Raw genomic sequence first — 56,806 nt, forward strand, 5'->3', positions numbered from 1 at the left:
TCAGATTTTGATGCGTTTGGCAAGTCCTGTTGAGAATGGTGCAAGATCTGAGTTAACGCTAACTGAAGGCATTTACTATTTTCGCGAGCAGGTGTTTGGGTAGTTCAACGAATTCTGCACTGATGAGTTAGAGGTGTTGGCAACTAAGATGATTTTTCCAGCAGGCGTTCTCTGCCAGCTAGTTGCTTCAACAACTGGCGTGTAGGGTGTAGAGTGATCTTGAGGTTTGTAACTTGCTTCTCCAGTTGAATTAGGAATGTCTCCGCGTCTCCGGATCTCCGTGTCCTTAGCTTCTGGCGGCTGAGTCACGGTTAGCCTGCGTCGGTCTTGCCACTCCGCATCATCGTCTAATTGTTGCTCTGGTGTGGGCGGTAAGCCACCGCGACCAGTAATGACGAAGGAGTTGCCTTGATTGGCGGGACACCCTTGAGCAATCAGACGGGAAGAATCAACGACGGTGGTGGGCAATGCGACTAAGCCAGCGGTAGGGGCAAGCCGATCGATGTTAAGTTGCACCGTGCCCTGTTGAGCAGACGTGGATCCAGTTGCGGTGATGTCACTCAAGGGCGTGTCTTGCGATCGAGTCTCGATGCCAAAGATACCATAGGTATTCACTGTGATGTTGCCACCACGAGCGTTCACAGAGTTAGCACTGATGTCGCTGTTTTCGGTAGGAACGGCAACGATCGATCCTGCATTAATCCGAATGTTGCCGCCATTGCCACTGCCCCTCGCCGAGGTTGTGATTTGACTATTGTTTCGCAGCAGTAGAAAATCCCGCACATTCAGGTCAAGGTTGCCTCCTTCCCCAGATGCAGTAGCCGCAGTAATTGAACTGCCACGATCGAGAGAAATCGAGTTGGCATTCACCTGCAATGTGCCAGCATTCCCAGTCCCCTCATTGTTGACACCAATGTTTGACCCATTACTGATGTTCAAACGAGGCGTATTAATAGTCACGCTACCTGAATTCCCACTTGGTCTGTCAGGCAGTCTATAAACTTGTCGTAAGGATTCAACCACAATAGAGGCAGACGAACCCACACGACTGGGAAAAGGATTGCCAAACATTGTACTACTAACCTCGACAAATTCGCTGGCATTGATGGTGACACTGCCGCCGTTACCAGTTGCTAAAGTGGAAGTATTGACAGTGCCTCCGTTTTGAAGCACCAACCTTGCCGTGTTAATCGTTACTACTCCAGCATTGCCAGCATTGAGGGCGTTAGAGGCCACACTGCTCCGAGTGAAAAGAGGTGTCACTCCTACTATTTCTACTGCTTCAGCTGCATTCACCGTCAAAGCACCACCCTTGCCAGATCCAAAAGTGGCAGTTGATACAGTTGCTCCGTCTAGAACACTCAACCGCTCTGTTGATACCGTTATCGTTCCTCCATCTCCAGAGCTGTAAGAACCACTACCGATAACACTGGCAAAAGTAGGATTTGTGGACGAAAATCCAATCAGTTGGATAGAGCCAAAAGCATTTACAATGACGTTGCCAGCATCACCAGAACTGTAGGAGCGAGTAACAGTTCCCGCCCCACTCTGTGCAATTAACTGCTGAGTTGAAACTGTAATATCTGCGCCACGTCCAGTTCCCGCAGTTTCACTATACAATCCACCAAGCAATCGACCATCTGGGCTACTTCCGCTTAATTCCAGCGATTGGGCAGCATTCACTCTAATGGTTCCTCCTGATTGAGTCCCCCCATTTTGAACCAAAATCAGTGAGCCATCTGCCAGCGAGACTTGATTCCCCTGCGCTTGAATTGAACCGCCCCCGCTTGCATCGGCTAATGCCTGTCGCGATAGACGAATATCCCCAAAGGTTTGTACTCCTGGATAGCTGAAGGTAAAACCATCACCAAGACTAACTTGTCCATTGCGAACGCTCCCCAACTTAATGTGTCCTTGCTCTGCTGTCAGCGTACCGCCTGCAATATCTATATCTCCTCCAATTAAAGCAAGAGACTGACCGACTGGCACCCGCAACCCTGATGCACTATTATTTCTGGTAATAGGAGAAAACCGAAGGACTAGAACAGATAAATTGTAGCCATTCCCCTGCACTTCAATGCGCCCTGGATTCGCTCCCATCTGCAAGCCAACCGGAACACTCACCGTCAATAGCGGTGCGGTTTGAGGATTGGTGGCGCTATACTGAAAATTATCAGCAAAGTTAATGCTGTTAGCAGTCGTCGCCACAAACGAACCCCCAATATTCAGTCGGGCATTGGGACGAAACAAAATGCCATTCGGATTGAGCAAAAACAAATTTGCCGTGCCATTTGCCCGAATCACCCCATCAATATTTGAGATTGATCCACCTGTGACGCGGCTGAAAATGTTCTGCACATCAGCCGCATTGTTAAAGTAGGCAGAACCTCCAGTCGGTATGGAAAATTGGCTGAAGCTGTGGAAAAGGTTGCCCCCTCGCCTGGCTCCCCCATCAATTTGCACACTGGGATCGCCTGAAACTTGCGATCGCTCCTCCGTAGGCAATGTAGTATCTGGCACGATTTGCGCGGCGATCGGTTGAATAAACCCTGCACTCACGAGGCTGACTGTCAAAACGCTGATTTGAAAATGCGATCGATTCATCTTGCTATCCTCTCTCGCAGTAATAGGGACAGGATAAGCTACCCTGCATCATGACTCAAGCTAAGGGAAGAGGTTGATTTTATGTTCTGATTTACTGCCTACCGTTGCAAGCAGCTAGTTGATGCATTGAGTTCTGCACGGTTGGATGAGATGAGTTGGCAACCAGAAGAATCTCTCCCGTCGGAGTTCTCTGCCAGCCAGTCGCTTCAACAATTGGGATGGAGGACGCGGAGGGGTTTGCGATCGCTTCTCTGTGCCTCTGTGTCCTCTTGTCTCCTTGTCTTTCTCTCCCAATCACGGTTAGCCTGCGTCGGTCTTGCCACTCCGCATCATCGTCTAACTGTTGTTCTGGTGTGGGCGGCAAACCACCGCGACCTGTAATAACAAATGAGTTGCCCTGGTTAGCAGGACAGCCCTGAGCAATCAATCCAGGAGCAACTGGGTCAGTGGGTAATTGCACTAAACCAGAAGTCGGGTTAATGCCTGCGGTGGTAACGTCGAGCGTCCCCGGTAAGGCAAAAGTCACACCTGTCGCCGTGATATCGCTCAAGGAAGTCGGATTGAGGCGGGATTGGATACCGAAGATAGAGAAGGAATTGATGCTGACGTTGCCACCCCGAAAATCTTTAGAATTGGCGCTAATATTACTATCTTCGTTGGGTACTGCAATCAGAAAGCGAGTATCAATGCCAATGTTGCCGCCAGGAATGCCAGTTCCAGTCGCATCCGTCGAGATGTTGCTGCCGTTGCGGAGGAGAACCAGGGGCGATCGCACATTGATATCACCCCCACCGCCTGTGGTGTCTGCCCGAATGCCGCCCTGATTGTTGAGAAAGAGGCGATCGGCATCCAGAAGCAACGAACCTGCCTGACCCGTATTCAAACTGCTCACTGTCACGTTGGCACGGTCTTGAATGCCAAGGGTATCAGCCTTGATTGTGATATTGCCAGCATTTCCTTGTCCAGCCGTGCTGGCAGACAATTGAGCACCATTCGTTGCTAAGAACGATCGTGCCGTGATGTCGATATTGCCTCCGTTGCCCACCGCCCCTGATTCAAGTGTGCTGATGGCATTTCCCCCATCAAATGAGACAGCATCACTCGCTTGAATTTGAATATTTCCTGCCCTGCCTTGTCCCTGTGCATTTGTGTTGATTCTCCCTCGATCGGCAACAGAGAGTGTCCCGGTGTTGATGCTGACATCCCCTGCACTTCCCGCCGATCCGGGTTCTGCCAAGGTATACACCCCACTGCGGTAGTAGATACGCGCTCCAGGTATTACCGAGGTAAGCACTTCACTGCTGTAATCGGCAAAAGTAGGGGCTGTGCCACGAATCTGTACATCACGCGCATTAATGACGACGCGACCGGCATTTCCCCGCCCTTGAGTAGAGGCATTCACAACACCCCCATTGGTTAAAAACAGTGAGCCAGTTGAGATTGTCACATCTCCTCCTTGACCAGTCGAAACCGTCTGTGTAGAGATTCTGCTGGTTCTATACTCTGTAAATCTACCACTGGTGTCTTTCCTAAAGAAATCACCATCTAGGGAGACGCGATCACGAGCATTGATATTTACGCTGCCTGCATTGCCCTGCCCACCGGTGAAGGTAAGCAACTGGCCGGCATTGGTAAGAGAAAGTGCTCCGGTCGTGATGTTGATACCGCCAACTTTACCCGTGCCAAAAGTGTAATTGCTGATGTAACCAGTATCTAAAGAAACCGTATTGTAGGCATTCACATTGATACTGCCTGCGTTGCCCGCCCCAATCGTGACGGAGCCTATTCCAGATCCCTGTGTGAAAGAAACGGTATCACGAGCATTGATATTGATACTGCCTGCATTGCTCTGTCCACTCTGGAAGGAAGTCAGTCCAGCGCCATTCGTGAGAGAAAGCGATCCGGTCGCGATGTTGATATCGCCAGCGTTACCGGCACCAGGTCTGCTGATATTGTACACAGGGCTGTCATCGAAAGAGATGGTATTGCGGGCATTAATATTGATACTGCCTGCATTGCCCTGTCCCTCCGTGTAAGACTGCACGTTAGTATGATTGGTGAAAAAAAGCGATCCGGTTGCAATGTTGATATTGCCAGCGTTACCAACACCCGTTGGTTTCATACCACTAGACATAGCAGTGCGATCTAAAAAGACTCGATCGCCCGCAGTGAGATTGACGCTACCGAGCGTTCCCTGTCCGGCTAAATAGTTGTTCAAGTCGCTCATGCTGAGCGTAATCGAGCCAGTTGCATTCAAATCTAGATCTCCGGTTTGGGCATTGGTTAGTCCTGAATCCCTAGGAATCCCAATCACAAGTCTACTTTTGGAGATGTCAATCGTTTGGGCAAGCATTCTAATACTGCCACTGGCTCCTGTAACATAAATGCCACTACCATTGCTCAAGGAGATATCGGCTCTTGGCACTGCATTCGGGATCGCGAGTTGCCAGTCGGAGTTAACCGTCGATAAACCAATAGTTCCTGTCCCACCTACAGCCCCTAACTCGACATAGCTTCCCGGACTAATTAACCATCCACCATCTGGTTGCGCGTCTTGTATGCCATTGGCGAGAAACCTCAACAAAGGTTGTCCAGGAAGACTGGCGGGAGTAAAAGGTTCTCCACTCTCTAGCTGAATCGGTCCGCCGACGAGCAATAGGTTTTTCCCAGGGGGAACCTGTAAACCCGTGGCGTTAAAACCAGAGTTAGTGAAAACCCTCTCGTCAAACCGAGATTGAACGATGATTGGCTGGGGTATTAACTGATTAAAGAAAAAGGCATTGGGATTCACCGTGAGTAATTGACTCGGTAACGGTTGGGTCGCGTCGCTGCTGAACTTCTCGCCATTCGGAAAGCCGATCGCATTGGCAGTCGTCGCCACAAACGAACCGCCGATATTAAGTGATGCATTCGGACCAAACAGAATGCCGTTGGGATTGAGCAAGAGCAAATTTGCTGTCCCGTTTGCCCGAATCAAGCCATCAATATTCGAGACTGATCCACCTGTGACGCGACCGAAAATGTTCTGCACATCAGCCGCATTGTTGAAATAGGCAGAACCGCCCGTTGGCACTGAGAACTGGCTGAAGCTGTGAAACAGATTGTCCCCTCGTCTTGCTCCACCATCAATTTGAACGTTTGGATTGCCTGAAACTTGCGATCGCTCCCCCGCAGGCAATGTGGTATCAGGAATCACTTGCGCGGCGATCGGTTGAACCCAAAGCAAGGCACTCACGATACTGCCTGTCAGAACCCATGTTTTGAGATGCGATCGTTTCATCTGGCTGTCCTCACTCTGCTGGTACAACTTCTGAGCAATCACTGGAGCTAAAAATAAACTAATCCACAGAATGAGTCTAGATTAAGATAGATAAGTTAACTGATTTTCAGCAATTCCAGAACACCATCAGCTATTAACTGCACCGCGATCGCCAGAATAAAAAATCCTAGAATGCGATTCAACGCCCCCATTCCTGTGACACTAACCTTTTCAATCAGCGGCTCTCCTAATACCAGAAACAAATAAAGGATTAGTCCCAACAGGACAATTCCTACAACACACCCTAGTTGCTCAATCCACCCATGCGCTTGCGTTGCGAGTCCAATTACAACTCCAATAGAACCTGGACCGCTAATCATTGGAATTGCCATCGGTGTGAAGGAAATATCCTCCTTGTCGATCGCTTCGTGATGCTCTTGAGCGGTCAATCGTGGGTGAGCTGTCACCATTTCCCAGGCGGTGTGAGCAACAATCAGACCCCCTGAAATTCGCAAAACTCCCAATGAAATACCTAGGAAATTGAGAATGAGCTTACCCACCATGAACGATACAATTAGAACCCCGATGACATTCAAAGCTGTTTTACGAGTTTGGTTGAGTCGGAACCGGGAAGAATCGTTCGCTGTTAAGCTATAGAAAAAAGGTACAGCCCCAATAGGATTTGCAACTGGAAACAATGCTCCTAGAGTTGCTACGGTAAAAGCTAAAAGTGGGTGACCCATAACCAGATTGATCAAAAGTTAGCATCTTCTCACCATTTCTTTTCTCAAATTCTCTTTTTTTCTCATTTGTTCTCTTAACTTAATGAACAAGACCAGCGCGGAGTGCCCGAATTGCTGCCTGGGTACGATCTTCAACGCAAAGCTTTCTAAAAACGCTGCGAACATGGGTCTTCACCGTTCCTTCAGTCATATAGAGTTTTGCAGCAATAACGGAGTTTCTATATCCCTCGACAATCAATTGCAGCACTTCCAACTCACGAACAGTCAACGGTTCAGCAGTGATAACTTGAATCCATTCTGGTTCGATCGCTCGAATGGCGATCGTCTCGACAGCGTTGATGCCAACTGTTTGAACCGAAACCTTGAGTTGAAGGATTTCAGCAACTTCTTTTGCAACAATAGTAAGTGCCTGATTAATTGAAGAATCAATTTGAGAGGAAAACCTTTGGTACTCAAGATTATCTTCGGTTAGCAATGTGGTAAGTGACATAGAACTCTCTCCAGTGAGACATCAAGTGGGTTTGAAGTTCTGACAAATTAATGGGTTACTAGAAGACCGTGAACAAGAATGGCTCATACAATTAACGTGTTTACAAATTGTGGCAAACCATTCTGCAAGAGCATTGTTATATCTAACCTACCTATGCAGTGCTACAGCGATGCTTGTATGAGATTTAATATATGTGATTGTCTTCGACTTGTCGTCCAACGAGAGTTGCTATTTTTTACAGCAGAGAGTGTGATTCATCTATCCAACTAGAAGATGAGATTAACTCAAACTTAAGTTGGTACCTCAACTTAAATCTAATAATTTTCCTGTAGCAACAGTTGTGGTCGGGATTGACAGATTTTACTTATTAACGCTCTTCCATCACATTAGGCAGAGGAAAGTAAGGTTGGAGCATCCCTTGACGAAGGTAGAATAGCACCTGGTAAAGCATTTGGATTTGGGGAACTCGACGGTGATTCAGTCGTTGCATTACTGGAAGAGCCTTTCTTGTCCAGCACAGGCGCACCTTCAAGTTTCATGTTTTTACGGTTTACGTCATTGCTGCTCATCTTGCTCTCTCGTGATTAGGGTTTTAAGCCGATCGAGTTGCTCTTGCTGAATCGCTTTGATAGTATCGAATTCTTGTGTATAAATCTGTTCTAGGCGATCGAACTTATCATGCAACAGTTCAATCTCCAACTCTGCTTTCATATTAACTTCGTAGTCATGTTTAGCATTCTGGCGATCGACCTCTGCCTGCCGATTCTGGCTCATCATAATGATGGGTGCAGTATAAGCCGCTTGAAACGATAGCACTAGATTCAGCAGAATAAAAGGATAAGGGTCCCAGTGTTGAACAAACGCTATGACATTCAGCATGATCCAGATTGCCAATATCCCACTTTGAATGGCAATAAACCGCCAAGAACCTACGATCGCCGCCACTACGTCTGAAAGGCGCTGACCCAAAGTTAAACGGGGTGGTGGTAATTGGGCAGGCTCTCGCTCTCGCAGTTGTCGTAAGAGATGGTAATCGTCTTGATCAATTAGAGGAAGTTGATTAGGAGCAAGAGCCATATTATTTTATCCTTGATTATTTTCTACTCTGTTATTCAATCTGCTCAGGCTGAGAGCTACTATGCTGCTCTGCACACTGCTGGATTAGTTTTGCCACTAGCCCTGTCCAGCCAGTTTGATGGCTTGCACCAAGACCTGCACCATTATCGCCATGAAAATATTCATGAAATAAAATCAGGTCTTTCCAATAGGGATCGGTTTGAAAAGTTTCTATACTGCCATATACAGGTCGTCGGTTAGCATCATCCTTTAAGAATGTCCGAACTAATCGCCGAGATAATTCATTCGCCACCTCCAACAGCGACATCATCTGTCCAGAACCAGTAGGGCACTCCACTTTGAAGTCATCACCCAAGTAGTGATGATAGGTTTGTAGAGATTCAATAATCAGGTAATTAATTGGAAACCAGACAGGACCCCGCCAGTTAGAATTGCCGCCAAACAAGCTTGTTGTCGATTCGGCAGGTTCGTAATCAATTTGGTATTCGTTTCCGTCAACTTCCAACATGTAGGGATGCTCAGCATGGAATTTAGATAAGGCACGAATTCCAAACGGTCCTAAAAATTTACTTTCATCCAGCATCTTTTCAAGGATTTGCCGTAGTTGGTTGGGTCCGGCGATCGCCAGTAATCTTCTGCTTGCAGCACCTGTCATCTCCAAACAAGCAAGATTTTGGACTAAGTCAGGGCGATTTTGCATAAACCATTCCGTTCGTTTTCTAAAACCAGGAAATTGCTCAAAGATTTCTGACTCTAAAGCAGTAACGGCAAATAATGGAGCCAATCCCACAATGGAGCGAACTTTCATCAGAAAGTGGTGACCACCGGGCAAATGTAAAGCATCGTAGTAAAACCCATCGGTTTCATCCCACAGCGACAGATCCGCTTCACCAACTCCCTCGATCGCGTCAGCAATGTAGAGAAAGTGCTCAAAAAACTTGCTGGCGATGTCTTCATAAACGACATCTTCTTTTGCCAGCTCCAGCGCAATCATCAACATATTCAAGCAGTACATTGCCATCCAACTGGTGCCATCTGCTTGATTGAGGTATCCTCCGTTGGGCAGTGTAGCACTGCGATCGAACACCCCAATGTTATCTAATCCTAAAAATCCACCCTGAAATACGTTTTTGCCCTCAATATCCTTGCGATTCACCCACCAGGTGAAATTGAGCAGCAGTTTCTGAAACACTCGTTCTAAAAATGGTCGGTCGCCTCCGGTGCGTCCATCAGGACGTTCAGTTCGACCATACATTTTTTGTTCGATTTGATAGATGTGCAGGGCTGCCCATGCATGAACGGGGGGATTGACATCACCAAATGCCCACTCATAGGCAGGAAGTTGCCCGTTGGGATGCATGTACCACTCTCGCATTAAGACACTCAACTGACGTTTGGCAAACTCTGGGTCTAGCATGGTGAGCGGAATGCAGTGAAAGGCTAAATCCCATGCGGCAAACCAGGGGTATTCCCATTTGTCGGGCATTGAGAGCACATCATCGTTATAGAGGTGCATCCATTCATGATTTCTGCCCTGTTGCCGTTCTGGTGGCGGAGGTGGACCCGCCGGATCACCATTCAACCAATCATGAACTACGTAGTGATAGGATTGTTTGCTCCAGAGCATGCCAGCAAATGCTTGTCGTTGCACAGTTCGCATCTCCTCAGACCGTGAAACAGGACAGATGCGCTGGTAAAATTCATCCGCCTCTTGCTGACGATCGCGAAAGATTGCCTCAAAGTCTTGCCCAAACAAGTCTGTCTGACTCTCGTTAAGACAAGTGGGGGAGTCTTTCAAGCGTAGCCGCACCGTTTGCGTTGCACCGGGAGCAACGACAAGCTGATAATGAGCCGAGAATTTTGTTCCAGTTTGATTGGGATTAATTGCATCCTTATGGTTGTGAATGACGTAATCATGAATGCCATCTTTAACGTAGGGTGAAGCATTGCTAACATTGAACAACCGTTGAAAATTTGTTTCATTATTGGTGAACAACAAGTTAGGGATGCCATCGCAGGCAAGCCATCGCATACCCAGATCTGGATGAAACGCTTCGATGATGCTGAAATCAGCCGTTGTTTTGCTCACATTTAGCCAAGGTTTTTCTTTCTTTTGTCCAACATTCCAAGACCAAGTGTTGCGAAACCACAGCGTGGGTAACAAGTGTAATGTTCTCGTTTCAGATCCCCGATTGACGACATTGATCTGAATCAGAATGTCTTCAGGTGATGCTTTGGCATACTCAATGAATACATCAAAATAACTATCGTCATTGAATATCCCTGTATCCAGTAGTTCAAATTCAAATTCTTGTCGGCTTCTGCGGCGATTTTCTTCTACCAACTGAGTGTAAGGAAATGCATGATGTGGGTATTTATAGAGATATTTCATGTAGGAATGAGTAGGAGTATTGTCTAGATAAAAGTAATACTCTTTGACATCCTCCCCGTGGTTGCCCTCATTGCCCGTTAACCCAAACATCCGCTCTTTAAGGATGGGATCTTCGCCGTTCCACAATGCGATCGCAAAGCACAGCCGCTGATGCGTATCCGAGATCCCGGCGATTCCGTCTTCTCCCCAGCGATAGGCCCGCGATCGAGCATGATCATGGGGAAAGTATTCCCAGGCAGTCCCATTGGCGCTGTAGTCTTCGCGCACGGTGCCCCACTGTCGTTCACTCAAGTAGGGTCCCCAGCGTTTCCAGTAGGCAGTGCGATCGCGATCACTTGCTAACCTTGCTTCTTCTTGCGTCATGGTAATTTCTACTGCTCGTGATAATTCCGAATCAATCCACCATCCACATAGAACGTAGCTCCAGTCACGTAGTCAGCCGCCGAGGATGCAAGAAACGCGACCATTGGAGCAATATCTTCCGGTGTTCCTAACCGTCCGAGAGGAATATTTTGTTTGAGCGAGTTGAGTTTCACTGGATCATGCAACAGCTTAGTATTGATGGGAGTTTCGATCGCACCAGGGGCAATATTGTTAACGGTGATTCCTAAAGGTCCCAGTTCTACAGCTAAATTTCGCATCATCATCTTCACCCCACCCTTGCTAGCACAATAGGACGTGAAGTGAGGGAATGCCATTTCCTCATGAACTGAACTAATGTTGATAATCTTACCTGTTCGTTTTGTCTCAACTAGATGCTGTACAAAGGCTTGGGTGATGAAAAATGTTCCTTTAAGATTAATATTGAGTACCGCATCATAGTCTGCTTCAGTGATGTTCCAGAAGTCAGCGTTCTTGCCATCGACCCCAGCATTATTCACCAGAATATCCAACTTGCCAAAGTGCCCAATTCCCTCTGATATCAGCTTGCGAACATCAGTAACTAGGCTCAAATCTGCCTGAACAATATGCCCTTTACGTCCTGCTGCTTCCACTTTTGCCAACGTTTCTTTGGCACCGTCTGGGTGAGAACGGTAATCGATGACGATATCTGCACCAGCTTGCGCCAGGTAAACGGCGATCGCTTGCCCGATTCCCTGACTGCTGCCTGTGACTAGCGCAACTTTTCCTTCAAGTGTCATAGTGTCCTCCTACATTTCAATAGCTAAGGCTGGTGCGATCGCAGAAATCGATTCAGTCCGCTGACATTCTTAAAAATGCTGCGGTAGTGAGGAACATGAAATAGTTTGCCACTCAAAATATCACGTTTGCCCATACTCAATCGGCGAAATACAGCAACTGCCAGTAATGCACCCAAAGGTGGAGCAATACAGTAAAGCCACTGGTCTCTCCACAAGCCCGTTACTAGGGCAGGCCCAATACTGCGGGCAGAATTAAGGCTGGTGCCAGAAATCGGAGCGCCGAGCCAAACCATTGCTGCAACGAGTAGCCAAGTTATGAGCGGTGTCCAGCACATTAGACGACGGTTACTCACAAACAAGAAAATTGATATCACTAGGAGAAATGTCATCAACACTTCTGCGAGAAACACAAACCAGAGAGCATACCCTGCTCCAGGAAGAGTCATGCCGTTGTAGACGCTACCAGCATATTTTCCCCACACCAAAACCAATAGAGTTGCTCCAAAAGTCGAACCCAGAAACTGGGCAATGACATATCCTATTGCATCTTGCCGATGCATTTTTCCATGTACCCAAAATGCTAGAGTTACAGAGGGATTGATGTGCGCTCCACTCAGTTTTCCTAGAGGTGAGACGGCAAACAATGAACCACTTCCTGAGTATATTAACCCGGTTATCAGTAAGCGGATACTGTGGTTAGGAATAAGCTGCTCCATTGGGAGACCTTGGCCAAAATCAAAGACAACCGCACTCAGACCAACGAAGATGTTGACTGTTGTGCCTACTAGTTCCGCTGTATATTCTGCCCAATGCAAAGTTTGCCAACGGACAAAATAATGCGCGGTTTTCGTCCTGAGCAACAAAGTAAGGCGCTTCATAGAGAGACAACCATTTCCTGGGGCTTAAAGGTAACGATCATTTCAGGCGGCTTACTGTGACGAAGACCTGCGGTTCCTTCGGAGTTGCGCAAAGCGCTAATCGCAGTTGCATAATCTCTAACACCCAAAATTGCAGATCCGGCAACGATCGTATTCGCTTCTGCCTCTAGCACTTGCCACAATCAGCAGACAAGATAAACGCTGCAATCGCCGGATTGAATGGGCTTCATAATTTAGCCAGGAATTGAGGAGATATTAAAGAATTGACGAAACATTAGTGGATAGAGAACTTGCTGCTGCTTGATCGACCATCCACATCACTTTGCCCTGAGTCGGACGAATGATTTGTGCAGGCAAGCGATCGGGCTGATACTGTCCTTCCAACACAGCTTTCAGCGTTGCTGCTTTTTCAGACCCAGTAACAAAAAAGATGACTTTCCGTGCGTTGTTGATCACAGGTGGCGTTAGCGTGATGCGATGAGTGTCTAACTTTTCTACCCAAGATGCAACCACCGAACGAGACTGTTCATGAACCGCGTCGGTTCCGGGGAAGAGAGAAGCGGTATGTCCGTTAGACCCCATCCCCAACAGTACTAGGTCAAAGCGAGGAAACTGATGTTCACCAAGCTGAAAGAATTGTTTCAGGTCTTGCTCATATTCAGTTGCCACCTTTTGAGCATTCGGATTCTCGGCTTTGATGCGATGCACATTTTGGAATGGAATCGGCACTTGAAACAACAATCGTTCTTGTGTCATCCGAAAGTTGCTACTAGGGTCGCTCGGCAAAACGTGACGTTCATCTCCCCAAAATAGATGAACTTGATTCCAGGGAATTTGTTTGCGCCACGGTTGAGTTGCCAGCAGAGCGTAAAGACTTTTGGGAGTTGAACCGCCGGAGAGCGCGATCGTAAATTGTCCTCTGGCTTGAATCGCTTGGTTTGCCTGTTGCACAAACTCGGTAGCAGCAGCCCAAGTTAACGCTTCAGGATTGGGGAAGACTTGAATGTCAGGTTTTACCTGTGTTCGGATTAATTCTTGCATCATTACTTCCTTTAATTGAGAACCGGAACTTGAACGTGAGACGGCTTTGTGTTGTAAATGTCCATAATGGTGTTGAGTAGCTGCACCGCATCTGGTTTGGAACGCTCAAAGGAATTGCGTCCAATCACTGAGCCAAATCCATATCCATCACGGATAGCCCGAATTTCATTTAGCAAAGCATCGTCATTGTCGATCTCTCCACCCGAAAAGATAACAATTCGCCGTCCGTTAAAGGCACATTGCACCACATGATGCACTCGCTCAGCTAATGTCGCGATCTGGATCTGTTCTTTCTCGTACACCTTGCGGGCTGCCTCCTGTTCAATGTGTTCGTTTGGCAGTTTCACCTTGATGATGTGAGCACCTAATTGAGCAGCAATCTGAGCCGCATAGCCAATCACGTCGATCGCCCTCTCACCCATTTTGCTTAAACCCGATCCGCGGGCATAAGACCAAATCATCACCACTAATCCATGCCGCTTTGCTTCTTCGGCACAGGCTCGAATCTGTTGGTACATCTCAAACCGATGTTCTGAACCAGGATAGATAGTAAAGCCAATGCCTACACATCCTAGCCTCAGTGCATCCTCCACGCTGCCAGTCAGTGCTTGCGTTGGGTCTGGCTCAGCGAGCAACACATCGTGATTGTTGGCTTTAAGAATCAGGGGAATTTTACCTGCAAATTCTCGTGCTCCTGCTTCCAAAAATCCTAGCGGTGCGGCATAGGCATTGCATCCCGCGTCGATCGCTAACTCAAAATGATAACGTGGATCATAAGCAGGTGGATTGGGTGCAAAACTACGAGCCGGACCATGTTCAAAACCCTGATCCACAGGTAGAATGACGAGCTTTCCCGTTCCTCCTAATTTCCCGTGATTCAGCAATCTTGCCAGGTTTGTCAATGTACCTGGGTTGTCGCTACCATACCAACTGAGAATTTCTTGTACTCGATGAGACATTGTTGTTTCTCCTAAAAGTATTGTCTGGCTAAAACTATTCCCTTTTCCCCAAGGCACATCCTGCCAACAACCACGACAAAACCAGTACACTTGATGATGGCGAATGTGACGCAGGAGTGGACGAGAACAATAGGGACAAACGGCTTCACCTACTACAGGACTATACCGTCGATCGAAGACGGTGCTTGGGTCTGTCTACTGCATCATGATTACCTAAGATGAACGATTCAACCGCTTTGGCAAACCCCTCCTCCTCATAGGATGCCGTGATGTAGTCAGCCTGCTTCTGCACTTCTGCACTGGCATTACCCATTGCAATGCTCAAACCACTTCGTTCAAACATTGGCACATCATTGGGCATATCTCCAATTGTGGCAATCTCCTGGCTAGGAATTTCTAGTAGTTGCGAGAGACGATCGACCACCGCTCCTTTGTTGGCATGAGGATGTGTCACGTCCAAATAGTAAGACTGCGATCGAGCAGCAGAAACCTGCTCCCCTCCACCCGAACTAGCTCCTGCCTGGCAGTGGACATGCGAACCAAACACTTTTTGAACCTCTGTTTCACACTTGGCAACAGCATTGAGGTCATCGCTAACACCAACAATTTTGACCACATTATCGAGTAAGCCATCAAAGCTAGAAACTACTGTGGGTGGAAACTTGACTGTCCACTCTTCGCGATCGACATGAGGCCCATGCCGTTCATGCACAAACCAATCCTTGCCGCGGTAGATCCAAACATCTAGATGATGAGCAACAATCATTTGGATAACGTCTGGAACGATGGTTGTAGGTAAGACATTCTCCTCTAATGTGGAAAAGTCAGGATGCACAAACAGACCGCCATTAAATGCTGCGATCGGTTCTGTTAGTTTCAGAGCATCAGCAATCATTTTCATCCCTAATGGCGGACGACCACTGGTAATGGTGAAACGAATGCCTGCGTCCCATAGTTTATGAATGGCTGCACGAGCGCGATCGGTTAAAATCTTGTCTTTTGTCACAAGCGTACCATCGACATCTGCCAGCAGCAACGAGATTTTAGGTGGCTTGGGAGAATGGGGATTCATGATAAAAAAGTTTGCTTGTGAATTGTTAATGCCTAATTGATTGAAGACAACCTATACAATCGATCGCACGACACCGCCATCAACCCGTAGGGCTGCGCCATTAATGGCAGACGCTAAGGGGCTAGCAATAAATGCAACCAGTGCCGCTACTTCCTCGGTTGTCGCGAACCGTTTGATCAGCGAAGATGGACGAACTTTCTCAAAAAACTCTTTTTCTACCTGCTTGGGAGCAATGGCTTGGTCTTTTGCTAATCCTGCAATAAAACCTTCAACCCCTTCTGAACGAGTAGGACCGGGAAGCACTGAATTGACCGTGACATTAGTGCCAACCGTTGTCTCTGCTAAACCACGAGCAAGTCCCAGTTGTGCAGTCTTCGTCACGCCATAGTGAATCATTTCTGCTGGAATATTAATGGCAGACTCACTAGAGATGAAAATAATGCGTCCCAAGTTCTTCTTCAGCATCAGCGGTAAGTAATGTCGCGAGAGCCGCACTCCACTCATGACATTTACTTCCAGAAATTTCATCCACTCGTCGTCGGGAATTTCCTCAAAGGCTTTGGAAGCAAAAATCCCTAAGTTATTGATCAGAATATCCACTTCTGGGAATTGCGCGAATAATTCTGAAGCTCCTGCCTGCGTTCCGAGGTCTGCGACCACACCCTGAAGTTTGGCATCCGTTACGGTTTGTTTAATGTGAGCGATCGCGCCATTGACTCGCTCAGTCGTGCGTCCATTAATGACCACAGTTTCCCCTTCTTGGGTGAGGGTAGTTGCGATCGCTAACCCAATACCTGCCGTAGAACCGCTGACCAAAGCTATTTTGCCTGTTAGGTTAAGATCCATCTATCCTGCTCCTTTAGTTGGCATTAAATCAAACGATGTCCACCATCAACATGCAGCACTGTTCCTGTAGTGAAACGGTTTTGCATTAGAAATAGAACGGCATCTGCTAGATCGTTAGCTTGACCTATGCGCCGAGCTGGAAGTTGCTTGCCCAGGTTCTCAAAAAATGCATTGCGCTCCTCCTCTGGCATTTCATTCCAAGAGGGCATTTCCACCACTCCCGGTGAAACTGCATTGACGCGGATAGGAGCCAGTTCAACTGCTAGAGAGCGTGCAAAAGCTGCCAAGGCTGCGTTAGCCGCAGAAACTACTGATGCATTGGGGAAGAGCTTCCAAGCCGCAACTCCAGAGAAGAACGTAATGGAACCCTTCTGACTCAAACGAGGATCCGCGTGTTTGACAGCGTAAAATGGGCCGAGAATTTTGCTAGCAATGTTAGCTACTGCTTCTGCTGCGGCTAATGCAGTAGCTAACCCTATACCCGAACTCGCTCCGATAATGACAACCCTTTTGCCTGAGAGTGACATAACTGTGCTTTTCCTTTAAATTTCCGATGATTTCTGATTTTCTATCACTGTCTTCCGAACCCTAGTCTTTGGCAGCCCCAAAGATGACGACCTACAAAGTTCTGCTAAATGAACCGAGGCTTGGATTGGAGACGGTGGAGCGACTGCAATCGTCATGATGATATTTCCACATGTTCTTCAAGATGTCCGCCGAACTGATAGCGCATGGCAGAGAGGAGCTTACTAGCAAATTCGTCCTCACCTCGTGAGCTAAAACGCTGATAGAGAGCAGCACTCAACACTGGTGCAGGAGTCCCTTCATCGATCGCTGCCATAATTGTCCAGCGTCCTTCTCCAGAATCAGAAACCTGACCTGTAAAGGTCGAGAGATGAGGATCTTGGAGTAGTGCGATCGCGGTTAAATCCAGCAGCCAAGAGGCAATGACGCTACCGCGTCGCCAAACCTCAGCAATATCCGGTAAATTAAAGTCATATTGGTAGTTCTCTGAATTACGGAGCGGAGTCGATTCGGCGCTGGCAGCTCGCTGTTGTTTACCCACATTCGCGTGATGCAGAATGTTGAGTCCCTCGGCATAGGCTGCCATGATTCCGTATTCGATACCGTTATGCACCATTTTGACAAAGTGACCCGCACCGTTAGAACCACAGTGCAAATATCCTTGTTCTGCTGTACCACTCACCTGATCTCGACCCAGCGTACGAGAAATGTCACCCTGTCCGGGAGCCAATGTTTGCAGGATCGGATCGAGATAGCGCACAGCCGCTTCCGGTCCACCAATCATCATGCAATAGCCCCGCTCTAGCCCCCACACTCCGCCGCTGGTTCCGATGTCAACGTAACTAATTCCTTTTGATTTGAGCGATTCTGCCCGACGAATATCATCGATGTAATAGGAATTGCCACCATCAATCAGAATGTCTCCTGCTTCTAGCTTTTGAGCTAGTTCCATTACCATATCTTCGGTGGGATCCCCGGCAGGCACCATCAGCCAGATAGCACGAGGTTTATCAAGTTTTTGGACGAAATCATCCAAGGTATAAGCTGCGATTACCCTTCCGGGAAACTGCGAAGCATCCGCGCCTTCCGATGCAAGCTGTTTCGCTTTCTCTGGTGTGCGGTTGAACACGACACATTCATGATTACTTCGCAACAGTCGCCGCGCGATGTTCGCGCCCATACGTCCTAGACCAATGACACCAAGTTGCATTGTTGTTTCTCCTGATTCACTGTAATAGCTGTTGAATTATTGTTTGCAGTGTGACTAAACCCGCTTGAACATCTCTGCCTAGATGCACTCGTAATGCACGACGATCACGGTCTGCCAAAACCTGAAAGTCTCCTCGTGCTTGGGCAGCTTTCACAATGCCAAAGGTGTATTTCTGCTGAGGAACGGGAATATCTATTGCATCATCACAGGTGATTTGGAGAAACACACCGCTATTAGGACCGCCTTTGTATGCTTGTCCAGTCGAGTGTAAAAAGCGAGGACCGAAGCCTAAGCAGGTCGCAACTTTTTTGGCATCTCGAACCGTTTCTCGGATCGTTTGCAGTTGCGTTTGATAGGCATCATTGCGATCGAGGTACGCCAGTAGTGCAAAGTAATCTTTTGGCTGTAATCGATTTAAGTGGGCACGAAGGTAACCCCCCATCGATTGGTCACTTCCTGCCGCTTTGCGTAGCGCAACTGCATTTGTAGAATCTGTAAATAATTGAATTCCAGCTTCCACCGCGATCGGTGTTTCAGAGGGTAATGTACCGGATTTTTCGTACTCAATCGTTAACTGACGAGTCACAATTTTGCTAGCTTCCACATCCGGTTGATCAAAGGCATTGATACCAATAATCGAACTTGCTACTGCTGTGGCAATCTCCCACCGAAAAAACTCCTGACCGATTTGATAGCGATCGGCAACGGAAATACGAATTACAGGTTGTCCTGCTTCTTGTAAGGCTGTAACTGCCGCATCCTGAACAGCATCAGGGTTTAATTCCAAGCGAATGTAGGCAAAGATGCGATCGCTCCCATACTTATCTGGAGTTCCTAATGGTTCTCGATCCACTGGAATCAATCCCTTGCCATCTTTACCTGTAGACTCTGCTAGCAGTTGCTCTAGCCATGCGCCTAAATCTGCAATTCCTGGTGACACAATCAACGTTACTTTGTCTCGTCCCTGGTTTGCCAGCACACCCAAAATATTGCCTAATACAACACCTGGATTCTCTTTTGCCGGAACTGATGGCGCACAAGAATGCACCATAATCTCAGCCGTATCTAGGAACTTCACTACATCCACACCCATTGCCGCCGCAGTCACCATGCCAAAGTTCGATAGGGCAGAGTAACGACCGCCAATACTGGGTACACCGCAGAAGACACGATGGAAATCATCGCCTTCAGCAATGTGTTGCAGTTTAGAGCCAGGGTCAGTGATAGCGATAAAGCGGTTGCCAGCGGATTCTGCACCCAGAATTGCCTGCACACGATCGAAGAAGTATTGTTTGAAGATATTTGGCTCTAGCGTACTGCCAGATTTGCTCGACACAACGAACAAAGTCCGAGTGAGATCAAGCTGGTGTTCGATCGCTTTAATCTGAGCCGGATCAGTGGAATCGAGAACCAGCAGTTCGGGAAAGCCTTCTGTTTTACCAAAGGTTAACTTCATGACCTCTGGGCACAGTGACGAACCACCCATTCCCATCAGTAACACGTGAGTAAACTTCAGAGCTTGCACTTCTTGCGCCAGTTGCTTGAGAGGCTCAAGGTGTGCAAGTTGGTCTTCAGTAATACCAAGCCAACCTAGCCATTTATTTTCATCTGTGCCCGTCCAGAGCGTTGCATCGTGTGCCCAGAGACGACAGATCTTGCCGTTCTGCTGCCAATCATTCAGAGATACCTGAACAGCAGTATTGAGGGCATCCGGCAATTTATAGGTGAAGCGGTCGAGTTTTGTATTGAGAATACTTACTCGCTTGTTCTCGACTGCACTTAATAATTGATCAAAGGCATTGCTGAAGAGCTGCACACCTTCTGTTAGCAAGTTATCCGTAATCTGCTGCAAAGAGATTCCTGCTTGCTGTAATTTTGATAGGGTCGATCGCGCATCATTCAATTCTTCAGTTAGGCTAGCTCTTGGATGTCCATGATCGCGGAAAGCAGATAGCGTGGTTGGTGGAATTGTATTCACTGTGTCAGATCCAATCAATTCTTCGACATACCGCACATCACTATATTGTGGATTTTTTGTTCCTGTACTTGCCCACAGCAGTCGTTGAGTTTGTGCCCCTTGACTTGACAATTGCTGCCAACGACTTGATTGATAGATCTTTTGATAGTGCTGATAGGCGAGTTTAGCATTCGCGATCGCTACTTTGCCTAATATGCTTTTGAGCAAATCGCGTTGGTCTGCATCCGTAGTGGTTTTGAGTTGAGCCGTGATCAAGCTATCGACAGCGGTATCAATCCGGCTAACAAAGAAACTCGCAACACTAGCAATGCGGCTGATATCTCCCCCTTTTGCCGCAAGCATTTCTAGACCAGTGATGTAAGCATTAGCGACTTGTTCATAAGCATTTAGAGCAAATAGCAGCGTTGCATTGATATTGATGCCTTCGCTGATGAGTTGTTGAATCGCAGGGATTCCGGCAGGCGTTGCAGGCACTTTGATCATCAAGTTCGGGCGATCGACTTCCTGCCAGAGTCTACGGGCTTCAGAAATCGTTTGTTGAGTGTCGTTTGCTAAATAAGGAGAAACTTCCAAACTGACATAGCCATCGCGGCGATCCGTCTGTTCATAAATCGATTTCAAGATATCAGCCGTTGCTCGAATATCTGCGATCGCAAACGACTCATACAGCGACATCACATCGTGATCCCGGTTCTGCTCGATCGTGGTTAATGCCGAATCATAATCAGTGCTGCCTGCGTTTAGCGCAAAGCGCAACTGTGAAGCAACCGCTTTTTCAAAAATAGAAGGATTTGAAGTAACTCCCCGCAATCCATCTTCATCAATTAACCGTTGGAGTTCACCACTGCTCACCAAACTGCGCCGAATGTAGTCTAGCCAGACAGACTGCCCATGAGATTGTAGGGCTTGCAAAGAATTTTTTGTCTGAGATGCTTGTAAAGTAACCATCAGTTCATATCCTCTTGATACTAGCTCTCAACGCATCTAGAGTAAGAGCGAAGGTGAAAAAGAAAAGGAATGAAATCCAAACAATTTTCCCTTTGCCCTTTACTCGTCAAGTATTGCAGCCCGCTTTCTTTAGTCACTGATCGAAAGCTCAACTTCCAGAGTTACACTTTGATAGTGCATCCAGTTGTCTCGAAACGAGTGCTCCTGCTGTTTGAGGAATGAACTGACAATCTGTTAAGCGGAGTTCGCCAACATTAGAATTCTTAGTTCCTGATTCTGCACTGACATCTGGTTGCTTCAACACAGGTGGTGGCGGAGTTTCAGAGCTGTCTTTGGTTGCCGTATCGAGGTTTTGCTCGGCTGCTTCTCCTGAAGTCGCTGGCTGAACAGCCAAGTGATAGTCTCCAGTTGAGATTGCATGGTTTGAGGGAGTGAAAGACCATGCGGCAGATTGAATGCCAACAACAGCAATCGCTAACGCTGAACTCATGGTCAATTTAGATAATTGCATAGTAAAATCTCCTTCCTCGTAGAATTGTTGGTTTGTATTGCAGCTTAATCGTTGTCGTAGGTCTGAACTTGAGCAGTCCCAATGGGAATATCTTCCGTCTCCCCAACGTAGCGAACTGAAATTGGATAGAACCAGATATCATTGTTGTTAACCGAACCAGTGACTCCGCGGAGAGCAATTTTTAGGGTAGTACCAGGTTGCACGGGACGGGCAAAACTAACGGTGCTACTATTACCATTCACCGAGACAACGGCATTAACAGGTTGTTTTGAACGAGCTGCGACTTTAATTCCTTGTACCACTTTTAGTCCATCTGGAAACCCAATTCTCAGTTGAGAAATGGAATTACCTTCAACTTTGACATCAATAAAATGAGTTGCTGCACCTGATTCAGTTGATTGCGTATCCATCGGGTCGGCATCAGCCATGACAATCTGAGTCGTAGATGGACTAGAACTGGCTATTTGTGCCTGAGCCGCAGGGATTGTCGCAATCATAGTCATTGCTGCATAGAGCGTTCCGAACACAATTTTTTTCAAAGTGCCTCCTAAACAGAAAAGTAAGTGGTAGAAGACTCAAACTGAACTGAGAAATCTATGACGTTGCTTAAATGTAGTTTGCACTTTCAAAATTATCTTCTCCAGTGAAGATAGTTATCTTAAGGCCGAACTTACCAGACGTAGAGCAGTACAAACAAGACAATCCAGATTACATCAACGAAGTGCCAGAATAGAGAAACTGAACTAACACCCCGATGACCAAGGTTGTAATTACCGGGAGTCAAGGAGCGAAAATACATATAAAGCAGCAAAACTACACCCGTGAAAATGTGCAAACCATGAAAGCCAGTTAGCAGATAAAAGGTTGCTCCTGCTAATCCAGCATCCAGACCAAAAGGCATATTGTGCCATTCGATCGCTTGCCGAATTAAAAAAATCACGCCCAACGCAGCAGTCAGTAACCATAGCCGACGAAATCTAACTAGCTTATGGCGATCAAGGGAGCGTTCGGCAAAATAAATCACAATACTACTACAAACGAGAATTAACGTACTGATCGCTGCTCCGTGAATGTCCAATCCAGAAACACCCGCTGGAAACCAGTTTGAGTTCTTCCAGCGCAGCAGTGCATAAGTGGCAAAAAAGCTGACAAAGATGATGCTTTCCGATAGCAGAAACACAGGAAATCCGAAGGTCAGATTATCTCGCTTGAGCATTGATCCTGAACGAGTTGGACTTTCCATCACTGGCTCCTAAGATAAATGGCTCAATGGATCGACAGCTAAACGGTGAGATTCGCCGTATCCATAAGGTTCTGAGGTTACGGTGGGAATCTCTTCAAAGTTCTCGATCGCTGGCGGTGAGGTCGTTGTCCACTCTAAACCAGTCGCATTCCAGGGATTATTTGACGCTTTGCGTCCTCGTAACCAGGAACTAACTACATTGGCAATAAAGGGTAAGGTAGACATTCCTAATAGAAACGCTCCCAAGCTGGCAACGACATTCCACCCGGTATATTGTGGGTCGTAGGAAGAGATGCGACGTACCATTCCCTGCAAACCGATCGGATGCATGGGAAAGAAATTGAGGTTTGCACCAATAAAGGTCAACCAGAAGTGCAGCTTGCCCCAGCCCTCTGAATACATCCGTCCCGTAATTTTGGGAAACCAGTAATAGATTCCAGCATAGATCGCCATCGTGACGGTGTTGAAGACCACATAGTGGAAGTGCCCAACAACAAAATAAGTATTGTTGACATGAATATCAAAGGGGAGTGAAGCCAGCATTACTCCGGTAATGCCCGCAAACAAAAACATTGCCACACCCCCTAACGCAAATAGCATTGGAGTCTGAAAATGTAATTTGCCCCGCCAAACAGTTGCAGTCCAGGCAAACACTTTGATTCCAGTTGGCACTGACACCAACATCGATGTCACCATAAATAAAACTCGCATCCAGTTGGGAGTAGCACTAGCAAACATATGATGCACCCAGACAAGCATACTAATCCCAGCAATAAGTAGCGAGGAAACGGCAACCGTTTTATAGCCAAATAAAGGCTTTCGGGCAAAAGCAGGAATGACTTCTGAGAAGACTCCAAAAGCAGGCAGCGCCATAACATAGACAGCAGGATGAGAATAAAACCAGAACAAGTGCTGGTAGATGACCGGATCACCCTGCTTAAAGGGGCTGAAGAAGTCTGTGCCAAAGGTGAGATCAAACAGCAGCATAACGGCTGCACCCGTGAGGGCAGGTAAGCAAAATAGTTGCAGCAGTTGAGCACTAAGCGTCGTCCAAACGTAGACAGGCATCCGAAAGAAGGACATTCCCGGTGCCCGCATTTGAAAAATGGTTGTGACCAAGTTCACAGCACCCATGATGGATGATATTCCAGAGATTGTGATCGCTAGCAACCAGATGAATTCCCCATTAATCATGTGTCCCGAAGGATTTTGGATGCTGACGGGAGGATATGACCACCAGCCAGCCTGAGCCGTACCGCTAGGTAAGAAGAAGCTAAATAGCAGCAAAACTCCGATAACTGGAATGAGCCAAAACGCGATCGCATTCAACACCGGAAACGCCGTCTCTCTCGCTCCAATCATCAGCGGCACTAAATAATTTGCCAGTCCCACATTCGCTGGAAAGATCCACAGAAAGATCATGACGGTGCCGTGCATTGTGAACAGCCCATTGTAAAGGGAGCGATCGACGACATCCAACTGTGGTGTGAGCAATTCAGCACGTACAATCATGGCGAACAAGCCACCAATCAGGAAAAAGAGAAATGCAGTTACTAAATATTGAACGCCAATGACCTTATGGTCGGTGCTAAAGCTGAAATAGCGCTTCCAACTCATTGGGTTCAGTTTGGGCGGATCGTCAGTACTTTCAACGGAAATGTTCGTCATCACTTACCTTCCTGATGTTATTTGTTGATGAGGGGAGGCTGAGCAGGTGGGACCGTGTGCCAATTGCTTCGTAGTGGCATTGCAGGAGGTTGAATGTGTTCAGATTTTGCTGGATTCGCTGCTGGAACAGGTGGACGGGTAGCAGTTTCAGCTAGCCATTGGCTGTAACGTTCAGGAGCATCGACGTACACGCTTGCTTCCATGAGAGCAAAGTAAGTCCCGCTAAACTGAGAATCATGCAGTTGATATTGACCAATGCGACTGGGAGTAAATTTGAACTCGATCGTCTGGTTTGGGATAATGTCTTGCTTAATGCGGAAATTGGGCACGTAGAAGCCATGCACCACATCTTCGGACTGCAACATTAGACGAACTGGCTGATTGACAGGAAGGTGCAATTCTGTGCTGGTAATGTTTCGGCTAGGATAGTGAAACGACCAGGACCACTGTTTCGCGATCACCTCAATTTGTTCAGCACGCTGCATGTTGTTATTGCCCACCTCAGCATAGGCTGGCGCTTCTACAAAGTGTAGATGAGCTAGCGGTAGAGCACCGAGCGTGTTCATGCGTTGATAGATGTTGTAGCTGTAGATAGCAATCCAAGTTACTAACAGAATTGGAATCACCGTCCAGGTAATCTCCAGCTTCAAATTGCCCCGGATAGCAGGCGCATCGCTTGTGTCTCTGGCTCGGTAAAACAAAACTGAATATACCAACACTCCCATAACACCCAGGAAAACGATCGTTCCCAGCGTGACCAGGAAGCTAAACAAATGACCGACGGGTTCAGCTTCTGCTGCTGCCGCGATTGGTAGCCAATCATAGGCTTGCTGGCCTATTGTATGGCTGGCAAAGATAATCACGCCAACCCAAATCGATAACAGCACAATGTTAAAAGTTCGCATGATAATTCCGTTTACGGTTGAAGGACTTGATTGGGGTTCTCGCCTTGCTGAATCAATCCAGCAGCCGTACCATGTACACCAAACTCGGCTCCTAATTGCGCTCCTAATGTGCCGTGAACAAACATATACCCCAGAATAAACACTCCTGCCAGCAGATAGCTCCACTGCACTTGTTGAAGATTGTTCTTGCGCCAGCGAAATCGCTGGTATCCTCGCCAGATTGTCATTGCTACAATTAGGGTCAACAACAGTACTCCACCAACACCATGCAACAGCATCGTTGTACCTGCACCCAATCCCCAATCACTTTTCATATCTGTAGGAGGATTTGCCAGAAGTAGCTCGAAAAATCCTGCCGCGACCGTGAAAAACGAAATCACAGATGCCGCGACAGTGTTGTACCAGGCAACATCAAAAAAGTTAGACCGACTGACTGGCATTGCAAAAAACTTGAGAATTGATCGCTCTAACGGAAATAACGTACCTGCGAAATCGAAGGCGATCGCGATAATAAACAATCCCAAGGTCAAATGGACAAAGTTGGGATGCAATGGAAATCGGTAAGGTAATCCATTTGCCCCTACTTCAATTCCCAATTGCTTTAATTGCTCAATTAGTTGTAGGTTCATTTCACAAGTCCTTGTTTTATTGCTTTCACCACAGGCACCGTGTGCAGTCCATAGACCCAATCCACTAAGTCACCGAGGTAAATTTGCAAACAGACAAGACACATTAAAAACGTGGCTGCACCGAGATAAGCCACAGGCACCTTTAACGGATCACGAACCCGAATGATGCCACGCCACGCGGTAATCGCAACTAGAATCACCGCAATTGACCAGCCATTCACGGTGTGCCAATCTAAGGCAGGTTGGGCAGCCGCATAGGGTTGTGCTAATCCCGCTTCAAATTCACCAAAAATCACCGCAACAAAAACAGCAACGGACGCAACAACTAAATTCCACCAACTTACCTCAAACATCCGATGATTGCGGCTGAGATATCCAGCAACATCACAGAAGTAGGCGAAAAACACCATCGCAATCACAAAGTGGACAACGATCGGGTGAATCGTATCTGGATAGGGAAGATTCTGGTCATTCAACGGCGGCAGAGGCATCACGTTCTCCTGATCTATTAAGGCAGAGTATGAGGCTGTCCAGAATGTAGCGTTAGCATCCACATCCCATCGAAAAGCAGATTGATGCCTACCCAAGTCCCAATCAGCCAGACTGCACTAAACGGAAAGCTAGACCAGATGAAAATCCCGCAAATAATCCCTGCGATGCCGCTAACGAGCATCCACCCCCAGTTTGGTGAAGCTCGGCGCATTTGAAACGCAAGTGAGATTTGAATGATGCCTTGGACAAAAATTGTAACGCCTAAGACTAACGTGAAGGCAAGCGCCCCCTGAAGCGGATCTGTTAGGACAAAAATTCCCGCTAGAAGATACAAAAGTCCTAGAATGACCTTCCAGGCGACTCGACCTGCCCCTTTAGATTGAAAGGCATAAACGATTTGAGCAATTCCAGCGAAGATAAAGACCCAGTCAAACACTAAGGTCGAAGTAATCGTGGCAAAAAAGGGAAATGTGATCGCAATGATTCCCAAAACAATCATAAGGACTGCGATCGTCGTTAACCCTCTAGAGTTAATCGCTTGTTCTCTCGTTTCAGATTCAGTAACTCTCATGTTGCTCTCCCTGGTTGAATTAATGCGGCAGTAGTATCATGGTCTCTTGGCTGTAGAACTATGGAGTTGATTGGGTAGGTGGATTTGGTCGTGGTTGTTTGAACTGTTCGGAGGGTGGCGTTCGTAAGCCGAAATAGGCAGCAATCAGGAAAGCAATCGGGGCAAGAATCGCCAACGCTTTGACCAGCGATCGGTCTCGTTGCTCAGCCAGAGAAAGCGGTTGTTTCACAGCAGTTTCTGACTCTAACTTGGGTCGATGATAGTGATGAAAGGTTTCTTCCTTCAGCCATTCAGCGGTTGCTCTAAAGTCATGGAGTGGGGTGGGCAACATTTCTAAATACGTTGCACTACGAATGAGATCACCGGGTTTACCAGCCACCTGAACTTTGTCAAACAAGTTTGCCACCCCATTCCCCAACCCTAATTTCATCAGCGTACCTCGAAGACCCACATGAGCTGGGCGAGGAGATGCCCCTTTTGCAAGTGCAATCAAATTGTGGGCAATGCTTGCGCCTTCCTGATACGCCACCTGTGCTAGAGCGGGTAGTTGCTTTGACTGTACATCTGCGCAATCGCCCGCCGCAAACACTTCTGGAAAATCCAGCAATTGCAGCGTTGGGGTCACGATCGGTAACCCATGCTTATCTATATGATCTGCGGGAATTTGAAACTTCAGACTTTGAATGAGCGGATTCACAGCAGTACCCGCTGTCCAAATGGTAGTTTGGGTCAACAGTGTCTTTATCTCAGTGCTATTAGCAGGTTGATACTCTAAGTGGTTTGCATCAACAGACTTCACACCTACACCTAATATCAATTCAACGGGTACTGTTCGCGTTCTAAAAGCGTGGAGAGCTTCCTCCTGCAAACCTGCGTTAACATCTCCCGCTAGAATCGTCTTGCCGTGATTGATTAAGACAATGCGAATCTCACGCATATCGCCGCCGAGTCGGGCATACCAGTAAGGCAACAAATCCGCCAGTGTTGCCGCCATTTCTACCCCCGTTGGACCTGCTCCTACGATCGCAAAGGTCAGCAGCGATCGCCGTTGCTGCTGATCCTTAATTTGGCTGGCACGTTGTAAACAATCGCGTAGCTGACGCTCCAGCGCGATCGCATTCTCTCGTGTCCGAAATGCAAAGGCGTTTTTCTGTGCGCCCTCTGTTCCTAAATAGCCTTGAACACTGCCAACGGTTAAAACAAGATGAGCATAGGCACAGTCTGAGCCAGAGGCTAACGTGAGTTGTTTTTGGCGCAGGTCGATCGCCGTTACCTTGTCCTGCACAAAGTGAATATCACTACCTTGCAGCAACTCTTTATAAGTGGGACAAACGGTATCTTCTGATAACTCGCCTGTCAATAGTTCATACAGCATCGGCTTGAAAACAAACCGTTCTTGCGGATCAATCAAGGTAATCGAGCGAGGATCATGCCGATGACGCAAATGCAACGCTGTAAAAAGACCTGTGAAGCCCGCTCCGACGATAAATGTTGGGCGAGAAGAGTTCATTTTAGTAAAGGATAGATAAACAGCAGCAAGTAACTAACAAATGATTCAATTAAAAATGGGCAAGCAGCCAACAACGATCGCAACCGATAGCAACATCATGTAGACAATTGAGTACTTAAATAACGACCGTGCCATTTCTAAATCTGAAGGTGACTGCATCAACAACCAGGCTTTATGAACAAAAATGCTACCCAAAGCGATTGCAGCAATGACGTACAACCAACTCATACCCTGGAGCGAATAGGCGAGAAGTAAGGTAACTGGAACCAAGATTAAGGTGTAGGCAAAAATTTGCCGAGTCGTGGTTTCATTTCCGGCTACCACGGGCAACATTGGAACATCCACCCTGGCATAGTCATCTTGAATGATCATTGCCAATGCCCAGAAATGAGGTGGTGTCCAAAGAAACACGATCGTAAACAAGCACCACGCTGTCCAACTCAAATCACCTGTCACTGCTGCCCAGCCGACTAAAGGTGGGATCGCACCTGCCGCTCCTCCTAAAACAATGTTCTGGGTGTGATGCCGTTTCAACCAATGGGTGTAGACCAGCACATAAAGGAGAATCCCGACCATTGCTAAGTTGGCACTCAACAGATTCGCGCAAATCACTAAAAGGGTAAATGAAATTAGCGTGAGCGCGATCGCAAACAGTAAAGCATGATGAGGCTGTATCTGACCTGATGGCAGCGGACGATGACGAGTTCGTTCCATCGCAAAATCAACGTCCCGATCGTAGAGACAGTTGAACGTATTGGCGGCTCCTGCAGCACAAGCACCGCCGGCTAAGGTGACTAATAGTAGCCAGAAATCAATACGTCCTTTTGCTGCCATTGTCGTACCAGCAGTCGTTGTAATCAGCAACAATACAATAATGCGAGGTTTGGTAAGCTGAATATAACTTTGAATCACTTGCCAAATCGTTTGATGACAGTGAGTTGTGGAACTAGAAATTACTGTCTTGTCCATCACATTTGCCTACTGCTAAACAATCAATACCAGCGATCGCAAACTAATATCTATCTGAAGTAGATCCCACAGAAGCTGTCGTCACAGATGTGTTCATCGACGTAGAGATCTGTATTAGACTGTGCAACAACACCGCATTTTTGACCATTCAAGTTTGTATAGCTAAGCAGAGTTTCACTACATCCTTTTGAACTAGGCGTTGCAGTTTTTGAAGTGTTTCAGAACTCTGGAATGATCGTGCTTTCCGAGGTAACCTAATTGGGGGGTTCAGAGCAACAAAATTTGGAAGTTAATTACGGAGTTATGATAATTTCGCTAACTTTGCCACAACTCCATAATTCAATTCGTCTTGTTCAAACGTAACAACTGTTCTATACAAAGTGTAATTAAGTGTCTGCTATTGAGTTAAGCCGCAACCGGTTGATTGACCTCATGACCCGCGTTCTTTAGAATCTGTGCGCTCGATCGATTTCCTCATCCGTCCCAGAAGCAATTACCACAAACTTACTAGCTTTAATTTCTAGGTCGTACTTTAAAGCTTGCTCCTTGGGAATTCCTAATCCAACCAAAGCACCCACCAACCCCCCGGCAACAGCAGCACCTACACCACCCAAAATCATTCCTTCAATCCAACCTGCCAGCACTCCAACAGCGTGTCCAGCAACAATTACAGGTCCAACTCCTGGAATAAACAGCAGACCGACCCCAGTAAGAATGCCGAATAATCCACCAAAAAAGCTGCCCCAATAGCTTGCTTCTCCGGCTCCAGCTTTAGCCGTATCTTGCCAAGTAAGGAAGCCGCGAACATGCTCAGAGGCTTGATAGTCCTTACCAACAATCGAAATCTTTTGCATATCGAAGCCCGCTTTCTGCAGGTCTAAAACGGCGGCTTCTGCTTCAACATGAGATGGAAAAACGTTCACAACTTCGTGTTTGTCTGACATAAATCTATCTCCTTAACAACCAAAAAACATAAACGAATCAGTAACCATCAATCATTGAAAAAGCACGATCGCTTTCAGATTTACCAGCTATCAGCATTCTGTCTGTCAGAAAAGATCAGAACAGAGTAGTAAATTGCAACCTGAACGAAATCAACAAATCAATCTGTTTCATCCGTCTTGTCCACAAGCTTGACTTAGAAACGATCGCCCGTTCTTGAACACTTCTAACGTTCCCTGCTGTCGGTGATCTCCCCGTCCGCCAAGAACTTGGTACACATAGTTGCTGTTCCTAAACTTATATACCTCAGCGGCTCCTGTAGTCTCCCTGGTTCCTTTGCCCAAACTTAAATTTCCTAGAGGTCCTTTAGCGCGGTAAAGCAGTTCACCTGAAGCATATCGTCTCCAAACATCTACAGTGTAATCATTTTGGCACTTCAGGCTAAGCAGTAAATCCGCAGTGGAGTCAGCCGAAGCAGGTAAGGGGAGATGAGCTAAAACACAAGTCATCAAACCCAACAGTACTGTAGATTGTTTCGGTAGTAGTTTCATTGTTTCCTCCTGTCTTGAAGCCTCTCAAATTACCCTGTTGCTAGAAGACCGTGAACAAGAATCAACAACACAACCAATGTAACGATGATATAGAGTCGATCGCGCTGTTGCCAAAATGCAAATACTGAAAACGCAACTCGTGCAACTGGAGTTAGAATCAATAGCAAAATGCCGAGTTGAATGATACCTCGCCCCCGAAATGCCAGTGCATCATTGAAAATTCCAGGAGCTTGGCGGAGATCAGCAGGTTCTCCTCGGAAGATATGATCTTCAGGAATGTCATTGCCGTTGTAAAACAGATAAACGATGCCACCTACAATCACGATCGCTGCTGCTAAAGTGACTCCTGTCCGCAAAAGCATACTGATTGTGATTTCAACTTGTTGGTCTGTCCATTGGCGTGTAGTTGCCATGTTAAATCTTTCCTGTGATGCCGTTATAAATCATTTCAATGCCGATCACGAATAGAACGAAGCTAAAGACCAGGCGCAGCGCAGTAACTTTCGCTCGCACTAGCACTTTGGCTCCACACCACGCTCCTACCAACACACCCAATAGCACAGGCATACACAACCCCGGATCAATGTAACCCCTGCCGAGATAAATTCCAGCACTGGCAGCGGCTGTCACTCCAATCATGAAATTGCTCGTAGTCGTAGACACCTTAAACGGCAGTTGCATCACCTGATCCATTGCCACTACCTTGAGTGCTCCAGAACCGATACCTAGCAAACCAGAGAACGCTCCTGCTATCAGCATTACAGCAAATCCACTTGGAACATGTTGAACGTGATAGGGCTGTTCACCCCCTGAAGTTGGATAGCTACCATCTAGCTTTAAATGGATTGCCAGAGGATCTGCTGTGTGATCAACGGCTTGTGTATTATGCGGGCGATCGCTGAGATAGGTTGAGATTAACAACACTATCCCAAACAAAATTGCAATCACTCTAGTGGGAGCCTTTGCCGCAATTAGCGCTCCAGTAACGGCTCCAAATGTTGTAGCAACTTCCAGAAACATACCAACCCGGATATTAGAGTACCCTTCTCGAACATAGGAAACCGCTGCTCCAGACGACGTGGCAATCACAGACACTAATGCACAACCGATCGCATAGCGCAAATCTACGTCAAGCCCTAGCGTCAAAAGTGGTACAACCACAACTCCTCCTCCTAACCCAGTCAAGGCACCTAGTAAACCTGCCAGAATAGAAGATATGCCAATAATTGCGGTGAATTCAAGGTTGTTCATAGTTCAGCACTCGTAAGAAATCCCAACCCAACACAGCCACTTTCAAGTACGATCAGATGTCTAGGTATTTGCATCTCCATTGCCTTGACGTAAATATAGACAATCGACTCTTATTTGTCGTCCACTCGGAGTTGACATTTTTGTGCGATCAAACGATGGATGAAACAATCCATCTAAAACAGAAGCTTGGCTTATACTAAAGTTAGAATTTGGATATCAACTTTAGTACAAGCCAAACTAACTTCCTTATCCTGTGCTTAATTTATCTATTTTCACTTGCAGGCTCAATTGCAACAAAAGAAAATGGGGGCGTTGATATCTAGCAGACAGTGACAATGGAAACGGCTCCTCAGAGACTCATTGACTTTCTCAAAGACACCCTACATCTCTCAACAGCCTGCATCGCTCTAGCCTGGAAGCAAGCTGAACAAACTCCTAGCCTGATGCCGATTGCTCTTTGGCAATATGCGCTGATCTCCTTGAACCAACTTGACCAAATTTTTGATTGGTTACACGATTTACATCAAGATTAGGATGTAACTAGCGAAAGTAGCGAGCAGCAAACACCATAGTTAAGTTCCTACAACGTACAAGCAAAACATTGCTTAACTTGCTGATTAAACCATGAACAGTCTTTTGACCTACCGTTTGAATGTGCTGACCCAGATTCGAGTGTTTTTAGGCTCAACCCTTGAAGATCCGAATAACTCGTCGAATTTGTTCAACCTGATCAACGATCCTATTTGTCAATTAAAGCTGGCGAACCTTTATTCATATTGCTGCGATCGTCTTCGTGTTCAGCTTGATCGCTATTATAGGCATTGTGAGCAAAAGCGTTAAACATGCGATCGCTGCCGCACTCGTTGCTAGTTTGCTAATGATTGACTTCTTTTTCCTGGTGGGTCTCTAACGCCGCTTATCGCATTAGTTTATGCTCTCAACTGCTGACGGATATGGCCTTCATTCAGACCCAAACGATGGAACAGCCGATCGTACTCCCTCATCCGCTGCTTTAATTGGCTCAGTTCTTCGACAAGTTGATCAACTTCAATGGATTGTTTTGTTGAAGCCGTGTCAATTGTTGTTTCAGGCGTTATGGCACCAGTTCTATCACTGTTGAATAAGGTATAATCGCTTGCTTCTAACAACAAGCTAAACGCACGAAAAAATGTTTTAAGCGTACTCTTATCAACTTTGACCTCGCAGCTTAACAGGCGGCTGACAGTCCGCTCATCCAGAGTCGATCGCTCACTCAATTGTTCATAGGTGTAGCGCTTGCCGAATTCGTCACCCAACACTCCAGCTTGCATCAGCTTTTGCCACCCTTGATGAGATAGAACTGCACCTCGATTACGACTACGTTTTGCTAATGCGAGATGAGATTCGATTTGGTCATGACTTTGCTGTTGAAGGGAGCCATCTACTGAAGCGATGGGAGTAAATTGAGCGTGTAGAATTTGATTCATCGGTTTCACCTCAGTTTTTCCTACGAATTCCTAACAATTCAATTACATACGATGTTCGCTTCGTTCGTTGCGATAGCGGCGTTGCATGGCTTCAATATATGCAATTAGCTTTGACCTGTCGTCCACTGAGAGTTGAAACTTTTATATGATAGAAAGATTGATCAACTAGTCCATCTAAAATAGAAGATTGACTCGAACTTAAGTTGGAATTCGGACTCAAACTGAAGTACAGATGTTAAGCCAGCACTTGTTTTACTAGAGATGGAACCACTGCAATGTTTTTAACCAATTCATCAGAAAGAGAAAATCGTTGTTTTAGGTAATCGGTATCGTTGTAACTCAACCATACCTCACCGCTAGTTGATTCCCATGCCAGCACTTTCAAGGGTAAATCCAGAGCGATCGTGGGTTCTGCCATCATCAAAGGCGTTCCAGCTTTAGGATTACCAAATAGTAATAGCTGCGTTGGCGGCATCGTTAATCCAACTTTTTCAGCTTCCGCTTTTTGATCAATGCGGGCAAAGATGTTGATACCTTTTGTTTGTAGGATGGCTACTAAGCGATCAAGGGTTTCTGTGACTGAATAGGGACTGGGTAAGCTGATAATGCCGTTATTTGAGTTCATTGCAGTCAACTCCTTGGATTGTGTTTGTACTTACTGCCTCATAGCTTTGTAAACAGCAGATTTAGCCCTTCAGTCATTGTAGGATGAGTCAATACGCCATCTCGTAAAACGGTGTAGGGCATCTGAGCCAGCATCACCATCTGTACAGTCGAAATCATTTCGCCTGCCGCATGACAGAACAAGGTGCAACCGAGAATACGCCCTGTTTGAGTATCCACGATCGCCTTCAGCAATCCATCGGTTTGTCCGGATGTTCTGGCTCTGGGAACTGAAGCACGATATCTTGACCGGATCGATCAACTCTCAAAACCCTCGCATTTAACAGGAATTCAATACCCTCTCGTTTCAACAGAGTTTGAACCGCGATCGCGATATCTGAATCTTGTTGCGACAGAATTTGCTCACTCTGTCCAATCAGGGTCACACGAGAGCCAAAACGTCGGAACATTTGGGCGAATTCTAATCCAATGTATCCACTGCCGAGAACAATGAGATGGTCGGGTAGCTGTTCTAATTCCAGAATCGACTCGCTGGTTAGAAAACCTGTTTCTTCCAGTCCGGGCACTGATGGAATCAGTGGTTTTGTACCTGTATTGATGAACAATCGCTCTGCGGTAAGCTGACGAGTCTTACCTTCAGCCGTGATCACTTCAATGGTCTTAGGAGACACAAACTGTCCTGTGCCAATAATTAAATCATGACCCAGAGCCGTCTCTAGATTGTGCAAGTTTATTGATCGCGCAGATTGCACAACCGATCGCTTTCGCTCAATCACTGCTGCTAAATCAACAGTAGGTGGATTGACGTTAACCCCATACATCGCGCTGTTTCGTACAGTATGTGCAACGTTAGCGCTTGTTACCATCGTTTTAGTTGGAATGCAGGCAACATTAATACACCCGCCGCCAATCATGTTTAAGCTCCGTTCCACAAGGGCAGTTTTTCGTCCGTTTGCAACCAGTGCGGGTGCGAGTGTTTTTCCAGCTTTGCCACCCCCGATAATAATGTCGTCGTAATATTCAGTATTCACCGTTTTCTCCTTGCTAAGAATTGGGCAGCGTAAACGTCACTGTTTCACTAGTGATGACTTTGTGTGTGGGGTCGGCTAGTTCGATCAATACTTTATGCGGACCCGATTCCAAACCGACCAGGATAATCGTTTCGCCACTGGCATCGACAAAGTGCCACGGTGCATCATCGACAGTAATGTGAACATGACCGATACGCGGCGATACGTCGAGGGCACCTTTGCCAAACACGGGCAACACACGCAAGTTCTCCGTCCGGTACTGGATGAAAACACGACCCTGAGATAGTGGTTCGGGAAGCGGTGGATCGACAATCAGCTTGGGTGGCGCTTCGTTTGCGATCGCAATCAACGGTGATGGCCCGATAATATCCCTGGCGCTCAGGATGTGGTTGTTCATTTCTATCTCCTTTATGTGAGAAGCGGGGCAAGTTACGACTTCCAGGGCAGCGGAGACCGATAGGAATTTTCAAACTGATCGATCGCCTCCCAAGTGCGAGGGTTGACCTGTCCAGTAACCGGAATTTTATACCGTTGCTGTAGATCTTTCACCGCAGATTCTGTGATCACCCCAAATACGCCATCCACAACTGCGCCACCTGGGTTTCCTAATCTGACTCCTGCGGCGTGTAAGAATCCGTCATCAGATAAAATTTGCTGCAATTGTGCAACGCTTCTGCCGCGATCGCCACGCCGCAGAGTGGGTAATGTGATATCGGTGTATGCGGTTGCGATAAGTATCGGCAATTGTTGATGTGGAGCAGTTGACGCGATCGCTGCATGGGTCAACGAAGCTCCACCCAACGCTGCAGTCAGTGCAGTAAATAGCATTGTTTTAGACAGCATAAAAGTCATTGAACCGTTTAGTGAAAATTGTCTCAAGTGTGTTGTCATGGTTTCTTTTTTGATGGAACATCTTTGTTTGTAGATTTCATGCCTGTGTCAATTCAGATTTTGCATCTTTCCCGACAACCCGCTCGCAGATGAATTGCGGGCAGTTGACGCCTGTAAGATCTCAGTTAAATAAAGTTGAGGGAAGGGAGAAGACGCAAGGATTTTGGTTATTTTCTAGCTCTTCGCGTCCCCGTGTCCCTCTTCCCCCTTTCCACGTCCTATTGCAGATGCTTCTTCAATTCAGCCGCTGCTTGAACAAACAGAGAACGGACTTGTGGCAGCTCAGCTAAAGCATTAAGTAGTCCGAAGTCATGAATCATGCCGTTGTACTGCACCGTTGTTACCTCTACTCCGGCTGCATCGAGCTTGCGTCCATAAGCTGTGCCTTCATCATGCAAAATATCGCTCTCTGCAACCTGAATTAACGCTGGAGGCAAACCTTTTAGTTGCTCAACCGTCGCCTGTAGGGGAGAAGCATAAATGTCTTTGCGCTTTTCTGGATCGGCGATATACATGTCATACATCCACTTCATCGTGGGTGCGGTTAAGTACCGTTTGTCGCCGAATTGGTGGTAAGAGTTCGTTTCAAAATCGGCATCGACGATCGGCCACATCATGATGTGCAGCTTGATGTGTGGTCCTCCTTTATCTTTCGCCTGCAAAGCAGTGACTGCTGTCATATTGCCGCCGACACTGTTGCCGACGACTGCCAGATTTTTGCCATCCACACCAATCTCTTCACCATGCTCGGCAACCCATTTGGTAGCAGCATAAATCTCATTGATTGCCTGTGGATAGGGAGCATCTGGAGTGCGAGTGTAGTTGACAAAGACCCCTGCAAACCCTGAAAGCACAACCAGATCACGCACCATGCGCTTGTGGGTTGGGTAATCGCCCAGTATCCATCCGCCGCCATGAATAAAGATGAAAACAGGCAATGTACCTTTGACTCCTTCCGGTCGCACGATGTTGAGCGTAATCGAATAACCGTCAGCAGTAATCATCTTCTCAGACTCTTCAATGCCCGAAAGGTCTACTGGAACAGAAACTTGTGCGTCTACAAGAACTTGACGTGCTTCGAGTGGAGGTAATGTTTCTAGAGGTACACCACCTGAATTCAACACTTTCAAGAATTCCTTCACTTCCCTGGAAAGACGCGGATCATCTGCAACTTCCAAAATTTTTGCTGTTGGCGAATTCACTTGAGCAACCATGACATTCTCCTTTGATAAGTAGTAAACAATCTGTTGAAATGACACTGTTAACCCTCATTTGTTACTCTCGCTGAAGCGAACCCTGAAACTTAGCCCCAGTGCGAGTTTCCTATTTTGACGGCTCGAAAGTGACAAAAGAGCAAAACGCAAGTGCAGCAGAGCTTTCAGCTTTTGCTCCTACCAAAGTGACAAATGAGGGGTTAAACGAATTGATTTAACAGTGATGCGTGATCAGCAGTGATTGTGGAATGGCAATCACTTTCTACTGACATCGTTGACCAGCCACAAATAGTTTTGGCTGGTGAAAAGGTTTCGACCTAGCGGGTCGCTGCCTCGATCGGTTGTTTCCACACAGCAGCAGCGTAGAGCGAGTCCTCAAAATCGGGGGCGATATCACCTGCGATCCGTGCCTCATGCTGCGCCCAGTCCTCAAAGAACAAGTCTTGACTAATGCCCGATACGATCGCAGGTACGTCGCGGCGGATGCTCCGGATGTCCCCAATTGGCAAACCGAAGCTGACGAAACCAGCCGGATTAAAGACGTGAATGTTTTTCAGATAAGGGGCAGTGCCAGGTACTTTTTCTAGGTATTCGTGGGCGCTACCAAGGTAAGGGTGCGCCCCCAAATCGTCGGCACGCAAGTCTTCTGGTGGCTCGTAGCGATCGCGCCAGAGAGCAATATGTTGGGCAAAGTCAGCTAGTTCGGGACGCTTTGTTGGGTCAACGAAGTAACCAGTGCCAGCGATCGCAAAATCAAATTCGAAAACATCATCATTCACCTGAGCGACAATGCGATCGCCCGTTTCCCGTGCCGATTTCCAAGATGCAGATAGGTGAATGTGAAAGTTCGGGAAGGCGATCGCTCGCTTAATCGCACTTGGTGGTGGCGTGGAGCCTGCTTGACGAAAGCGCCAAGCCTGGAACCAGCGGTCTGCATCGGGGAGTTGGGAATAGTTGTCGTAAGCACCAGGGTATTCCCGTACTGGAATGACTGATAGAGATGCGATCGCAGACCGCCGTGAAAACAAGTGGACTGCCTTAGCTCCCGATTCCAGCGCCACTCCCGCTGCATCGAAAGCTGAAGCCGCCGCACCCATCACCGCCACAGTCTTACCGCGCAGTGATTCAAAATCGATGGCATCGCCAGTATGAGCGTACAGCGTGCGTGGTAAGTCAGCCAGTACTGGAGGGATAGATGGACCACCCGTGCCAGCCACGCCATTGGCGAAGATAATTTTTCGCGTCGTCTCTACCTGCGGGACACCGTTTACCTCAAGGTGGAGGCGGAAGAAACCTGCGGCTGGCTCAATCCGCACCAGGTTCGTCCGGTAACGAACCTGGATACCGAGGAAGTGCCGATACCAACTGAGATACTCAGCCCAAGACACTCGCCCAATGCGATCGATCGCCGCATAAGCTGCCGCACCGTGCCGCGCTTCGTACCAAGCTTGAAAGGACAATTCTGGGATACCCAGTTCTGGACCCGACAGATGTTTCGGTGTGCGGAGTGTTCTCATCCGCGCTCTCGTTAGCCACACGCCTGCATGAGCCTCGTCATCGGCTGCATCGATCGCCGTCACGCGACCGATTCCAGCACGCCGTAGCGCAAATACAAAGGTGCTACCGCTACCGCTACCACCGATTATCGTGACATTGTGATCGATGCCACGGCGATCGGGCACCCAGTTTTCGGGAGCGGGACCGAGCAAGCGTAGTGACTCGCGGGCTGCAAAATCGGGATCGGTTGTTGTTGTCATGTCGATCTCCTTGAATCTCGTCTGGCAGAAACATTGTTGGATCTGCATTTGGTTGCCTTTGCTGTTCTCATGCTCAAGCGACTCGCACAGTTGACTCAAAGTGCATAGCACCCTTTAGCATGGGGTTCTCCGCAACGTGGGTGGTCAAAAAGCGGCGAATATGGTCTGAGATCGCGTCCCCATCTTCTTCCAGGGCAAAGTGTCCGGTATCGAGTAAATGGAACTCAATATCTTTCAAGTCGCGCTGATAGGGATATGCACCTTCAGCAGGGAAAATGGTGTCGTTTTTGCCCCAAACAATCAAGGTTGGAGGTTGATATTGGCGGAAATACTCCTGCCATTGCGGATAAAGCGGTGGATTCGTGCCGTAGCTATACAGCAGCGCCAATTGAATCTCGCCGTTACCGGGGCGATCGAGGAAATGTTGATCCATCGTCCAGGTATCAGGGCTGATTGCTTCTAGATTGCGAACGCCGTTGGTATATTGCCACTTCGTTGCTTCCAGGGTGACAAGGTATTTGAGCTTTTCCGCATTCTCAGGCGATCGCTCCTGCCAGTATGCCTTGATCGGCTCCCAGAATTCGCGCAATCCTTCCTCGTAAGCATTACCATTTTGCACAATCAGACTTTGTACGCGCTCTGGATATTTAGCGGCAATCCGATAGCCAACCGGAGCACCATAATCCATCATATAAAGGCTGTACTTTTTGAGATCGATCGCGGCAATGAATTTCTCCACAATCTCAGCCAGGTGATCAAACGTGTAGTCGAATTCATTCACGGTTGGCATCGAACTGCTGCCGTAGCCCGGATAGTCAGGTGCAACTAGATGGAATTGATCAGCAAGCGCAGAAATCAGATTGCGGAACATATGAGACGAAGTTGGGAAGCCATGCAGCAGTAAAATTGTTGGATTATCACGAGAACCTGCTTCGCGGTAAAAGATATCTAAACCATCGATCGAAACTGTACGATACGTAGTCATGATTTTGCTCCTTGTTAATGTTGAATAACACTGAAATGCAAACGTGTCTCATCTATCTCACGTCTTGACGATGAATCTGCTCCTGAAAGTAATCGCGCCAACTTTCAGGTAACGCTTCCAATTGAGTAGCGCGATGAAGTAAAGCTAGATGGTTCTTCTCACGGGTATACAGTTGAGTGATGTCAGCAACCGTAATGTTGCTGCTATCTCGGCTCACCAACTCTAAAGTGTCTCCGGCTCCAACTTCGCCCTCTCGCAAAACCCGAAAGTAAAATCCAGTTCGACGACTGGCGAGAAATCGTTTCACCATATCGGGTCGCCCAAAGCGAATCCCCAGTTTGTAGCAAGGCAGGCGCGGTTGTGTCACCATTAGTTCCACACTGCCGATTTGGAAGCGATCGCCAATGTTCAAGTCTTCTTCTTTAAATCCCGTAACTGTGAAGTTTTCACCAAAGATGCCTGGTGTTAGTTCTGTGTCAGGCAACTCACTGCGCCAGTAATCGTAATGCTCGAATGGATAGACATACACGGCTTTGTCTACTCCACCATGAACAGTGAGATCCGCTTGTCGATCGCCATCTAAATTGAGTTCACGCACCATTACTTTCGCATTGACTGGTTCTTTGAAAATTCCAGTGCGAACGATTTTTCCTTTCCAGGTCACTTCACGCGGCAGTCCGACGTTGACAGAGATGAGTTGCATGATTCACTCCTTTTAGACTCTAAATCTGCGCCATTCCACCATCAACAAATAGCTCGATGCCGTTCACAAAGCTGCTGTCTTCTGAAGCCAGAAAAACAACGGCTCTGGCAATCTCATCAGGTGTGCCGACTCGCCCTAATGGAATGGTGACAGCTTGGCTATCCACGAATTCTTGCACCTGCTCGTCATTGAGCCCCAGAAGATTGTAACCAGGGGTAGGCACGACACCAGGACTAATCGCATTCACCCGGATCTTGCGTTCTTTGAGGTCGAGTATCCAATTGCGGGCAAACGACCGCACGGCGGCTTTGGTGGCGCTGTAAACACTGAAGGCTGGCGTACCAACAGTAGAAGCAGTCGAGGCATTCAGGATAATAGAAGCGTTCTCTGGCAACAGGGGCAGTGCCTTTTGTACGGTGAACAGCAAACCTTTGACATTAATGTTGAATATTTTGTCAAAGTGTTCTTCAGTGATTGCTCCAAGTGGGGCAATTTCTCCAATACCAGCATTAGCGAAGACCACATCGAGATGTCCTTGTTCTTGCTTGATCTTGTCAAACACACGATCGAGGTCTTCTAACTTCGAGACATCACTTTGAATACCTGTGACGTTTTTACCAATGTTTTCTACAGCAGCATCTAATTCGGTTTGACGACGACCTGTGATGAAGACATAGGCTCCCTCAGCCACAAACTGTTTAGCAGTGGCAAGACCGATACCGCTATTCCCACCCGTGACAAGCGCGATTTTTCCTTCTAGCTTTCTCATTTTGATAAATCCTATGGTTGTTCTAATTTTTAAGGGAGATCTCCAGGTGCACCCAGAACTTCGTCGCCAATTTCGCTAGAGACGCGCATGAATAATTCCAGGTCAACTTCCTCATTCTCGTTTAGCGTCCCTGTTGCTTCAATTAAGTCAGCAAAGCCACTAGGTGAAGCAACGACTAATGCACGCGATGGTTTGTCACCCAGTGTGGCGACCACATGGGGTGTGCCAGGAGAAATTAGAAAGCTTTCGCCAGGGGTTAGCACCACCTTGTTCTTACCCGCCCAGACTGTCAACTCCCCTTCTAGCACGTAGAGTTGTTCGGAATAGCGCGTGTGGCGGTGGGGTGGGGTCTGCGTACCAGGAGGGGAATAGCCCTCAATCAGGTCGTATTTACCGTCAGTCGTAGTGCGATCGGCAAGAATGGTAAGACGAGTGCCCAAAAGCCAGAAAGATTGTGTCATGCATTTACTCCTGTTGATAAGAGTTCCTGAATAATCCAAGCTAGCTGTGTACCAGCGGTGTATCTACTAAATGTTCTGCTAGAAACCAAACCTGTAGCTCATTCACTCGCAACGCTTGACTCACCAGCAAATCGTTGGTACTGCTATCTTGATTTGCTGCTGTTTTGTCGATCGCCCCTCTCAATTCCCCGATAATCAACTCGTGTGCTTCCAGCAACCGCGATAGCATCACGGGTACTTCTTCAACGCCGTTAGGAGGACGCCTAATCTTAGTGACTTCTGCCACATGACGTGGGTCAGCAATTGCTACACCTCCGAGCGTTTGCACCCGTTCACCCAGAGCATCAATTAATTCGATTTGTTCACTAGCATGTTTGTCGAGCAACAAATGTAGTTGATAGAACGTATGTCCACGCATCAACCAATGATGTTTCTTGTACAAGTGATAGAGAATGATTGTATCTGCCAGAATTTGATTGATCAACCTACAGCTTTCGCTGCGGACGCTAGAGTTGAGAACAATTGGCAGATCGCGCAGAGTACCGTACTGCTGAATTTCATACCCATGCTGATGCAGCAAAGGTTGACTGCGATCGACTTCAGTGATTTTGCCTGTATTTTGAGTGGGCATAATTAGATTTCCTTGTCCTTCTTTAGGGCTACTTCGCAGCAGTACTTGCTGCTTCAATTACTTTGGCAACCTCTCTTGGATGAGAGATAAAAGGAACATGGCTGGAGTTGACTTCGGTTGTCTTAGCACCGATTCGTTTAGCCATAAATCGCTGAAGTTCAGGATTGATAGCACGATCGCTTTGAGTCACGAGAAACCAGGAAGGAATCGTTTTCCAGGCGATGTCACTTAGTGTTTGCTCAAATGCTGCGCTGGCAATCGGCTTTTGGGTTGCTGCCATCACTCGCGCCTCAGCCTCCGATACGTCCTGAGCGAAAAAGTTGTGGAACTTCCCGCGATCGACAGAGAGAAAGTTTGCGGCATCTGACACGATCGCCGTGCTAATGGGAGGTGCTGCATACTTTTTATTCAAATCGCTCGTCGTTTCACCCACATCTGGTGCAAAAGCGTTGACATAAACCAGAGCCTTCACCCGTGGATTGCCAGCCGCCGCACCGGTGATCACATTCCCAGCATAGGAATGCCCGACGACAACAACAGACCCTTTCTGATCCTCAATCACTCGCTTCGCCGTTGCGACATCATCAGGAAGCGAGGTGAGCGGAATCTGTGCAGCAGTCACTCTGTAGCCATCCTGCTCCAACAATGGAATGACGTGTTGCCAGGATGTACCGTCAGCATAAGCTCCATGAACGAGAACGATCGCAGGTTTAGAGTTAGACGCTCGCGGTAATTCTTGTGAAGTGCCTGATGTTGAGTAGATTGATACTCCAATGACAGCACTAAATGCAAACAGCCACAGCAACCATTTCCGAACTTTTTTCCATGAAAAAACCCTCATTGTAACCACCTCTATAGGTTGTTTGATTGTTGGAGTCTCCTCTTGGCAGCGTAGAAGTTATGAAAGACTCATCAAGACCTTACTTACTTGCAGTGACAATGGCTGCCATTATTTGCCCAATCGTCCAATGATCGAGGTAGCGACTTCCATTGATAAACAAAGCGGGTGCAGCCTCGACTCCACTTTGCAGTCCACCTTTGATATCGGCATTGATGCGATCGACATACACTCCCCTAGATAAATCCCGTAAAAATTGAGAAATATCAAGTCCTAAACGATTGGCATACTCCACCAGATAGCCATTTCCTAGTTCTTGTTGATGAATGAACAGCATCTCGTGCATTTGCCAAAACTGTCCTTGAGTGGCTGCGGCTTCCGCCGCTTCCGCCGCACGTTGAGCATGAGGATGGATTTGCTCTTGGGGGAAATGACGGAAGATAAAACCCAAATTATTTTCTCTAGAAGAAGCACTTAACTGTTGTTGAGCAACTTTAATCAACCGATAAACATTTGCACTCCGAAAACATTCATAGTCTCCATACATTACGAGTACCACAACAGCACTTAACACACCTTGAATATGGTCTTGCGTTGAAGGTGGGACAAATAAAGAACCATGATCGGGATCGTAAACCATTGTTCGGTTCGGGTAAAGCAAACTTAAACTTTATAGCTTAGTTGCTGTTCGTGTTTGCATGAGTTCAATATAGGAAATCGACTCTCATTTGTCGTCCACTTAGAGTTGACACTTTTGTATGGTCGAGGGATGGGTGAACCAGTCCATCTCACGATGGAGAGTTAGCTCCAACTCAAGTTGGTATTCAAACTAAAGTACAACCTATAAATTGACAAGCCCGCGTTTAACAGCAGCAATCACGGCTTGAGTACGATCGCTCACTCCCAGTTTGCTCAAAATGCGATTCACATGCGATTTGACGGTGCTTTCACCAATACTCAAAGCTACCCCGATCTCTTGATTACTCATTCCTTGTGCCATCAAACGAAGCACTTCCAGTTCTCGCTCACTCAGTTCTGGATTGCTCATTCGCTGCAATAATTTTGCCCCCACTTCTGGCGGAAGATATTTCTGACCGTTATGAATGGCACGAATCGCATTCAAAAGCTCACCCGGTTTAGCATCTTTAAGCAGATAGCCTTGAGCACCCGCCTGCAAGCCACGATAGATGTCTTCATCACCATCATAGGTCGTAAGTACCGCAATCCGAGCCTGCTTAAATTCAGCACAAATTGTACCGATGGCTTCAACTCCTGCCATTTTGGGCATTCGTAAATCCATGAGCGTGATATCAGGTTGGTGTTCGCGATACAGGTCGATCGCTTGTTGCCCATCTTCAGCTTGAGCAATCACGGTCATTTCTGGATCAGAATCAATAATGGCTGCCAATCCTTTTCTGACAATGGCATGGTCATCAACGATCAGAACCCGAATTGTAGTGGATTGGCTCATTGTAAGTCGCCCTCTCGGTTGATAGTGACAATAATTTCTGTTCCCTGTCCTGGTTGGCTTTGAATCGCGAGTTGGGCACCAACGCGCTCTGCCCGTTCGCTCATTCCTAATAAACCAAAACCACTGCTGACCGGAGCGCTACCCACTCCAAAGCCCCGTCCATCATCTTTAACCCGTAAGATGCACTGTGTGTGGTTGTACACTAACTCAACCCGGATTTCGCCAGCACAAGCGTATTTGATTGCATTCGTTAATGCTTCTTGCCCAATTCGGAGTAAGTTATTCTCCACATCGGCTGGTAAGGAATAGGCTATCCCCTGAGTCTCGTAAATCAGAATCGTGTCGATCGTCGATCTCATCTGGGTCACGAGGCGGTGCAGGGCGCTCTCTAAATTGCCCTCTTCCAATAGCTGCGGGCGGAGTGCTGCTACAGATCGCCGTGCCTCTGCTAGCCCAATGCGTGCTAGTTCATCAATCATTTCCAAGTAGACCTGGGTTGCTTCCGGGTCGTCTAATGGCACTTGTGTTGCTGCTCCAACTTGAAGCAGAATACCTGTGAAAGATTGAGCGAGCGTATCATGAATTTCTCGCGCCATCCGGTTGCGTTCTTCCAAGATAGAAGCTGCTTCAGCGAGTTTGCGATCGCTAATGTCTGTCATGAGACTGTAGAAACCTCTCACCTGAGCATTGTCATCGAAATCAGCAATAAAGGTGGCGCTGATGCAACGCTGATCATCTGGGAGAGGGATTTCTGCTTCTAGAGGGACCGTTTGCCCTGCAAACACCTGATTGATGTACGGCTCAACCCGTTGATAAACCGCCTCACCGAGCAATTGACGAACCGGGTTGCCCAAAATTTGATCACGGCTACGGTTGAACCAAACCTCATAGGTACGGTTGATGAATTGAAAGCAGCGATTGGCATCGACATAGCTAATCAGAACGGGTAGAGCGTCGGCAATCAATCGTAATTCCTGCTCCTGGTCGCGTAGCTCTGCTTCGCTTTGCTGTAAAGCTGCCGTTCGTTCTGCAACTTGTTGCTCTAGGGTGCGATTGTATTCTGCTAACAGCTTCTCTGCTTGTTTACGTTCGGTGATGTCTTGAAAGGCTGCGATCGCATACAGAATGTTGCCAGACTCATCAAAAATTGGAGTTCCCCAACTTTCGATCGGAATGATGCGATTCCCCTGGTGAATTTCGATATCATCCACACTGCCCTGTTCGCCGTTTAGCGCTCGTATCATCATCAGTTGTTCGGTTGGGTAGGGGCGATCGGTTCCTGCCACATAGAGTTGATAGACCTCGGCAATTTGCTCTGGGGTGACAGACGGCAGCACCTCCTTGCCCAAGAGTTGAATTGCCTTCTGATTCGCGTAATAAGGGCGACCTGTTGCGTCTAGAACCGCAATTCCTACCGGAACCGACTCTAAAATTTTCTGGAGGCGGGTTTCACTTTGGGCGAGGGTCTGGTTTAAAGACTGCATTTTGGCAAAGGCGATTTGAAGCTGCTGTGCCATCTGGTTGAATGATCGAGCCAGTTCGCCCAAATCGCCCGAGCGCTCAATTTCTACCGTCTGATCCCATGCACCGTCTGCTAGCGCTTTTGCCGATTGACTGACGCTGACAATCGGTTTAGTGATCCATCGGGCAATCAAAATGCAGATCGCAATGCCAAGCAGCAAAGCCGCAATACAAAGCAGAATCGTCGTCTGAATGCTCTGATTAATCTTTGCCATGAAATCGGATTCAGGCAACACCGTGACAATCAGCCAATCCAGCCCACGATTATCTTTGAATGGCATCACCTGAAGCAACTGCCGCCTACCATCGAAATTAAAATCAAGCTGTTCCGCAGTCTGGATCTGCCATAAATCGCTAAAACGATCGCGCAAATAGGCAGCAGTAGCTCGCACGGTAGGGTTACGGCTCTCAACTGCGGACAATCGATTTGCCGCCGCCCCACTACTGATAATCGCCTCTCCGGTGGAAGTGGCAACCAGTTGTCCCGATCGTTCTAGAATAAAGGCGATGCCTGTCTTGCCGATTTGCAGGCTCGCCAAAAAACGGCTCATCTCATTAGGCAAAAATACATCGGTGGCGCAGACCCCCAACAGCGATCGATCAGCAATGCTATAGACAGGCGTACTGGCAGTGATCGTTGGCAACTGGCTAGCAAAATCGGCATAGATTCCACTCCAGATTGGTTCGCCTGCCGTCACTGCTGCTTTATACCAGGGACGAACCCGCGCATCGAAGGCTTTGTTGCCTTGGCTGATTAACTGGTCTCGCTGACCATTGTGATCAAGGCTGTAGCCGTAGAGTTTATGGTTTGTAGCAACATTACTCGACCGCAGTTCAATTGAGTGATCGGCAGGGCTACGTCGCACCCCTAGAAGAGAACCTTTGCGATCGCCACAGTAGATATCACTCACCATTGGATAAATCTGAATTTGCTGCCAGAGTGGAAACTCACCTTTCACGGCGCTAGGGCCAATTTTTCCCTGAGCGAAGGTGCTGGCATTGAGCCGATTGATGTTATGGGGTATCTCGGTATAAGTTTGTAGTTTGCCTTCGATCCGGTTCGTCAGTTCCCGCCGCAGTTGACTGGCGAGATCGTTGATGGCTTCCTGTCTATTTTGGAAGGAAAAATACCCCACTAAGCCGACCGTCACCAAAGTTTGCAGCACAAACGGCACAATCAAAACCGTCTGTAATGGCACCGTTCTGGAAACTTGAGCTACAACTTGCTTGAGAAGACTGCTCATCAATCAGATTCCTCATTTATGGCAGTTAGCGCACGTTGATCTATGTATTGACGAAACTACTAGCCGTGGAAAGCTTCAGCGATCGCAACGCGTAGTGGCTCAAACTCCAAAGTGTCTCCATAACGCACACCATTGATAAATAACGTTGGAGTGCTAACCACCCCACTCTCCATTCCGCTGGCAATGTCTTGATTGATGTGATCAACGTACACTTTTTGGGCAATGTCTCGAATAAACTGAGTTACATCAAGCCCTAAATTGTCAGCGTATTCTGCTAAATACCCATCTTCTAGCTCTTGCTGATGCTTCAATAGCATCTCGTGCATCTGCCAAAACTGCCCTTGTGCTGCTGCTGCTTCTGTCGCTGCTGCTGCTTTTTCAGCTTGAGGATGGATTTGAGGTTGAGGAAAATGCCGGAATACAAAGCATAGAGAATCTCTCCCGAATAAGGTCGCCTCAAACTGGCGTTGAATTGCCTGAATTGAGGTATAAAGTTCACTACATTGAGGACACTGATAATCCCCATACTCAACAAGCACAATGCGAGCATTCAATGATCCTTGTCGATGGTCTTGCTCAGAAGGAGGTACAACTAATTGGTTGCGCTCTGCTTCGCAGTTACCGCAAGGGTCGCCAAGTGCGTCGCCAGGAATAGCATCGCTCATTCTAAACCCTCATGCTAAATCTTTGAGGAGAAGAGATTCATCGTGTGCACTCTGAAATGTCTTCCCTTCAACTCTGATAGTCGTTTATATGAGGTTACTGTATGAGACTTGCTTAGGCTTGTCGTCAATTCAGGGCTTGTATTTTAATCAACAAAATGATTGAGGATGAGTCAATTTGAGGGAGTAGAACGAATCAAACTCAGGTTTGATTGCCTTACAGACTAAAATATGATGGTTAACCCAGGCAGAAGTACCATCTTTGTTTTTACAAGTTAGCAATTCCGCGTTTCAAAGCAATAATGGCTGCTTGGGTGCGATCTTTGACATCTAGCTTGCTTAAAATTCGGTTGATATGAGTCTTCACTGTACTTTCACTAATATTGAGAGCAGTGCTAATTTCCTGGTTGCTCATGCCCTGTCCGACTAACTGGAGAACTTCTAATTCACGATCGCTCAGTTCTGGAGCAGTGATTCGTTGGACTAACTTGGCAGCCACCTTGGGGGGAATATACTGTTGTCCCCTAGTCACTGTCCGAATGGCCGTCAATAGTTCCTCTGGCTCAGAGTCCTTCAGTAAATATCCCTTTGCCCCGGCTCGCAATCCTTGATAAATCTCTTCATCACTGTCATACGTGGTCAGCACAATAATTCGGGCATTGGGAAATTCATTGCAAATAACAGTAATCGCTTGCACACCTCCCATCTCAGGCATCCGTAAATCCATCAAAGTCACATCAGGCTGCTGTTGCTGAAAAACTGCGATCGCTTCATGCCCATTTCGCCCCTGACCCACAATGACGATATCTGGAGCCTCCTCTAACATTCCGATCAACCCCTGGCGGACAACAGGATGATCATCCACAACCAGAACGCGAATGCTACTGAGCTGATTCATGCTGACTTACCCTCGATTAATAGATACCGTGATTTCTGTCCCTTGCCCTAAGTCACTTTGAATCTTTAATTCAGCGCTAATGCGTTCAGCCCGTTCTGCCATCCCCAGTAAACCAAAGCCATTCCGCATCGCCTGGTTTTCTACCTCAAATCCTTGCCCATCGTCTCGAATTCGCAAGCTGCATTGGGTCAGTTCATAGATCAGTTCAATGCGGATTTCATGCGCGTTGGCATGTTTGATTGCATTGGTCAAAGCTTCCTGCCCAATCCGAAACAGATTATTTTCCAGATCAGAGGATAGGGGATAGGGTGTACCCATGACTTTGTAGACGATTTGGGCTGCGATCGACGGGTCTAATTGAGCCGCAAGACGGCTTAAGGCATCCTGTAAGTTACTGCTCTCTAAAAGATATGGGCGGTGTAGTGCCTCTACTGAACGACGTGCCTCCGCAAGCCCAGAACGCGCTACGTCGAGGATCTGAGTCAGGAGAGTTTGCGCTTTTTCTGGGTCTGCTATTACCTTATTGGCGGCAGAGCGAGCATGAATGACAATCCCTGTAAACGCTTGGGCTAAAGTGTCGTGAATTTCCCGTGCCATGTGATTGCGCTCCTCTAGAATCGAGGCTTCTTCGGCTCGTTTGCGATCGCTAATGTCTGTCATGAGACTGTAGAAACCTCTTACCTGAGCATTGTCATCAAAATCAGCAATAAAGGTGGCGCTGATGCACCGCTGATCATCGGGGAGAGGGATTTCTGCTTCTAGCGGGACCGTTTGCCCTGCAAACACCTGATTAATATACGGCTCAACCCGTTGATAAACCGCCTCACCGAGCAGTTGACGAACCGGGTTGCCCAAAATTTGATCACGGCTACGGTTGAACCAAACCTCGTATGTACGGTTGATGAATTGAAAGCAGCGATTGGCATCGACGTAGCTAATCAGAACGGGTAGAGCGTTGGCAATCAGTCGTAATTCCTGTTCTCGTAAACGAAGCTCGTCGAAGACACCGCGCAGCTCTGCTTCGCTTTGCTGTAAAGCTGCCGTTCGTTCTGCCACCTGAAGTTCCAGGGTGTGGTTGTATTCGGTTAACAGTGTCTCTGCTCGTCTCCGCTCCGTGATGTCTTGGAAGGCTACGATCGCATAAGCCACGTTCCCATGTTCATCAAAAACTGGCGTTCCCCATGCTTCAATGGGAATAATAGTCTCGCCTCGGTGAATCTCTAAAACATCCGTTCTTGTCCGTTCGCCTCTTAACGCTCGGACGATTGGCATCTCCTCAGGAGAACAGGTTTGATCCGTTCCCGCCAGGTAAACTTGATAAACCTCTGCAAGATGATCGGGTGTCGCGGTAGGATCAACGCCTTTACCTAGTAGCTGAATGCCTCGCTGATTGACATAGTAAGGACGACCCGTCGCATCCAAGACCCCTATTCCCACTTGAACCGCTTCTAGAAATTGATTTATCTGACTTTCGCCGTCACGTAGTTTCGAGTAAAGTTTGGCATTTTCGATCGCAATGGCTGCTTGAGCAGAGAGTAGATTAAGAACTTGCGCTCGCTCCGGTGTAAATACTCCAGTTGCTAGTTGATTTTCTAGATACAACACACCCACAAGTTTACTTTGATTCAACAACGGTAAACAAAGAAGCGATCTCGTTTGGTTATGCTGAATGTATGGCTCATTAATAAAATTACCTTCGCAAGTTGCATCATTGAGGATGACAGATTCATGAGTCCGAACCACATATTGAATAATGGATTCGGGTAAGCGATTTGCAATTGGAGTCGATCGCAGTACTTGCGCCGCATAGACTTTCGCAGTTTCATTGAGTTCACAAGCCACTTCGATCTTCCATTCTCCTAAGTTTTCCAAAAGCAGGCATCCAGTTTGTGCCCCAGCATTTTCAATTAAAATCTGCATTAGAGAACTGAGCAACCGCTCCAGTTCAATTTCACTCGAAATTGCTTGAGCTGCTTTCATCACTGTCGCTAAATCGAGAGCAGTATGTGAGGTACTTGAAATGGTTCCGATCGCGGTGCGAACTGGTGTAGACACGTTGGAGGTCTGAGGAAATAGTTGAGAATAACGAATTTCTAAATCTTTAACCTTTGCCATTGCTCCCCATCGTTCATAGCAATAGTGAGCTTCCTTCATGTAAGTTTGAGCAAACTTTTCTCTACCACGAGCTAAGTAATGCTTGGCGGCTAATTCATAGGCTAATGCTTCTTCTTGAAGATACTTGTTGTCCTTGGTCCCTTGAATAGCTTGTTCGTATAAGTTTTCTGCTTCAAAAAATTGACCCAAGACTCGCGCTTTCTCTGCCTCAACGAGATGAAACTTGTGTAAAAAGTTTTCTGGACAGCTATTCGACCATGCTTTCAAGCGCTCCTGATGCGATCGAATCTGTTCCAAAGCATTACTTTGTTCTGCTGGAGATAGACCGGAATATAAGTTGAGCAGAATCAGAGAACCATAATAGAAATAACTACTATAGGTTGTAAATCCTACGATAGAATTCAGGATCTTTCCCGCTTCAATGAAATAATGGCAGCCTTGCTCAAAATCTGCTGTTAAACAGGCAAGATGCATTCTGAGGATGTAATAAAGACAAATTGAAAATCGTATTTGTGAGGTTTCACCCTGATGAACTATTTTTTCTGTTCCCCTGAGCAATTGATCGTATTCCTGTGCCGCTTGCCCTAAAGCAAGTTTTGCGATAAAAAATTTAGCTCCAGCCAGTGCTACCTTTGCAAGCTCGTCCTGAATCTGCTCCGCCACCAGCTGATATTTTTCGTTGTCTTCTGCAACGGTTGTTAAATTTTCGCCTTGAAATAAGCGATTAAAAATGTTACCAACCAAGTTATAGGCTGCAAATTGAACATTTCCCGACTCCATGCTTGCCAGAAAACCTTTGTAATTGACCGTGGCTGCCCCCGCTATAGGCTTTGACCAAACTTGAATAAAGCCTCCAAACAACATCTCAGCTTTACACTGCTGAGATTTACTGTTTAGCTTGTAGCTAAGCTGCACCGCTAAATCTGCAAACTCATAGCCTCGTTGGTATTGCCCTTCCATCAAGCCCAAGAGAAGACCATAGTTTGCATAAGCCTTAATAGACTCAGCAATATTTCCATGCTCAATGGAAAGACGAACTACTCTTAAACTGACAAAGCAGTAAAGTTCAATATTAGCCGTAATGTAAGTTGGTATATCTACAGCAATTAGCAATCTAATCATTGCTTGAATGACTGGATCGCTCACTGTTGGTAAAGTTAAAAGCGAGGAAATGGAGCGATTTTCTAAGCTTTTGGCAACAGCAGCAAACTCTTCACGGACTAGTTCTGTCAAATTCTTGCCCTGAATCTCAATCCCCAACTCATGCAATCCAATCAGACCTGTTTGAACTGCTTCCTCACATTCGCCTTGTAGAGTATATTGAGTGATTTGAAAAACACGAATATCTACGCGATCGACGGCAGAAAAAATGTGTTCTAAAGCAACCTTGGTTGTGGCATTTAGTTGCTCATAGCTAGCATTGCTCAACTGTGCTGCACAGAGAGTCCGATACAGGTTAAACATCAAGTCGTACTGACTTATCCAAGCCTCTGCTTCGAGCAAGCCAATGCCAGTCTCAAGATACCGAATCGCGGCTTCATAGGCTGTAGAGGAGATGGCTTTTTGAGCGGCAGCCAAGTTGAGCCGTGCTATTTTCTCTTTTTCATCTTTCTGTGTCAGCAGGGATTGACCAAAGTTGATGTGGTTGACAATATCAAAAAGCATCTCACTTTGTTCGACCTCAGAGAGCTTGCTGAGCAGTAGTTGTCCAATAGAGTAGTGCGTTACTTGCTTTTGATCCTCAGAAATCAAAGCATAGGCAGCTTGCTGTACTCGATCGTGCAAGAACTTATACTCTTGGACTAACAAGTCCTCATCTAATTCAGACAGAGGTTGAATGAATCCTCCTTGTACTGCTTGCAGTAAATCCTGAAAAACCGTTTTGGGCGATTTCTCACACACGGTTCCTTCGGAGTTGCGCTCTGCGCTAGTCGCTAACGTTTCCAAATCAAATTCAGCCCCAATGCAGGCGGCTAGTTGAAGAAGTTGCTGCGTTACCTCTGGTAGTTTCTTCAGCTTGCTCAGCAGCAGCTCCACCACATTATCAGTAATGGCTTGAGCTTCAATCTGAGCCATGTTCCATTGCCAGCTTTGCTGCTCAGCCGTAAAAGTCAACCAATTTTCGCTGTGCAACATTCGTAAAAATTCACCCACAAAGAAGGGATTGCCCTCAGTTTTATGTAACACTAACTTTGCTAAGGGACGAACAATAGCCGCGTTGTGATGTAGGGTTTCAGCAATCAACTGACTTAATGGCTCCAGAGTTAAGGGCGACAGATTAATCTCCTGAAACAATGCCCTCTGCTGGCGCAGTTTCTCCAGCAATGATACGAGTGGATGCGTTGGATTTACTTCATTGTCTCGATAAGCTCCGATCAAGAATAGGGATTGGGTTTGCTCATCGAGCATTATCAGTTCAATTAATTTCAGCGTGGCGGAGTCGATCCACTGCAAATCATCTAAGAAGACCACAAGCGGATGTTCTTTAGAACAAAACACCCGCACAAACTGCTGAAAGGCTCGATTAAAGCGATTTTGAGCTTCTGTTGCCCCAACCTGTGGCACAGGCGGCTGCTTACCCACAATTAATTCAACTTCCGGGATCACATCAATGATGAGTTGCCCATTGCTTCCCAGGGCACTTAGAAGTTTCGACCGCCATTGTTGCAGTTGCTCGTCAGGTTCACTTAGCAATTGTTGAACTAGTTTTCGTAGAGCATCCGCGATCGCGCTGTAGGGAATATTGCGCTGAAACTGGTCAAACTTACCAGAGATAAAATAACCCCGCTTTGCTGTGATCGGTTTATAAAGCTCTTTCACTAATGCTGATTTGCCAATGCCAGCAGAACCGGAAACTAACATCATCTCGGAAAACGCGGAAGCGCAGGCAAACGGAGACGCAGGGGTATTGTCGTTCTCTCCATCTCCACGCCTCCCTATCTCCGCGTCCTCTCTCCCTGCTACCCTCTCAAACGCTGCCAATAACGCTGCAATCTCCTCCTCCCGCCCGTATAGTTTTTGTGGAATTTGAAATTGATCGGAAGCATCTTGCAGACCCAGTTGAAAGGGGTTAATTTGACCACTTGTTTCTAATTTATCAACACAGTCCTCTAAATCCGCTTTGATACCCCAAGTACTTTGATAGCGGTCTTCTGCATTCTTCGCCATCAGTTTCAAAATAATGTCTGAAACAGACTTGGGAATCTTAGCGTTCAACTTATACGGCGGTATAGGAGATTTGGCAAGATGACAGTGGACGAGTTCAAGGACATCTGTTGTGGGAAAGGGCAACTGCCCAGTGAGCAATTCGTAAAACGTCACGCCGAGCGAGTAAAAATCAGTGCGATAATCGACCGAACGGTTCATGCGTCCAGTTTGCTCTGGAGAAAGATAAGCGAGGGTGCCTTCTAAGACATGCGGGCTTTTGAACATAGGATTAGTGCGGTTGAATTGAGTCGCAATCCCAAAGTCAATGATTTTGATAACGCCAGTACCTGGATTAAGAACGATGTTGCCAGGATTGATATCCTTGTGAATGACGTTAGCCGTATGGATTCTGCCTAAAATTTTGGTAACGTCGATCGCAAGCGGGAGAAAAGCGGATATGGGCATGGGGCAGAAGATTTCTGGACGCTGCCGCATCCAGCACTCCAAGGACTCCCCGCCAAAGTCCTCTAAGAGAATGACCAGTGTGCGTTGATACTCCTGTTGACTGTAAGCTTTAATCACTCCTTCCAGGTTGAGGGAGCATGTAATTTGATATTCCTGTTTGTAGCGAGTTATTTCTTGAAGAGAGGGGTAGTCTTGCTTGAGCAGTTTGATGACGATCGCCTGACTATCTTGCACTCGGACGCCTCGATACACCAAAGAGGCTGAACTCTCATAGATTTTACTGGTAATGGCGACTCCGGCTAGAGCAATCATGTAACTCGCTCCCGATTTTAGGACATGAGCCATAGCGCTAATTGTAACGATCGTCAAACCGCCGAACAATTAAGACAATCCAGAGAATGAATCGTTGCATCAATTGCGGTGAGCAAACCCCTCTCAAAAGGATAGTCCTAAACAAGTAAGGATAGAATGATCGGTGAGGTTAAGGGTTGTCTCGCAGTCATGCTCTCCTGACGGTTGTGTCGCAAAGACTTTAAAGCGACAAACGAACTGGTCTCGTTCGTATTGCTTTAAGTACTCACTCCAAAGAGTTCATTGATAAATCTTGCTCCAGATACAAAAATGGTGGTCAGAACTCTGCAACGCCCAAGGCAAAAAAGACTACGACTGGTCACACCTCGCCGCCCGCTACTTCCGCGATCGCGTCGATGCCAAATGCCAGACCGATCCTTCTCTTGCCGTTGCCCACGGTGTTTTCTGGAAATACCATCCCACCAAAGCCTACGAATGGGAACTTCGCCTTCAAGACGAAATTGCTCCCGACCTCACGATCGACGAACTTGATTCCGACCTCGATCGACAAACTTTCGAGCAAGACAAACCCGAACTCGTTAAGCAGCTAAAAGACAAAGAAGAAAAACGACGAGAGCGAAAACGCAAAAAAGACGACGATGAACCCTTACCCTTATTCAAGGAATCCGACGACAATGAAGACTAGCCCCCCCCAAAGGAGCCATCATGCTAAACGGAATTAGACAAACCGTAACCGTTCAACCGGGCGGACTGATCGAACTGCGATCTCCAGAACTCCCCCCTGGTGAAACGGTCGAAGTCATTGTTCTTTTGGAAGCCAAACCTGCTCATCAAAAATTAGGCGACTTCATCGGAGCCGCTCAGGGAAACTTTCCAACCCCTGAAGCTGTAGATCAATTCGTCCGGCAGGAACGAGACGCATGGGAATCTTAAATGCCATTCAAGGCAATCAAGTGTATCTCGATACCAACATTTGGATTTATGCACTCGAAGCATTTCCAGCTTACGTTCAAGAACCAACTACCCTCTTTCAAGCAATCGATCAGGGTAATTTACTGGCTGTCACCAGCGAACTCTCACTGGCAGAAATCTTAGTAAAGCCGATTCAAAACCAAAACGCATCTCAGTAAAACCTCTATAGAACCCATTTGGGATCTTTTTGAGAAGGGCTAAAATCAAAAATAAATGCCGTACT

At 47.1% G+C, this 56,806-nt stretch carries 54 protein-coding genes; 4 read left to right on the forward strand and 50 right to left on the reverse strand.

Annotated features, from left to right (window positions below; genetic code table 11):
* Positions 1-75: 75 nt before the first annotated feature.
* The 30 genes from AC5JLB_RS23875 to AC5JLB_RS24020 form a co-directional block, all read right to left on the reverse strand.
* A complete protein-coding gene (locus AC5JLB_RS23875; RefSeq protein ID WP_495876325.1) occupies positions 76-2,604 on the reverse strand; it encodes a two-partner secretion domain-containing protein in 2,529 nt (842 codons plus the stop codon).
* A gap of 91 nt (positions 2,605-2,695) precedes the next feature.
* Positions 2,696-5,884 (reverse strand): two-partner secretion domain-containing protein, encoded by a 3,189-nt coding sequence (locus AC5JLB_RS23880; RefSeq protein ID WP_495876326.1) that lies wholly within the window; start codon positions 5,882-5,884, stop codon positions 2,696-2,698.
* Positions 5,885-5,979: 95 nt separating this feature from the next.
* Positions 5,980-6,606, reverse strand: a complete 627-nt coding sequence (locus tag AC5JLB_RS23885) for a MarC family protein (protein ID WP_495876327.1) — start codon at positions 6,604-6,606, stop codon at positions 5,980-5,982.
* A 79-nt stretch (positions 6,607-6,685) separates the two neighbouring features.
* Positions 6,686-7,096, reverse strand: coding sequence for a response regulator transcription factor (locus AC5JLB_RS23890; RefSeq protein WP_495876328.1), 411 nt, complete (start codon positions 7,094-7,096; stop codon positions 6,686-6,688).
* Positions 7,097-7,651: 555 nt separating this feature from the next.
* A complete protein-coding gene (locus tag AC5JLB_RS23895) occupies positions 7,652-8,173 on the reverse strand; it encodes a DUF1003 domain-containing protein (RefSeq protein WP_495876329.1) in 522 nt (173 codons plus the stop codon).
* 31 nt (positions 8,174-8,204) lie between these two features.
* Positions 8,205-10,928, reverse strand: a complete 2,724-nt coding sequence (locus tag AC5JLB_RS23900; protein ID WP_495876330.1) for an MGH1-like glycoside hydrolase domain-containing protein — start codon at positions 10,926-10,928, stop codon at positions 8,205-8,207.
* 8 nt (positions 10,929-10,936) lie between these two features.
* Positions 10,937-11,707: a glucose 1-dehydrogenase gene (locus AC5JLB_RS23905; RefSeq protein ID WP_495876331.1), complete on the reverse strand. Its 771-nt coding sequence runs from the start codon at positions 11,705-11,707 to the stop codon at positions 10,937-10,939.
* Positions 11,708-11,730: 23 nt separating this feature from the next.
* A complete protein-coding gene (locus AC5JLB_RS23910) occupies positions 11,731-12,585 on the reverse strand; it encodes an MIP/aquaporin family protein (RefSeq protein ID WP_495876332.1) in 855 nt (284 codons plus the stop codon).
* Entirely contained in the window at positions 12,582-12,767 is a 186-nt protein-coding gene (locus tag AC5JLB_RS23915) for a hypothetical protein (protein ID WP_495876333.1), read from the reverse strand. Before AC5JLB_RS23915 ends, AC5JLB_RS23910 begins: the two co-directional genes overlap by 4 nt.
* 73 nt (positions 12,768-12,840) lie before the next feature.
* Positions 12,841-13,629, reverse strand: a complete 789-nt coding sequence (gene pgl, locus AC5JLB_RS23920; RefSeq protein WP_495876334.1) for a 6-phosphogluconolactonase — start codon at positions 13,627-13,629, stop codon at positions 12,841-12,843.
* An 8-nt stretch (positions 13,630-13,637) separates the two neighbouring features.
* On the reverse strand, positions 13,638-14,585 hold the full coding sequence (locus AC5JLB_RS23925; RefSeq protein WP_495876335.1) for a class I fructose-bisphosphate aldolase: 948 nt from the start codon (positions 14,583-14,585) through the stop codon (positions 13,638-13,640).
* A gap of 160 nt (positions 14,586-14,745) precedes the next feature.
* Positions 14,746-15,657: a Cof-type HAD-IIB family hydrolase gene (locus AC5JLB_RS23930; RefSeq protein WP_495876336.1), complete on the reverse strand. Its 912-nt coding sequence runs from the start codon at positions 15,655-15,657 to the stop codon at positions 14,746-14,748.
* Positions 15,658-15,708: 51 nt separating this feature from the next.
* Positions 15,709-16,503, reverse strand: a complete 795-nt coding sequence (locus AC5JLB_RS23935) for an SDR family NAD(P)-dependent oxidoreductase (protein ID WP_495876337.1) — start codon at positions 16,501-16,503, stop codon at positions 15,709-15,711.
* Positions 16,504-16,526: 23 nt separating this feature from the next.
* Positions 16,527-17,030 (reverse strand): SDR family oxidoreductase, encoded by a 504-nt coding sequence (locus tag AC5JLB_RS23940; RefSeq protein ID WP_495876338.1) that lies wholly within the window; start codon positions 17,028-17,030, stop codon positions 16,527-16,529.
* 152 nt (positions 17,031-17,182) lie between these two features.
* Complete coding sequence (gene gnd / locus AC5JLB_RS23945; RefSeq protein WP_495876339.1) at positions 17,183-18,238, reverse strand: phosphogluconate dehydrogenase (NAD(+)-dependent, decarboxylating); 1,056 nt, start codon at positions 18,236-18,238, stop codon at positions 17,183-17,185.
* Between the two features lie 16 nt (positions 18,239-18,254).
* Entirely contained in the window at positions 18,255-21,164 is a 2,910-nt protein-coding gene (locus AC5JLB_RS23950; RefSeq protein WP_495876340.1) for a bifunctional transaldolase/phosoglucose isomerase, read from the reverse strand.
* Between the two features lie 148 nt (positions 21,165-21,312).
* Positions 21,313-21,675 (reverse strand): hypothetical protein, encoded by a 363-nt coding sequence (locus AC5JLB_RS23955; protein WP_495876341.1) that lies wholly within the window; start codon positions 21,673-21,675, stop codon positions 21,313-21,315.
* A gap of 44 nt (positions 21,676-21,719) precedes the next feature.
* A complete protein-coding gene (locus tag AC5JLB_RS23960; protein WP_495876342.1) occupies positions 21,720-22,172 on the reverse strand; it encodes a hypothetical protein in 453 nt (150 codons plus the stop codon).
* A gap of 173 nt (positions 22,173-22,345) precedes the next feature.
* Complete coding sequence (locus AC5JLB_RS23965; RefSeq protein ID WP_495876343.1) at positions 22,346-22,918, reverse strand: cytochrome c oxidase subunit 3; 573 nt, start codon at positions 22,916-22,918, stop codon at positions 22,346-22,348.
* Between the two features lie 9 nt (positions 22,919-22,927).
* A complete protein-coding gene (locus tag AC5JLB_RS23970; RefSeq protein WP_495876344.1) occupies positions 22,928-24,586 on the reverse strand; it encodes a cytochrome c oxidase subunit I in 1,659 nt (552 codons plus the stop codon).
* A gap of 17 nt (positions 24,587-24,603) precedes the next feature.
* Entirely contained in the window at positions 24,604-25,491 is an 888-nt protein-coding gene (locus tag AC5JLB_RS23975) for a cytochrome c oxidase subunit II (RefSeq protein WP_495876345.1), read from the reverse strand.
* An 11-nt stretch (positions 25,492-25,502) separates the two neighbouring features.
* Complete coding sequence (locus AC5JLB_RS23980) at positions 25,503-26,120, reverse strand: DUF2231 domain-containing protein (RefSeq protein WP_495876346.1); 618 nt, start codon at positions 26,118-26,120, stop codon at positions 25,503-25,505.
* A complete protein-coding gene (locus AC5JLB_RS23985) occupies positions 26,117-26,611 on the reverse strand; it encodes a DUF2231 domain-containing protein (RefSeq protein ID WP_495876347.1) in 495 nt (164 codons plus the stop codon). The genes AC5JLB_RS23980 and AC5JLB_RS23985 overlap by 4 nt, the downstream gene beginning before the upstream one ends.
* 17 nt (positions 26,612-26,628) lie before the next feature.
* Complete coding sequence (locus tag AC5JLB_RS23990; protein ID WP_495876348.1) at positions 26,629-27,183, reverse strand: HdeD family acid-resistance protein; 555 nt, start codon at positions 27,181-27,183, stop codon at positions 26,629-26,631.
* A 58-nt stretch (positions 27,184-27,241) separates the two neighbouring features.
* A complete protein-coding gene (locus tag AC5JLB_RS23995) occupies positions 27,242-28,693 on the reverse strand; it encodes an NAD(P)/FAD-dependent oxidoreductase (protein ID WP_495876349.1) in 1,452 nt (483 codons plus the stop codon).
* 45 nt (positions 28,694-28,738) lie between these two features.
* Positions 28,739-29,662, reverse strand: a complete 924-nt coding sequence (locus AC5JLB_RS24000; protein ID WP_495876350.1) for a heme o synthase — start codon at positions 29,660-29,662, stop codon at positions 28,739-28,741.
* A gap of 446 nt (positions 29,663-30,108) precedes the next feature.
* Positions 30,109-30,606, reverse strand: a complete 498-nt coding sequence (locus AC5JLB_RS24005; RefSeq protein WP_495876351.1) for a general stress protein — start codon at positions 30,604-30,606, stop codon at positions 30,109-30,111.
* A 168-nt stretch (positions 30,607-30,774) separates the two neighbouring features.
* Complete coding sequence (locus tag AC5JLB_RS24010) at positions 30,775-31,155, reverse strand: hypothetical protein (RefSeq protein ID WP_495876352.1); 381 nt, start codon at positions 31,153-31,155, stop codon at positions 30,775-30,777.
* Between the two features lie 29 nt (positions 31,156-31,184).
* Positions 31,185-31,568 carry a DUF1634 domain-containing protein gene (locus tag AC5JLB_RS24015; protein WP_495876353.1) on the reverse strand — a complete coding sequence of 128 codons (384 nt, stop codon included), beginning with the start codon at positions 31,566-31,568 and terminating at the stop codon, positions 31,185-31,187.
* 1 nt (position 31,569) lies between these two features.
* The gene (locus tag AC5JLB_RS24020; RefSeq protein ID WP_495876354.1) at positions 31,570-32,406 is read right to left on the reverse strand and encodes a sulfite exporter TauE/SafE family protein; all 837 of its coding nucleotides are present in this window, start codon (positions 32,404-32,406) and stop codon (positions 31,570-31,572) included.
* A 335-nt stretch (positions 32,407-32,741) separates the two neighbouring features.
* Here AC5JLB_RS24020 and AC5JLB_RS24025 point away from each other — a divergent pair, with 335 nt between their 5' ends.
* Complete coding sequence (locus AC5JLB_RS24025) at positions 32,742-32,939, forward strand: DUF2949 domain-containing protein (RefSeq protein ID WP_495876355.1); 198 nt, start codon at positions 32,742-32,744, stop codon at positions 32,937-32,939.
* Between the two features lie 396 nt (positions 32,940-33,335).
* Here AC5JLB_RS24025 and AC5JLB_RS24030 read toward each other — a convergent pair whose 3' ends face one another.
* The 20 genes from AC5JLB_RS24030 to AC5JLB_RS24125 form a co-directional block, all read right to left on the reverse strand.
* Positions 33,336-33,872, reverse strand: coding sequence for a hypothetical protein (locus tag AC5JLB_RS24030; RefSeq protein WP_495876356.1), 537 nt, complete (start codon positions 33,870-33,872; stop codon positions 33,336-33,338).
* 235 nt (positions 33,873-34,107) lie between these two features.
* Positions 34,108-34,497 (reverse strand): DUF302 domain-containing protein, encoded by a 390-nt coding sequence (locus AC5JLB_RS24035; protein WP_495876357.1) that lies wholly within the window; start codon positions 34,495-34,497, stop codon positions 34,108-34,110.
* 38 nt (positions 34,498-34,535) lie between these two features.
* Positions 34,536-34,715: an oxidoreductase dimerization domain-containing protein gene (locus AC5JLB_RS24040; RefSeq protein ID WP_495876358.1), complete on the reverse strand. Its 180-nt coding sequence runs from the start codon at positions 34,713-34,715 to the stop codon at positions 34,536-34,538.
* A gap of 8 nt (positions 34,716-34,723) precedes the next feature.
* Complete coding sequence (locus tag AC5JLB_RS24045; RefSeq protein ID WP_495876359.1) at positions 34,724-35,527, reverse strand: FAD-dependent oxidoreductase; 804 nt, start codon at positions 35,525-35,527, stop codon at positions 34,724-34,726.
* A gap of 13 nt (positions 35,528-35,540) precedes the next feature.
* Complete coding sequence (locus tag AC5JLB_RS24050; protein ID WP_495876360.1) at positions 35,541-35,924, reverse strand: DUF6130 family protein; 384 nt, start codon at positions 35,922-35,924, stop codon at positions 35,541-35,543.
* Between the two features lie 32 nt (positions 35,925-35,956).
* Positions 35,957-36,379, reverse strand: a complete 423-nt coding sequence (locus tag AC5JLB_RS24055) for a peptidoglycan-binding domain-containing protein (RefSeq protein ID WP_495876361.1) — start codon at positions 36,377-36,379, stop codon at positions 35,957-35,959.
* 257 nt (positions 36,380-36,636) lie between these two features.
* Positions 36,637-37,632 (reverse strand): alpha/beta hydrolase, encoded by a 996-nt coding sequence (locus AC5JLB_RS24060; protein ID WP_495876362.1) that lies wholly within the window; start codon positions 37,630-37,632, stop codon positions 36,637-36,639.
* Between the two features lie 317 nt (positions 37,633-37,949).
* On the reverse strand, positions 37,950-39,389 hold the full coding sequence (locus AC5JLB_RS24065; RefSeq protein WP_495876363.1) for an FAD-dependent oxidoreductase: 1,440 nt from the start codon (positions 39,387-39,389) through the stop codon (positions 37,950-37,952).
* A gap of 73 nt (positions 39,390-39,462) precedes the next feature.
* Positions 39,463-40,374: an alpha/beta fold hydrolase gene (locus AC5JLB_RS24070; protein WP_495876364.1), complete on the reverse strand. Its 912-nt coding sequence runs from the start codon at positions 40,372-40,374 to the stop codon at positions 39,463-39,465.
* 52 nt (positions 40,375-40,426) lie between these two features.
* Positions 40,427-41,077, reverse strand: coding sequence for an MOSC domain-containing protein (locus AC5JLB_RS24075; RefSeq protein WP_495876365.1), 651 nt, complete (start codon positions 41,075-41,077; stop codon positions 40,427-40,429).
* Positions 41,078-41,096: 19 nt separating this feature from the next.
* Positions 41,097-41,846 carry a glucose 1-dehydrogenase gene (locus AC5JLB_RS24080; RefSeq protein WP_495876366.1) on the reverse strand — a complete coding sequence of 250 codons (750 nt, stop codon included), beginning with the start codon at positions 41,844-41,846 and terminating at the stop codon, positions 41,097-41,099.
* 29 nt (positions 41,847-41,875) lie between these two features.
* Entirely contained in the window at positions 41,876-42,307 is a 432-nt protein-coding gene (locus tag AC5JLB_RS24085; protein ID WP_495876367.1) for a cupin domain-containing protein, read from the reverse strand.
* A 40-nt stretch (positions 42,308-42,347) separates the two neighbouring features.
* Positions 42,348-42,938 (reverse strand): Dps family protein, encoded by a 591-nt coding sequence (locus AC5JLB_RS24090; protein ID WP_495876368.1) that lies wholly within the window; start codon positions 42,936-42,938, stop codon positions 42,348-42,350.
* 28 nt (positions 42,939-42,966) lie between these two features.
* Positions 42,967-43,779 (reverse strand): alpha/beta fold hydrolase, encoded by an 813-nt coding sequence (locus tag AC5JLB_RS24095; protein WP_495876369.1) that lies wholly within the window; start codon positions 43,777-43,779, stop codon positions 42,967-42,969.
* 79 nt (positions 43,780-43,858) lie between these two features.
* Complete coding sequence (locus tag AC5JLB_RS24100) at positions 43,859-44,416, reverse strand: DsbA family protein (protein ID WP_495876370.1); 558 nt, start codon at positions 44,414-44,416, stop codon at positions 43,859-43,861.
* Between the two features lie 201 nt (positions 44,417-44,617).
* A complete protein-coding gene (locus tag AC5JLB_RS24105; RefSeq protein WP_495876371.1) occupies positions 44,618-45,247 on the reverse strand; it encodes a response regulator in 630 nt (209 codons plus the stop codon).
* The gene (locus tag AC5JLB_RS24110) at positions 45,244-48,012 is read right to left on the reverse strand and encodes a PAS domain-containing protein (protein ID WP_495876372.1); all 2,769 of its coding nucleotides are present in this window, start codon (positions 48,010-48,012) and stop codon (positions 45,244-45,246) included. The genes AC5JLB_RS24105 and AC5JLB_RS24110 overlap by 4 nt, the downstream gene beginning before the upstream one ends.
* 59 nt (positions 48,013-48,071) lie before the next feature.
* Positions 48,072-48,677 (reverse strand): DsbA family protein, encoded by a 606-nt coding sequence (locus tag AC5JLB_RS24115; RefSeq protein ID WP_495876373.1) that lies wholly within the window; start codon positions 48,675-48,677, stop codon positions 48,072-48,074.
* A gap of 265 nt (positions 48,678-48,942) precedes the next feature.
* A complete protein-coding gene (locus AC5JLB_RS24120; RefSeq protein WP_495876374.1) occupies positions 48,943-49,572 on the reverse strand; it encodes a response regulator in 630 nt (209 codons plus the stop codon).
* 6 nt (positions 49,573-49,578) lie between these two features.
* Positions 49,579-55,644, reverse strand: coding sequence for an AAA family ATPase (locus AC5JLB_RS24125; RefSeq protein ID WP_495876375.1), 6,066 nt, complete (start codon positions 55,642-55,644; stop codon positions 49,579-49,581).
* Positions 55,645-55,903: 259 nt separating this feature from the next.
* Here AC5JLB_RS24125 and AC5JLB_RS24130 point away from each other — a divergent pair, with 259 nt between their 5' ends.
* From AC5JLB_RS24130 to AC5JLB_RS24140, 3 genes are read left to right on the forward strand one after another with little or no spacing between them, the layout of a single operon-like run.
* The gene (locus AC5JLB_RS24130; protein ID WP_495876376.1) at positions 55,904-56,296 is read left to right on the forward strand and encodes a hypothetical protein; all 393 of its coding nucleotides are present in this window, start codon (positions 55,904-55,906) and stop codon (positions 56,294-56,296) included.
* A 20-nt stretch (positions 56,297-56,316) separates the two neighbouring features.
* Positions 56,317-56,544, forward strand: a complete 228-nt coding sequence (locus AC5JLB_RS24135) for a hypothetical protein (protein WP_495876377.1) — start codon at positions 56,317-56,319, stop codon at positions 56,542-56,544.
* Positions 56,532-56,741, forward strand: a complete 210-nt coding sequence (locus AC5JLB_RS24140) for a type II toxin-antitoxin system VapC family toxin (RefSeq protein WP_495876378.1) — start codon at positions 56,532-56,534, stop codon at positions 56,739-56,741. Before AC5JLB_RS24135 ends, AC5JLB_RS24140 begins: the two co-directional genes overlap by 13 nt.
* Positions 56,742-56,806 lie beyond the last annotated feature (65 nt).

This window comes from Myxacorys chilensis, from assembly GCF_059505265.1.

Excerpts from the sequence above, each read along its gene's own strand:
- AC5JLB_RS23875 (WP_495876325.1), bottom strand. The coding sequence starts at position 2,604 with ATGAATCGATCGCATTTTCAAATCAGCGTTTTGACAGTCAGCCTCGTG.
- AC5JLB_RS23880 (WP_495876326.1), bottom strand. The coding sequence starts at position 5,884 with ATGAAACGATCGCATCTCAAAACATGGGTTCTGACAGGCAGTATCGTG.
- AC5JLB_RS23885 (WP_495876327.1), bottom strand. The coding sequence starts at position 6,606 with ATGGGTCACCCACTTTTAGCTTTTACCGTAGCAACTCTAGGAGCATTG.
- AC5JLB_RS23890 (WP_495876328.1), bottom strand. The coding sequence starts at position 7,096 with ATGTCACTTACCACATTGCTAACCGAAGATAATCTTGAGTACCAAAGG.
- AC5JLB_RS23895 (WP_495876329.1), bottom strand. The coding sequence starts at position 8,173 with ATGGCTCTTGCTCCTAATCAACTTCCTCTAATTGATCAAGACGATTAC.
- AC5JLB_RS23900 (WP_495876330.1), bottom strand. The coding sequence starts at position 10,928 with ATGACGCAAGAAGAAGCAAGGTTAGCAAGTGATCGCGATCGCACTGCC.
- AC5JLB_RS23905 (WP_495876331.1), bottom strand. The coding sequence starts at position 11,707 with ATGACACTTGAAGGAAAAGTTGCGCTAGTCACAGGCAGCAGTCAGGGA.
- AC5JLB_RS23910 (WP_495876332.1), bottom strand. The coding sequence starts at position 12,585 with ATGAAGCGCCTTACTTTGTTGCTCAGGACGAAAACCGCGCATTATTTT.
- pgl (WP_495876334.1), bottom strand. The coding sequence starts at position 13,629 with ATGATGCAAGAATTAATCCGAACACAGGTAAAACCTGACATTCAAGTC.
- AC5JLB_RS23925 (WP_495876335.1), bottom strand. The coding sequence starts at position 14,585 with ATGTCTCATCGAGTACAAGAAATTCTCAGTTGGTATGGTAGCGACAAC.
- AC5JLB_RS23930 (WP_495876336.1), bottom strand. The coding sequence starts at position 15,657 with ATGAATCCCCATTCTCCCAAGCCACCTAAAATCTCGTTGCTGCTGGCA.
- AC5JLB_RS23935 (WP_495876337.1), bottom strand. The coding sequence starts at position 16,503 with ATGGATCTTAACCTAACAGGCAAAATAGCTTTGGTCAGCGGTTCTACG.
- AC5JLB_RS23940 (WP_495876338.1), bottom strand. The coding sequence starts at position 17,030 with ATGTCACTCTCAGGCAAAAGGGTTGTCATTATCGGAGCGAGTTCGGGT.
- gnd (WP_495876339.1), bottom strand. The coding sequence starts at position 18,238 with ATGCAACTTGGTGTCATTGGTCTAGGACGTATGGGCGCGAACATCGCG.
- AC5JLB_RS23950 (WP_495876340.1), bottom strand. The coding sequence starts at position 21,164 with ATGGTTACTTTACAAGCATCTCAGACAAAAAATTCTTTGCAAGCCCTA.
- AC5JLB_RS23955 (WP_495876341.1), bottom strand. The coding sequence starts at position 21,675 with ATGCAATTATCTAAATTGACCATGAGTTCAGCGTTAGCGATTGCTGTT.
- AC5JLB_RS23960 (WP_495876342.1), bottom strand. The coding sequence starts at position 22,172 with ATGATTGCGACAATCCCTGCGGCTCAGGCACAAATAGCCAGTTCTAGT.
- AC5JLB_RS23965 (WP_495876343.1), bottom strand. The coding sequence starts at position 22,918 with ATGGAAAGTCCAACTCGTTCAGGATCAATGCTCAAGCGAGATAATCTG.
- AC5JLB_RS23970 (WP_495876344.1), bottom strand. The coding sequence starts at position 24,586 with ATGACGAACATTTCCGTTGAAAGTACTGACGATCCGCCCAAACTGAAC.
- AC5JLB_RS23975 (WP_495876345.1), bottom strand. The coding sequence starts at position 25,491 with ATGCGAACTTTTAACATTGTGCTGTTATCGATTTGGGTTGGCGTGATT.
- AC5JLB_RS23980 (WP_495876346.1), bottom strand. The coding sequence starts at position 26,120 with ATGAACCTACAACTAATTGAGCAATTAAAGCAATTGGGAATTGAAGTA.
- AC5JLB_RS23985 (WP_495876347.1), bottom strand. The coding sequence starts at position 26,611 with ATGCCTCTGCCGCCGTTGAATGACCAGAATCTTCCCTATCCAGATACG.
- AC5JLB_RS23990 (WP_495876348.1), bottom strand. The coding sequence starts at position 27,183 with ATGAGAGTTACTGAATCTGAAACGAGAGAACAAGCGATTAACTCTAGA.
- AC5JLB_RS23995 (WP_495876349.1), bottom strand. The coding sequence starts at position 28,693 with ATGAACTCTTCTCGCCCAACATTTATCGTCGGAGCGGGCTTCACAGGT.
- AC5JLB_RS24000 (WP_495876350.1), bottom strand. The coding sequence starts at position 29,662 with ATGGACAAGACAGTAATTTCTAGTTCCACAACTCACTGTCATCAAACG.
- AC5JLB_RS24005 (WP_495876351.1), bottom strand. The coding sequence starts at position 30,606 with ATGTCAGACAAACACGAAGTTGTGAACGTTTTTCCATCTCATGTTGAA.
- AC5JLB_RS24010 (WP_495876352.1), bottom strand. The coding sequence starts at position 31,155 with ATGAAACTACTACCGAAACAATCTACAGTACTGTTGGGTTTGATGACT.
- AC5JLB_RS24015 (WP_495876353.1), bottom strand. The coding sequence starts at position 31,568 with ATGGCAACTACACGCCAATGGACAGACCAACAAGTTGAAATCACAATC.
- AC5JLB_RS24020 (WP_495876354.1), bottom strand. The coding sequence starts at position 32,406 with ATGAACAACCTTGAATTCACCGCAATTATTGGCATATCTTCTATTCTG.
- AC5JLB_RS24025 (WP_495876355.1), top strand. The coding sequence starts at position 32,742 with ATGGAAACGGCTCCTCAGAGACTCATTGACTTTCTCAAAGACACCCTA.
- AC5JLB_RS24030 (WP_495876356.1), bottom strand. The coding sequence starts at position 33,872 with ATGAATCAAATTCTACACGCTCAATTTACTCCCATCGCTTCAGTAGAT.
- AC5JLB_RS24035 (WP_495876357.1), bottom strand. The coding sequence starts at position 34,497 with ATGAACTCAAATAACGGCATTATCAGCTTACCCAGTCCCTATTCAGTC.
- AC5JLB_RS24050 (WP_495876360.1), bottom strand. The coding sequence starts at position 35,924 with ATGAACAACCACATCCTGAGCGCCAGGGATATTATCGGGCCATCACCG.
- AC5JLB_RS24055 (WP_495876361.1), bottom strand. The coding sequence starts at position 36,379 with ATGACTTTTATGCTGTCTAAAACAATGCTATTTACTGCACTGACTGCA.
- AC5JLB_RS24060 (WP_495876362.1), bottom strand. The coding sequence starts at position 37,632 with ATGGTTGCTCAAGTGAATTCGCCAACAGCAAAAATTTTGGAAGTTGCA.
- AC5JLB_RS24065 (WP_495876363.1), bottom strand. The coding sequence starts at position 39,389 with ATGACAACAACAACCGATCCCGATTTTGCAGCCCGCGAGTCACTACGC.
- AC5JLB_RS24070 (WP_495876364.1), bottom strand. The coding sequence starts at position 40,374 with ATGACTACGTATCGTACAGTTTCGATCGATGGTTTAGATATCTTTTAC.
- AC5JLB_RS24075 (WP_495876365.1), bottom strand. The coding sequence starts at position 41,077 with ATGCAACTCATCTCTGTCAACGTCGGACTGCCGCGTGAAGTGACCTGG.
- AC5JLB_RS24080 (WP_495876366.1), bottom strand. The coding sequence starts at position 41,846 with ATGAGAAAGCTAGAAGGAAAAATCGCGCTTGTCACGGGTGGGAATAGC.
- AC5JLB_RS24085 (WP_495876367.1), bottom strand. The coding sequence starts at position 42,307 with ATGACACAATCTTTCTGGCTTTTGGGCACTCGTCTTACCATTCTTGCC.
- AC5JLB_RS24090 (WP_495876368.1), bottom strand. The coding sequence starts at position 42,938 with ATGCCCACTCAAAATACAGGCAAAATCACTGAAGTCGATCGCAGTCAA.
- AC5JLB_RS24095 (WP_495876369.1), bottom strand. The coding sequence starts at position 43,779 with ATGAGGGTTTTTTCATGGAAAAAAGTTCGGAAATGGTTGCTGTGGCTG.
- AC5JLB_RS24100 (WP_495876370.1), bottom strand. The coding sequence starts at position 44,416 with ATGGTTTACGATCCCGATCATGGTTCTTTATTTGTCCCACCTTCAACG.
- AC5JLB_RS24105 (WP_495876371.1), bottom strand. The coding sequence starts at position 45,247 with ATGAGCCAATCCACTACAATTCGGGTTCTGATCGTTGATGACCATGCC.
- AC5JLB_RS24110 (WP_495876372.1), bottom strand. The coding sequence starts at position 48,012 with ATGAGCAGTCTTCTCAAGCAAGTTGTAGCTCAAGTTTCCAGAACGGTG.
- AC5JLB_RS24115 (WP_495876373.1), bottom strand. The coding sequence starts at position 48,677 with ATGAGCGATGCTATTCCTGGCGACGCACTTGGCGACCCTTGCGGTAAC.
- AC5JLB_RS24120 (WP_495876374.1), bottom strand. The coding sequence starts at position 49,572 with ATGAATCAGCTCAGTAGCATTCGCGTTCTGGTTGTGGATGATCATCCT.
- AC5JLB_RS24125 (WP_495876375.1), bottom strand. The coding sequence starts at position 55,644 with ATGGCTCATGTCCTAAAATCGGGAGCGAGTTACATGATTGCTCTAGCC.
- AC5JLB_RS24135 (WP_495876377.1), top strand. The coding sequence starts at position 56,317 with ATGCTAAACGGAATTAGACAAACCGTAACCGTTCAACCGGGCGGACTG.
- AC5JLB_RS24140 (WP_495876378.1), top strand. The coding sequence starts at position 56,532 with ATGGGAATCTTAAATGCCATTCAAGGCAATCAAGTGTATCTCGATACC.